Source organism: Haloarcula salinisoli, from assembly GCF_019599405.1.
GTDB classification, from domain to species: Archaea; Halobacteriota; Halobacteria; order Halobacteriales; family Haloarculaceae; genus Haloarcula; species Haloarcula salinisoli.
In genome coordinates this window covers 57,672-115,342 of record NZ_RKLQ01000004.1, presented here as the reverse complement: position 1 = coordinate 115,342, position 57,671 = coordinate 57,672, and the positions used below count along the sequence as shown (strand labels likewise).

General features: G+C 53.3%; 49 protein-coding genes (1 of these 49 only partly in view). 15 read left to right on the top strand and 34 right to left on the bottom strand.

What is annotated here, in order from left to right:
- Window positions 1-430 carry the 3' portion of a DUF8160 family protein gene (locus EGD98_RS17760; RefSeq protein ID WP_220589739.1) on the top strand. It extends 5 nt beyond the left edge of the window, so the window shows 430 of its 435 coding nt (coding positions 6-435); the start codon falls outside the window, past its left edge; the stop codon is at window positions 428-430.
- 990 nt (window positions 431-1,420) lie between these two features.
- Here EGD98_RS17760 and EGD98_RS17755 read toward each other — a convergent pair.
- Window positions 1,421-3,235, bottom strand: coding sequence for a transposase (locus tag EGD98_RS17755; protein WP_220589812.1), 1,815 nt, complete (start codon window positions 3,233-3,235; stop codon window positions 1,421-1,423).
- A 451-nt stretch (window positions 3,236-3,686) separates the two neighbouring features.
- On the opposite strand from EGD98_RS17755, the gene EGD98_RS17750 reads away from it, so the two are divergent.
- Window positions 3,687-3,869 (top strand): hypothetical protein, encoded by a 183-nt coding sequence (locus EGD98_RS17750; protein ID WP_220589738.1) that lies wholly within the window; start codon window positions 3,687-3,689, stop codon window positions 3,867-3,869.
- Window positions 3,870-4,001: 132 nt separating this feature from the next.
- Here EGD98_RS17750 and EGD98_RS17745 read toward each other — a convergent pair whose 3' ends face one another.
- Window positions 4,002-5,192 (bottom strand): glycosyltransferase family 87 protein, encoded by a 1,191-nt coding sequence (locus tag EGD98_RS17745; RefSeq protein ID WP_220589737.1) that lies wholly within the window; start codon window positions 5,190-5,192, stop codon window positions 4,002-4,004.
- Window positions 5,193-5,764: 572 nt separating this feature from the next.
- On the opposite strand from EGD98_RS17745, the gene EGD98_RS17740 reads away from it, so the two are divergent.
- Window positions 5,765-6,448: a hypothetical protein gene (locus tag EGD98_RS17740; RefSeq protein WP_220589736.1), complete on the top strand. Its 684-nt coding sequence runs from the start codon at window positions 5,765-5,767 to the stop codon at window positions 6,446-6,448.
- A gap of 17 nt (window positions 6,449-6,465) precedes the next feature.
- On the opposite strand, the gene EGD98_RS17735 is transcribed toward EGD98_RS17740, so the two are convergent.
- Window positions 6,466-6,810, bottom strand: coding sequence for a DUF8129 domain-containing protein (locus EGD98_RS17735; protein WP_220589735.1), 345 nt, complete (start codon window positions 6,808-6,810; stop codon window positions 6,466-6,468).
- 268 nt (window positions 6,811-7,078) lie between these two features.
- On the opposite strand from EGD98_RS17735, the gene EGD98_RS17730 reads away from it, so the two are divergent.
- The gene (locus tag EGD98_RS17730) at window positions 7,079-8,353 is read left to right on the top strand and encodes an RNA-guided endonuclease TnpB family protein (RefSeq protein ID WP_220589734.1); all 1,275 of its coding nucleotides are present in this window, start codon (window positions 7,079-7,081) and stop codon (window positions 8,351-8,353) included.
- 557 nt (window positions 8,354-8,910) lie between these two features.
- Here the strand turns inward: EGD98_RS17730 and EGD98_RS17725 are convergent.
- The 5 genes from EGD98_RS17725 to EGD98_RS17705 all read right to left on the bottom strand — a co-directional run bounded on the left by EGD98_RS17725 (window position 8,911) and on the right by EGD98_RS17705 (window position 11,731).
- Window positions 8,911-9,858, bottom strand: a complete 948-nt coding sequence (locus EGD98_RS17725) for a DUF6610 family protein (RefSeq protein WP_220589811.1) — start codon at window positions 9,856-9,858, stop codon at window positions 8,911-8,913.
- 305 nt (window positions 9,859-10,163) lie between these two features.
- Complete coding sequence (locus EGD98_RS17720) at window positions 10,164-10,625, bottom strand: hypothetical protein (RefSeq protein WP_220589733.1); 462 nt, start codon at window positions 10,623-10,625, stop codon at window positions 10,164-10,166.
- Window positions 10,626-10,743: 118 nt separating this feature from the next.
- Window positions 10,744-10,992 (bottom strand): hypothetical protein, encoded by a 249-nt coding sequence (locus EGD98_RS17715; protein WP_220589732.1) that lies wholly within the window; start codon window positions 10,990-10,992, stop codon window positions 10,744-10,746.
- On the bottom strand, window positions 10,989-11,279 hold the full coding sequence (locus tag EGD98_RS17710; RefSeq protein ID WP_220589731.1) for a hypothetical protein: 291 nt from the start codon (window positions 11,277-11,279) through the stop codon (window positions 10,989-10,991). The genes EGD98_RS17715 and EGD98_RS17710 overlap by 4 nt, the downstream gene beginning before the upstream one ends.
- 38 nt (window positions 11,280-11,317) lie before the next feature.
- Window positions 11,318-11,731 carry a hypothetical protein gene (locus EGD98_RS17705; RefSeq protein ID WP_220589730.1) on the bottom strand — a complete coding sequence of 138 codons (414 nt, stop codon included), beginning with the start codon at window positions 11,729-11,731 and terminating at the stop codon, window positions 11,318-11,320.
- Window positions 11,732-12,572: 841 nt separating this feature from the next.
- Between EGD98_RS17705 and EGD98_RS17700 the strand changes: the two genes are divergently transcribed.
- The gene (locus EGD98_RS17700; protein WP_220589729.1) at window positions 12,573-13,823 is read left to right on the top strand and encodes an RNA-guided endonuclease InsQ/TnpB family protein; all 1,251 of its coding nucleotides are present in this window, start codon (window positions 12,573-12,575) and stop codon (window positions 13,821-13,823) included.
- Between the two features lie 30 nt (window positions 13,824-13,853).
- On the opposite strand, the gene EGD98_RS17695 is transcribed toward EGD98_RS17700, so the two are convergent.
- From EGD98_RS17695 to EGD98_RS21205, 4 genes are all read right to left on the bottom strand, one after another.
- A complete protein-coding gene (locus tag EGD98_RS17695; RefSeq protein ID WP_220589728.1) occupies window positions 13,854-14,255 on the bottom strand; it encodes an N-6 DNA methylase in 402 nt (133 codons plus the stop codon).
- Between the two features lie 164 nt (window positions 14,256-14,419).
- The gene (locus EGD98_RS17690; protein WP_220589727.1) at window positions 14,420-15,670 is read right to left on the bottom strand and encodes an RNA-guided endonuclease InsQ/TnpB family protein; all 1,251 of its coding nucleotides are present in this window, start codon (window positions 15,668-15,670) and stop codon (window positions 14,420-14,422) included.
- 308 nt (window positions 15,671-15,978) lie between these two features.
- A complete protein-coding gene (locus EGD98_RS17685; protein ID WP_220589726.1) occupies window positions 15,979-16,980 on the bottom strand; it encodes a hypothetical protein in 1,002 nt (333 codons plus the stop codon).
- A 72-nt stretch (window positions 16,981-17,052) separates the two neighbouring features.
- Window positions 17,053-19,656 carry a VWA domain-containing protein gene (locus EGD98_RS21205; RefSeq protein ID WP_220589725.1) on the bottom strand — a complete coding sequence of 868 codons (2,604 nt, stop codon included), beginning with the start codon at window positions 19,654-19,656 and terminating at the stop codon, window positions 17,053-17,055.
- A gap of 651 nt (window positions 19,657-20,307) precedes the next feature.
- On the opposite strand from EGD98_RS21205, the gene EGD98_RS17675 reads away from it, so the two are divergent.
- Both EGD98_RS17675 and EGD98_RS17670 read left to right on the top strand, forming a co-directional pair.
- On the top strand, window positions 20,308-21,231 hold the full coding sequence (locus EGD98_RS17675) for an ArsR family transcriptional regulator (protein WP_220589724.1): 924 nt from the start codon (window positions 20,308-20,310) through the stop codon (window positions 21,229-21,231).
- On the top strand, window positions 21,228-22,040 hold the full coding sequence (locus tag EGD98_RS17670) for a DUF6036 family nucleotidyltransferase (protein ID WP_220589723.1): 813 nt from the start codon (window positions 21,228-21,230) through the stop codon (window positions 22,038-22,040). Before EGD98_RS17675 ends, EGD98_RS17670 begins: the two co-directional genes overlap by 4 nt.
- A 162-nt stretch (window positions 22,041-22,202) precedes the next feature.
- On the opposite strand, the gene EGD98_RS17665 is transcribed toward EGD98_RS17670, so the two are convergent.
- From EGD98_RS17665 to EGD98_RS17635, 7 genes are all read right to left on the bottom strand, one after another.
- Window positions 22,203-23,663, bottom strand: coding sequence for an AAA family ATPase (locus EGD98_RS17665; RefSeq protein ID WP_236039601.1), 1,461 nt, complete (start codon window positions 23,661-23,663; stop codon window positions 22,203-22,205).
- 417 nt (window positions 23,664-24,080) lie between these two features.
- A complete protein-coding gene (locus tag EGD98_RS17660) occupies window positions 24,081-24,962 on the bottom strand; it encodes a hypothetical protein (protein WP_220589721.1) in 882 nt (293 codons plus the stop codon).
- A 124-nt stretch (window positions 24,963-25,086) separates the two neighbouring features.
- Entirely contained in the window at window positions 25,087-25,518 is a 432-nt protein-coding gene (locus EGD98_RS17655; RefSeq protein ID WP_220589720.1) for a type II toxin-antitoxin system VapC family toxin, read from the bottom strand.
- Window positions 25,518-25,766 (bottom strand): AbrB/MazE/SpoVT family DNA-binding domain-containing protein, encoded by a 249-nt coding sequence (locus tag EGD98_RS17650; RefSeq protein ID WP_220589719.1) that lies wholly within the window; start codon window positions 25,764-25,766, stop codon window positions 25,518-25,520. The genes EGD98_RS17655 and EGD98_RS17650 overlap by 1 nt, the downstream gene beginning before the upstream one ends.
- A gap of 91 nt (window positions 25,767-25,857) precedes the next feature.
- Window positions 25,858-26,439, bottom strand: a complete 582-nt coding sequence (locus EGD98_RS17645) for a DUF7437 domain-containing protein (protein ID WP_220589718.1) — start codon at window positions 26,437-26,439, stop codon at window positions 25,858-25,860.
- 57 nt (window positions 26,440-26,496) lie between these two features.
- Window positions 26,497-27,999 carry a hypothetical protein gene (locus tag EGD98_RS17640; RefSeq protein WP_236039600.1) on the bottom strand — a complete coding sequence of 501 codons (1,503 nt, stop codon included), beginning with the start codon at window positions 27,997-27,999 and terminating at the stop codon, window positions 26,497-26,499.
- A 416-nt stretch (window positions 28,000-28,415) separates the two neighbouring features.
- A complete protein-coding gene (locus EGD98_RS17635) occupies window positions 28,416-29,690 on the bottom strand; it encodes an RNA-guided endonuclease TnpB family protein (RefSeq protein ID WP_220589717.1) in 1,275 nt (424 codons plus the stop codon).
- A gap of 434 nt (window positions 29,691-30,124) precedes the next feature.
- On the opposite strand from EGD98_RS17635, the gene EGD98_RS17630 reads away from it, so the two are divergent.
- The 3 genes from EGD98_RS17630 to EGD98_RS17620 all read left to right on the top strand — a co-directional run bounded on the left by EGD98_RS17630 (window position 30,125) and on the right by EGD98_RS17620 (window position 35,183).
- Window positions 30,125-31,333 carry an orc1/cdc6 family replication initiation protein gene (locus tag EGD98_RS17630; RefSeq protein WP_220589716.1) on the top strand — a complete coding sequence of 403 codons (1,209 nt, stop codon included), beginning with the start codon at window positions 30,125-30,127 and terminating at the stop codon, window positions 31,331-31,333.
- Window positions 31,334-31,908: 575 nt separating this feature from the next.
- Window positions 31,909-34,023, top strand: a complete 2,115-nt coding sequence (locus tag EGD98_RS17625) for an ATP-binding protein (protein ID WP_220589715.1) — start codon at window positions 31,909-31,911, stop codon at window positions 34,021-34,023.
- A 47-nt stretch (window positions 34,024-34,070) separates the two neighbouring features.
- The gene (locus EGD98_RS17620; RefSeq protein ID WP_220589714.1) at window positions 34,071-35,183 is read left to right on the top strand and encodes a DNA adenine methylase; all 1,113 of its coding nucleotides are present in this window, start codon (window positions 34,071-34,073) and stop codon (window positions 35,181-35,183) included.
- Window position 35,184: 1 nt separating this feature from the next.
- On the opposite strand, the gene EGD98_RS17615 is transcribed toward EGD98_RS17620, so the two are convergent.
- The 9 genes from EGD98_RS17615 to EGD98_RS17575 form a co-directional block, all read right to left on the bottom strand.
- Window positions 35,185-35,679 (bottom strand): Pycsar system effector family protein, encoded by a 495-nt coding sequence (locus tag EGD98_RS17615; RefSeq protein WP_220589713.1) that lies wholly within the window; start codon window positions 35,677-35,679, stop codon window positions 35,185-35,187.
- Window positions 35,672-36,331 (bottom strand): adenylate/guanylate cyclase domain-containing protein, encoded by a 660-nt coding sequence (locus EGD98_RS17610; protein WP_220589712.1) that lies wholly within the window; start codon window positions 36,329-36,331, stop codon window positions 35,672-35,674. The genes EGD98_RS17615 and EGD98_RS17610 overlap by 8 nt, the downstream gene beginning before the upstream one ends.
- 768 nt (window positions 36,332-37,099) lie before the next feature.
- A complete protein-coding gene (locus EGD98_RS17605) occupies window positions 37,100-38,116 on the bottom strand; it encodes a DNA polymerase sliding clamp (protein ID WP_220589711.1) in 1,017 nt (338 codons plus the stop codon).
- A 152-nt stretch (window positions 38,117-38,268) separates the two neighbouring features.
- On the bottom strand, window positions 38,269-39,315 hold the full coding sequence (locus EGD98_RS17600) for a transcription initiation factor IIB (protein WP_236039599.1): 1,047 nt from the start codon (window positions 39,313-39,315) through the stop codon (window positions 38,269-38,271).
- A gap of 89 nt (window positions 39,316-39,404) precedes the next feature.
- Window positions 39,405-40,100 (bottom strand): hypothetical protein, encoded by a 696-nt coding sequence (locus tag EGD98_RS17595; RefSeq protein WP_220589709.1) that lies wholly within the window; start codon window positions 40,098-40,100, stop codon window positions 39,405-39,407.
- Window positions 40,097-40,768: a helix-turn-helix domain-containing protein gene (locus tag EGD98_RS17590; protein WP_220589708.1), complete on the bottom strand. Its 672-nt coding sequence runs from the start codon at window positions 40,766-40,768 to the stop codon at window positions 40,097-40,099. Before EGD98_RS17590 ends, EGD98_RS17595 begins: the two co-directional genes overlap by 4 nt.
- An 816-nt stretch (window positions 40,769-41,584) precedes the next feature.
- Complete coding sequence (locus EGD98_RS17585) at window positions 41,585-43,306, bottom strand: hypothetical protein (RefSeq protein ID WP_220589707.1); 1,722 nt, start codon at window positions 43,304-43,306, stop codon at window positions 41,585-41,587.
- 189 nt (window positions 43,307-43,495) lie between these two features.
- Window positions 43,496-44,695 (bottom strand): hypothetical protein, encoded by a 1,200-nt coding sequence (locus tag EGD98_RS17580; RefSeq protein WP_220589706.1) that lies wholly within the window; start codon window positions 44,693-44,695, stop codon window positions 43,496-43,498.
- Between the two features lie 329 nt (window positions 44,696-45,024).
- Complete coding sequence (locus EGD98_RS17575; protein ID WP_220589705.1) at window positions 45,025-46,431, bottom strand: ATP-binding protein; 1,407 nt, start codon at window positions 46,429-46,431, stop codon at window positions 45,025-45,027.
- A 585-nt stretch (window positions 46,432-47,016) separates the two neighbouring features.
- Between EGD98_RS17575 and EGD98_RS17570 the strand changes: the two genes are divergently transcribed.
- From EGD98_RS17570 to EGD98_RS17560, 3 genes are all read left to right on the top strand, one after another.
- A complete protein-coding gene (locus tag EGD98_RS17570; protein ID WP_220589704.1) occupies window positions 47,017-48,795 on the top strand; it encodes a hypothetical protein in 1,779 nt (592 codons plus the stop codon).
- A 392-nt stretch (window positions 48,796-49,187) separates the two neighbouring features.
- The gene (locus tag EGD98_RS17565) at window positions 49,188-50,105 is read left to right on the top strand and encodes a hypothetical protein (protein ID WP_220589703.1); all 918 of its coding nucleotides are present in this window, start codon (window positions 49,188-49,190) and stop codon (window positions 50,103-50,105) included.
- 130 nt (window positions 50,106-50,235) lie between these two features.
- Window positions 50,236-50,817, top strand: a complete 582-nt coding sequence (locus tag EGD98_RS17560; protein ID WP_220589702.1) for a DUF8048 family protein — start codon at window positions 50,236-50,238, stop codon at window positions 50,815-50,817.
- Between the two features lie 3 nt (window positions 50,818-50,820).
- Here the strand turns inward: EGD98_RS17560 and EGD98_RS17555 are convergent, their stop codons facing one another.
- On the bottom strand, window positions 50,821-51,582 hold the full coding sequence (locus EGD98_RS17555) for a hypothetical protein (RefSeq protein ID WP_220589701.1): 762 nt from the start codon (window positions 51,580-51,582) through the stop codon (window positions 50,821-50,823).
- A gap of 108 nt (window positions 51,583-51,690) precedes the next feature.
- Between EGD98_RS17555 and EGD98_RS17550 the strand changes: the two genes are divergently transcribed.
- A complete protein-coding gene (locus tag EGD98_RS17550; RefSeq protein ID WP_220589700.1) occupies window positions 51,691-52,416 on the top strand; it encodes a 3'-5' exonuclease in 726 nt (241 codons plus the stop codon).
- Window positions 52,417-52,428: 12 nt separating this feature from the next.
- Here EGD98_RS17550 and EGD98_RS21330 read toward each other — a convergent pair whose 3' ends face one another.
- The 4 genes from EGD98_RS21330 to EGD98_RS17535 all read right to left on the bottom strand — a co-directional run bounded on the left by EGD98_RS21330 (window position 52,429) and on the right by EGD98_RS17535 (window position 54,464).
- Window positions 52,429-52,764: a DUF7558 family protein gene (locus EGD98_RS21330; protein ID WP_236039598.1), complete on the bottom strand. Its 336-nt coding sequence runs from the start codon at window positions 52,762-52,764 to the stop codon at window positions 52,429-52,431.
- A complete protein-coding gene (locus EGD98_RS17545) occupies window positions 52,764-53,054 on the bottom strand; it encodes a DUF8069 family protein (RefSeq protein ID WP_220589699.1) in 291 nt (96 codons plus the stop codon). Before EGD98_RS17545 ends, EGD98_RS21330 begins: the two co-directional genes overlap by 1 nt.
- Before the next feature lie 72 nt (window positions 53,055-53,126).
- Entirely contained in the window at window positions 53,127-53,672 is a 546-nt protein-coding gene (locus EGD98_RS17540) for a hypothetical protein (RefSeq protein WP_220589698.1), read from the bottom strand.
- 360 nt (window positions 53,673-54,032) lie between these two features.
- A complete protein-coding gene (locus EGD98_RS17535) occupies window positions 54,033-54,464 on the bottom strand; it encodes a DUF7534 family protein (protein ID WP_328763256.1) in 432 nt (143 codons plus the stop codon).
- 462 nt (window positions 54,465-54,926) lie between these two features.
- Here EGD98_RS17535 and EGD98_RS17530 point away from each other — a divergent pair, with 462 nt between their 5' ends.
- The gene (locus tag EGD98_RS17530) at window positions 54,927-55,400 is read left to right on the top strand and encodes a DUF555 domain-containing protein (RefSeq protein ID WP_220589697.1); all 474 of its coding nucleotides are present in this window, start codon (window positions 54,927-54,929) and stop codon (window positions 55,398-55,400) included.
- A gap of 332 nt (window positions 55,401-55,732) precedes the next feature.
- Here EGD98_RS17530 and EGD98_RS20850 read toward each other — a convergent pair whose 3' ends face one another.
- Window positions 55,733-57,328, bottom strand: a complete 1,596-nt coding sequence (locus tag EGD98_RS20850) for a hypothetical protein (protein WP_236039597.1) — start codon at window positions 57,326-57,328, stop codon at window positions 55,733-55,735.
- Between the last annotated feature and the right edge of the window lie 343 nt (window positions 57,329-57,671).

Sequence of the window (57,671 nt, the reverse complement as noted above, 5' to 3'; positions counted from 1 at the left end):
CGACGATAACCCACTGATGGACCGGTTTGAGGAGCATAAACCTCAGAGCAGTGACGAGGATGAAGACTCCTCAACGGGCGACGAGACAGCGTCTTCGGATAATACGGATAACTTGGACAATACAGAAGCGGTACAAGCAGAGGAGACAACCGAGACCTCGTCGAAAAACAGCGAATCGGACAGTGAGACCTCCGGTGATTCTAACTCATCGGATACTGATACCAGACGGTCGAGGCCGCATACTGCGATTTACATTTCAGAGGATCTCGTGGAGAAAGTCGACGAGCGATACCGGAAGATCAATGGCCAGCTGATGATCGACGGCAAGGAAGAAATCGAGAAGCACAAACACTTCTTTGAAGGTCTGATCAAGGCTGGTCTAGATCATGATGATCTTGAGGAGATTGTTTTGAATCAGCGCAACAAATAGATTTGAAGATAACCCACTTACTGCCCACATCGCTTCTGGTGAATATCAGTTCCGAGAGGTTGACAGGTACTGATATATACCTCAGCCATCGATATACCACAGCGACAAGCATACTCATCAAGTCTGACCCGCAGAAAATGAGCAAATCATTTTCAGCCTTTAGGAGGGTGCTTCGACGATAGCTGCACCATTGGAGGGTGTTTGACTATCGGTGCGGGTAGACGTGAGTGTGAAGTCGCCTTCTCATCAGAGTTGAGCTACAGCCAGTCTGGCGAGGACTCCCGATAGTGCGTATGTGTGGATATTATGAGGTTCTGGACCTGAACGGTCTATTCTGTATTTCTCATCGTATCACGTACTAGCTTGCGAAGAGAGACTTTCGTCACCGATTGTAATGCCCTATCTAGCAATGAATCCCGACGGAGATCGTGTCCTTCCGCTCGACGTCGGGGTAAATGACCACGTCCTGTGCCCACTGTGTGAGTGCAATCTGCGCGTTCGAAGCTCCCATTATAATCGTGGTAACTTTGTTGCAGAGCATTTCTTTCATCCTGCGGGGTCGATGTGTCCGGGAGAATCTACTGTTCAAGCAAAAATGAAAACCGTTGCGGCAATGAAGCTCAGGGAGATCTTTCCGTCGGCATCTGTTGCCCACGAAGAACCGATCCCAAAGATAGAGCATACTGCTGATGTCCTTGCTACCTTCGAAAGGCCCGTGTTTCCGTACGGGAACGGCATTGCCGTCGAGTTTCGGCCAACGAATGACGATAAACAAGTAGACGCTATATCGAGTGAGCTTCTCTGATCCTCCGAATATGGCTCTATGATGTATAGGTTTCGCACATAGAAGTGCTGTAATTATATTCACCGAGTCTCCAAGAGTGTGCTTCTGAGAAACCTATTGAATTTCGGTCACAAAATATCGATGATAGCCGCGTTCAGGACAGCGCCGCCGCTCACGAATCAATAAGCCCGTAAGGAACAGCGAGATTAGTCGGGTGGGTCAAGCCCGTAGCTTTTCTTCGCCAGTGTTAGGAACGAGTTCGCCGTGATCGCAGGTTCGTCAGAAACCTCACCGTCCATCTCCATCTGGACTAGGATGTCCACGAGCCGCCAACAGTTGTACAGTACGCAGGCGAACGCGAAGTTGAAGTACCGATAACGGTGATCTGGTGACTTCGTCTCCGCAAGGAACGTCTTCAGTTTCTTGAAGCCGTTCTCGATTCCCCACCGACGCTTGTATTTCGACATCAGGCGGCCGACTTGATGTTTCATCTCCGCTTCGTCCTGTGGGTCACTCTCCACGAACTCCAGATTCGTCTCAAACGGAACTGTCGGTGCGTCAACCCGGTCCGGTTCCTCGATATCTTCCTCTTCCCGTATATCATCAAGTAGATTTCCTAATGGAGAGTCACTGTCGCTACCTTCCGAGAAGGGTTTGGTGTCGCCAACATCACTGAAGTCCTCAAGCAATTCCTGGCGAATCGTTATGTCCGGACCATCGTCGTTCTCTTCTTCCCGTTCCCACTCACGCTTGGGGAGATAGACGGCCTTCCGCGTTGGGCCATCGTCGAGTCGCTCCTGCACAACGACGTTGAAGTCCTCGTCAGCGGCCGCCATGCGTGCAATATTACTCTCATGGTCACTGCTGGAGCGGACCATACCAGGGTTCAGATACGAGACCGCGTGTTTCTCACAAGCGTCCTTCACGCCGTCGTGGGCGAACTCACGGTCCATCATCACGAGATCCAGACCAGGCACGATGTCGGTCGCACCGTCAAGCAGATCGTCAACAAGGTCTGCTCGACTGCGGCCACGCTGGACTGGTACGGCGTCGAGAATCAACGGAACGTCGTGGCCGACAATTTTGATGACTGCCCACTGGAAGTACGGCCCGTCGTCGCCTTTGTAGCCGAGTATCCATGGGTCGGTATTGCTTCCGCTACGGTCGCGCTCGACCTCACCGCCCCACGGCTGGCCCTTCGTGATGTCTATGGCTGCCGTCACCTCGCGGCCCATCTTGTCCTTGGACTTTGCGCGGGCGACGAGCGTGCGAGCAGTTTCTCGGAGCATCCGCCGGACGCGAGCCACACCGAGTGTCTTCGTTTGGAGACGATGGGAGTCACCGGATGGTGTTCGCTGCCGGGTAGTATCCTCCGTGAACGACTGTGCGCCGTCGTTGGCGTGCATGTCTGTCCGCATCCCGATGTAGGCGTGTTGCTCCCAAAATGCACTTTCTGGAACGGAGGCGTTACTGGCGCGGTCGAGATTGAAGCAATCGGTGACGATAGGCTTCGCACCCTTCCAGACCTGTCGTGCCTTCTCGCGGGCGAGCGTGTCCTTACTTTTCGATGTTGTGACCGCCTCGGTCGGCTGGTTGGGTAGGAACTCCGGTTCGGGAGCGGAGATATCGTGGTACCGAGCGATGTCTACAACGACCTCGGCAGCGTCACGGACGGCATCCTGCACGTCGGTGAGGCGGTCGTCCCACGCTCGCCAGAGCGTTGACTGGTCGGGAATATCTTCGAAGCCGAGCTGTGTGCAGAGGAATGGCTTCTGTTTCAGGTAGCGGTAGAGTGCTGTCGAGTTTTTCCATCCCTTCACGCACCGGAGAACGTGCGCTTTGAAGACGGCGCTCCAAGGTTTGGGTTCACCTTGAGCGTGATCATATGAATCATAGAAGCAGAGATAACTCGCAGGAACGTTGGCAACAAGGTCTTCAAGTGATGTAGAGCGGTCGTAGCGATACTGTTGCTCATACGGATACGATTTCAAAATTCCATCTACCATCTCCCGGAACGTCAGATCCAACGAGTGGGCCGTGATGGCACCGTCAGTGCTGGTGGCGTAGAGGCCTTCAACCTCGTAGTCTTTGGGCGTTGATACGTAGCCAGCACTATCGAGACGTATCGGCGGGCCAATTCGTTCCCATCGTGAATTTGTTGGTGCCCGTGCAGCGGTTCCCGTCACGTAGGTTGTGTTTGGAGTGGATTCCTTATAAGTCCACGACAACTATGGTGAAAGTAAAGCAACGGGAGTATACACTTGTCGAGAGTGTCATAGAACCGTTCTCACAGCGTGTCTGCTCTCTCTACTATGTGTTCAAACCGGGCGCATAGTCAGATTCCAGATCGCCGGTCAGAATGGATGACCAGTGGTCAGTACAGATTAAAGAGCGACCGAACGAACACAGAATAGCCATCACGGGCCAGACTTGATGCCAAAATTGAAATACAGGTGAAAATCACTCTGCTCTATGAGTGATAATGGCGATGTCCGGTCTGACATTCTTGCCACTCTTAGAGGAATCGCATTTGTACTCTTTGCTCTCCAATTGAGTATAATTGGTGTCTTCGCAGGCGATGGTTCCTTCTGGTTACTCCTTGCCGGATTTTTCATTGGTGTGATTGGGGTTATTGCGACTCTGCCGGGATACTGACCCGTAACACCAATCTCTATTTCACAATACCCAATGGTCGGTTTGCACATTCATATATCAACTCTTTCTAATATCACTTTGCCGAATTAATAGCTCGGCAGAAATATACTGATAAAACACAGTGTTATTACGCTAATTTTCAGATTGCTGTGAATGTACCTGCCAAATGCCAGCTATGAGAACAGCGATGGTTCCCCAGAGGACAGGCGTGCCTAGCGTATAGAAGGCTTGAAGGCTAACAACTAGCGTTTCAGTACCCCAGACAGGTAAGTTGAGCATGCGAACCAGCATAGTCGCATCATGGAGTTTCAACGTGAATTGCATGAAAATTACACCCGCCGTGAAAATCCTACCAGGCCATCCTGAGAGAAGATATAATAGCGGAATTAGCGGATAAAAAACGAGGACGAAATACATAGTATACGAGGGGATCACTAGCAAAATTCCGCACAACGTCGAGAGGAGCGCAATGAGCTGTTGAATACGACCTTCACTCTGTAGATATGCGTAGGCCACTACCGGGGCGACTATTATAAGAGAGAGTACTGTTAGAGCCGTTCCGCTTGCATCGGTGAAAATAACGGAAAGAGGCCGCTGAAGTGTGACGTATAGACTTGACGGTGAAAGGCCGCCTGAAACAGCGTTTGCAGTCCCTCGTGGGAGAAGCTCCTCAACGAAATATCTCTGTGTGCGGTTTAAACCAAAAAGTACGGCACCAGCCGTAAGCGCCCCGATACCGGTGATTATAGCAACCAAACTAGTATACCATTTTCGCCGCCAGACTAACCAAATGCCGATAGCAGCGGGGAAGACCTTTGGAAGCGCTGCTAATCCAAGAGCAACACCAGCGTGTTGTTCTCGGTTCTGTTCCATCCATATTAGACCGATTCCCAGCGCCAATGCAATGTGGTGGTTGATATTACCATTTACCAACGATGGTGCGCTAATTGGGCTGATTACAATAAATCCACAGATCAGGATACGATCATAATTCGACAGCTGCAGCCCGTATGATTCGGTTGCCTTCGCAATGGTGAGTCCAAGTAAAACGCTGACAAGAACTGTCCCGGCAATATGGATAGCAAAGCCGGTAATCGGAGAAACCAAGAGATACAGCGAAAACGGGGCCAATAATACGATTGGATAGCGGTACGTGAGATTTGAGACGCCGACAGGAGAACGACCATAGACCACCTTGCCCGCATGCAGGTCTGCAGCGGCGGCTCGATATATCTCAAAATCAATTCCAAATTGACCGGGAGTGATAGTAAGCCGATAGAGGAAATATGCAATACCGAGAGAAATCCCGAACCCGAGTGCCAAGCGTGCTCGGGTGAATGAAGCGGCTGAGTCTCTTCTTTGCAAGATAGATGTAATGGATATAGATCTGATATATGTTTTCTGGTTCATCCATATTAGAGACGGATGCTACTCTGGGTATCAGTACCTGTGACTGAATGATATCGCCGTCTTTTCTCAGAAAGCGTGTAGTCAGCACCGTGGCATCACTCCATTAGACACTTTTATTGAATGAGCTCATCAGTGTGCACGCTTACTGAGCAGATGTTTCATCGGATGTGTTCTGCATAAATAGCCTGGCAGCTGTTTTCAGATAGCTCCTTAGCGAGATCGAGGTCACTCCTCTGTATTCCAGGAACTCATCCAGCTTCCGGCACATCTCGAAAACTCGTTTGGCGCGGCTGACGAGTATATAATGTACGAGAAATGGCAAATATCCCTATTTCAGTCGTAAATCAGAGTGCCAGACCTAGTTCAGAGTGCTGAACAGTCGGCACTCGACCTGTGCATTATTCCCTATCTTCGGAACCCCTCAGCTTCTCCTGGCGGGCTACACAGTCTACTGGGCTTATCAGGAAGATTTCGACGGCCATGATATGAGCTTTAGAGAAGACCAACTTCGGACTCCATGGCCTCACGCTATCCCAATTACTGAAGATATCGACGGCTACTCTGAAGTTGTCCAACAGCTCCTCAAACCAGACTCCCCCGATGCGGTTGAGATTTCTGTCCCGTTCCCGGATGAATATCTCCGTGCCCATGCCCTCGAAGTGGTCCCCCCGCTTCGGGGCTACTATGACTCGGGCACATCACCGGACGGCTGGCAGAAAATTTCCTCTATATCGCTCCACGGAAAGGGAACAGAGCGAGCATGGGTAAATGTGATTCAAGCTCCGTCTGATCACGTCTTCTTAGAGTTCTGGAAGAAAGACATTGACAAGGGAAATTCATCATATCTCATCTGCCATATCGGCGAAGAATTACCAGATCGGTTTGAACAGTTCATGGACAGCGCTCAAACCTGGTTCAAACGTGGGTATTCGAACGAGAATAGCAACCAGTGGGTATCAGGACCATCAATAAGTTTCCGTGGAACATCATTATGCGAGAGTTGGTTATCTCTCGCAAAGACTCCGAGAGGTCCGGTACGAATCATTATCGGCCGCAAAGACCTGAAAGGGAACACTCGCACCTGGTCAGTCCCGTATCGAAAAGGCGATCTGAGCCGGCTAGCAGCGCTTCGTCACCCCGTCAAGCAAGTTTTCAGCGAGACGGGCTGAACTCTTCTCACGACTATCTATAGCTCATTCCAGTCCGGTGCAAACTCTCGTCGTATCAAACGGGGTTCGTATTCCGTGTGGATCATCTCTAATGGTTCCGTGTGGGCGGCCTTTGTTGGATACTGTTTCAATTTTCCATCTTGGGGGCTTCCGCCGGATGCCTCACTGAGTTCGTTTTTCCGGTCACGAAGCATTCTGAGTATCCCCTCCCGTCCTCCACTATTTCTCTCGTGAGAAATATAGTAGTCGAGACTCTCTACCTCGGTAAACATTCGAATCGCTGCCCTGATGACACGTAATCTTGTAGCAGCGAGAAGTTTCTCTGGAGGAAGCGTTTCAAGCACCGCCTGGTCAGTGGCCATCTTCCTTCAAGGAGGGAATCCCGGCCTTCAGGCCGGGAGGGAATCGACAATTCCTGAACAAACCACGCTCTGACGCTCAATCCGAATGCCGACCGTTATCTTTAACTTACGCTACTTCTTACGTTTTGATGGATGAGGGCCGACTTCGATATGGAGCGAGGCGGGCCACTTCACGAAGCCTTGAAGGAATACGCCCGGGACCACGGGATACGCCACTCACGAGCGTACCCCGAACTCCTCCGCAAAGCACTCGAATCCGAAGGCTACGATGTCAACGACTCAGACGGCGAATAAAACGCTGGAAGCCACGCTCGCACCCCCAACGTGGTGCAAAGAGCAACGCCTCCAGCAAACGCTGTCCGAATACCGAGACGCACTCCACGATGCCTTCGAGCAAGACTGTGAGACGATGAGCGCCACGAACAAAGTGGTGACACCGTACAACTTACCGTACCAAGCGAAAGACGCCCTCAAATCCTACGTCCCGAAACTCCACAACACGTACAACGCCAACGAGTTGGACGACGAACACCCGCTCCGATTCGTGAATCGAGCCGGGAAGTTCGACCGCGACACATCGCGTGAGTACGAAATCTGTTGGAACGTTCCGCAACCCGGTCGGGGAACCAACTTCTGGATACCACTCCGTTTGAATCCCGAACAAGGGGAGTTGTGGGATGAGATGCTCGATGAGGAATCGAGTACCAAAGTGGGCGAACTTCGCTTGCAGAAACACCAGAAGACGTGGACACTCCACGTTACTGTTGAATACGAAATCGAGGACACTTCTGAGTTGCCCGAGAATCCGACTCGGGTTGGGTTCGATATTGGCGAGTCGATGTTGGTCACGGGCTGTGCCCTCCAACACGACACTCCCACGAAACCACTCCTCATCAACGGGAGGGAAGCCAAGCGAATCCGCAAAGAGATGTTCACTACTCTCAAGCGACTCCAAGAGCGTGACGCATCTGAGTGGCGTATCGAGGAACGTTTCTCGTACTACCAGAACCGTCTCACTGACATCATCGAGAAGGCTTCTCGTGAGTCCGTGGAGTATGCTCGTCAGTTCGTGAATCCAGTTATCGTGATGGAGGACTTGGCGTACATCCGCGAATCACTGGACTACGGGAAGTACATGAATCGACGCTTGCACTCGTGGGCCTTCGCTCGCTTGCAGGGACGTATCGAGGACAAGGCGAAGGACGCCGGGATTCCAGTCAGGTACGTTCACCCGCAGTACACCTCGAAGACGTGCCACTCGTGCAAGCACATCGGGTATCGCCCTCGGCAAGCCGAGTTCAAGTGCAAGAACTCAGAGTGCCACGTATCGACGTTCCAAGCAGATATTAACGCGAGTGCGAACATCGCACGTCGCGTAGACCCGTGGGGAGAGAGTCTGCCGTGGAAACAAGCAGGCGATGACTCGCCACAGGACGGGAGCGGTTGTGACACCGCCACGACTCAGTGTGAGCAGAGCGAGACACCCTCGCAGATGACACTCACAACGTTTCAAGAGTCGAAACCCACTGCCAGCGACGACTGACTGGCATTCCCACCGTGTGGGAAGCCCCGTCGTTTACGACGGGGAGGATGTCACTAGTAGTCAAAGGCTGCATTCGGGTCCTCAGACTGGGTCTGACCGAGACGACCCCAGCTCTCCAGTAGTGTACAAGCTTCGTCGACGATGCCCTTGATAGCAGAGTCTGTCGAACCCTCCGTAGACGGCTCTTTCAGATGGCACTTCAGTTCCAGTGCATCTTCGAGCCGAATCGACGGATGGTGGTGATACAGTGAACTGGCTACTTTTTGTTCCAGACCGCCACACTCAACATCCGGACCGAGATCTTCTCTGACGATAGCGCGAAGGTGCTTTACACGGCGGATGTGCGCGATGCTTTCCTCTGAGAAACCGGGTGGTCGAGAAGCGGTTTGTGACGCTGTGATAGAGTCCATTGAATTCAAGCCCTCACCTCTATTAGGGGAGACAAATTCGGCACAGTGGAGTTCTTCTTTTACGCTATCAATCCCCTTGCAGAGTTGATGGCTGACAGGCTCGCCCACAGTCTGTGGTGATTGTGGGTTTTGCTATCTACGGACTGTCTACGGCGTAATCAAGCCCTCGTGGTATTCGGTGTATACCCGCTCGGTTTCTGAGCGAAATGCCCGGATACTGCCGTCGGTATACTGGTGAACGATTGCATGTTCGAGTGGTATCGTCTCATCGTCTTCGGGGTCAAGTCGATCCTCCCAATCATCCGGACCCTCGTAGTCACCCGCTTCAGAGATGTGCATTCCGTTTGCAAACACCTCATCGTCTGGCACCTGGACAGCCTCACCTAAACGGTCAACCGGGGTCGTCCCCTCACGAGGCCAGACACCGCGTTCTTTCCAGAACAAGCGCATCTCACGAAGGCTCTTCTTCACTGTTTCCCTGATGGAGAGATGGTCGCTTCGTTGCCAGCCTTCCCGACTCCAATATTCACCGATGTAGGCGACTTTGTGCGCACCGTTCCAATCCAGCCCGACGATATCTGCAGGTGGATCGCCGAACAATGTTGGTGAGGTCAACTGTTGAATCACCTCCCACTGTTTGGTGGGGCTTGCTCCTAGCAGGTGTACACGCCGTCCACGCCAGTCCGAGTAGTCCGAGAAGTCTGAGGCCAGGATATCTGAGTATCCCATTGAGTAGCCTAATACAATCTCTGTGCCCGGTACATCGGCTGAACCGATGATCTCGATTGCCTCGTGGCATTTTGGGACTATGATGAGCGTTGAGTCTGGGTACTCTGTTTTCAGCTTACGGGCCTCCTCAACTAAGATATGTGCCTCATCGGCTGAACGTGCGTCTCCGACGACACCAATTTCGGGCTCGATCTCCCGAAATCGCGACAGATATCTCTGCAGGTCTGGATTCTTGAAGTCATTATCCAACATCAGTATTGGGACGTCGACGTTACGTAGAGCATTTGTCTGCAGGCTACAGTCTTCACGAATCCCGGTCACGAAGCCTGCCTCATATGCGTCTGTCGCGAATGGGTGCCGAGACAGAAATGCAACATAGTTTGCTTGTCGGGCTCGTGCGACTTTCTCGGCGACATCGGTGTGGTCATTGAGTACCTCTGAGCGTCTTTCAGGTTGAACAGTCGACCCTGACGCGACATTCTTAGAAGTAATGGAGTTTCCCATGATGAAGGTGTAACCGGGTATTTGGCGGCCCACAGGCTCGTCGCTGACAAATTCAGTTGTATCTCACGTTCCGAAGTTCTCCACAGCGTAGTGCTGGATCGCTCCGTTATGCTGAGATTGCCGAAATCGTGTACTCTGGTACGTCTTAATCCGCCAAAATCCAATTGCTACCGCTCTGCACCCGTCTCTAATGCCATCTGCAACTGGGTAATGGTATTACGAACATCTTCTGTCCAGGGACCACCCTCAGGTGCACGTGATTCGAGATCCCCCAGCTCATCTCGGGCAATACTCAGTGCGTCAGCAATAACCGTTCGAGCGACTGGCGCATGTGTCTCTGTATTATACACGCTCTCTTCGGTGTTCAGGAATCGCTTTTGCTTGTAAATGAGTCCCCCGTCTACCCAGTCGTTCCAGAGCTGTTCTATGTCGGCTGTCGCAGTTCCGCCTCTGTGATGTTCCAACCGGACTGAGCCGCTCTTCTCATCCACACCGGTAACTCCCAGCGTTTCCGTACCATCGGAGATATACACTGGCGAAGCCGGGGTGGCTTCGTCGAACGTCAATTCCGCAATCGCCTGTTCGTAATCCGGTTCACCACTCTCTGTCTTTGGGAAGGATTCATTCATTAGTATCTATTTCCTGCATCTATCTCGGTTGAGTCCGTTTCACACATCCTACGGCTTGATAGAAAGCTCTGAAAACCGTTTTTTAACACTACTGGATCTACACAGGTAGAAACCGGCCTTATTCTGCCCCGACTGCAGCGTCGTCAGTAGCCCCTTTTGCCGGGACAAGATCTTCGTGGGCTCGAGCTTCCATGCACCTACAGCAGAATACCCCGTTGTCAGCGATGTCGTCACCCACAATATCCCCGTTTTTCCAAGTCTCTTCGGTGTATCCCCCGTTCTCCAGTTCGTACACTGCACCGAACTGAACCTGTTCGACAACCCACGAGAATTTACCCTCCAGACACTCCGGACAGACGAGCATCATCGTACCTCGATTAGAGAGACGTCTCCGATACGATATGCATCGACGAGACCGGCAGCATCCAGTACGGCCCGGGCTAGCGCGTTCCCTCTGGCGTAGGCAGCGCATTGGTTTGGCGCAACCACCGATAGAATCACCTCGATTGAGGCGAGGTCGAGTTCCCTAATCTGCAGTGCCATCGAGAACTCATCAGCTACCCCTCGGTCGGTATTTTCCAGAGTTATTTCGATTACGACATCGTAGACTTGCTGTTCCCGGCCAGGTTTCCTATCTGTACTTCTCGAAGCCATCATCTCGTCGGGTGAGACAAACCTGCAGGAGATACAAGCTATTCCTCATCGGCATTGAGTCTGGATTTCTGTCGAGGTTCAGTTTCGAACAGGCACCTGGCGTTGGCTTGGCCGCCACCCAACGTCCGCTGGTCAACCTCGGTGTTGACGAAAAGTGCTTCTTGTCTCCCCTCTGTGCCGTCCCCTCCGTTGCTCGCCCGGATAGCTGACAACGGTCGGTCATCGATGAACTCTTGGCTCCCTCCACTGTCGATTCGTGGGGTTCTGGCCTGTGTGTCGATATCCAGCCCGTGGTCAGACAGTGTGGTTTCGAAGGGTGTGTCATCGATTTCGAGCAGTTCAGTCTCGCCGCTACCGTCAGAGCTGGCCGTATCTTCCACAAATACACTCTGATGATGGACCGCAAACGATCGCTCTGTGCAGCTGCTTTTCTTAGTATTCTCTGTAACCATGGTATCCCCATCGGCGGAAAAGACTCCGTCAACGGCGCAACTGGATAGCCGTCACTGTCCCGCCAGTCCGCCCGCGGAAAATAAACCAGAGTCGTTTGCGGAGGGTGGGACCACCTACCGACTCAAACTCTATCTGATACTCCCAATTTCTAGAACGCGTCGTCAGGAATACTCAACCGGTCAAGTGCCCAGTCTTCGATTTCAGGTCGTGTCATCGGGTGGGGTAGCTCGTGATGTCCCACTGGCCGTGCCAGAAACGATCCATCATCGTCGTGTAGATCTTCTCGATAATAACCGAGCCAATACCGCTCTAACCCTGTCACTCCTGGACCATCCATTATTGTTAGTATCCTGTAAGAATCGACTTCGACATCGGATTTAGGACTGAGAGTGGGATATCTTTGGGCGACATTCACGGTTTGCAATACGTCGAGATTCCGCATATAATAGAGGAGTTTACAACCGTTACAACCCGATCTATCGGCGATTTCAGTCTCTCCACATCGGCTAGCCGAGTTCAAAGTCGACAAGAGATCCCTGTGAGGTTTCTTCAGCAGCGATTCTGTCTTCCTCTCCGAAGAATCGTGACACAACCCAATCCGTCTCTTCAACAGTCAATACGGATACTGGTCGTTCCCCCTTGAGCATCCGTCCTGTTCCAGCTGACCACACTTTCTGAGGCTTGAGTTTCAGCTTGATTTGATGTAGAGCCTACGAGATTAAGGAGCGAGCAAAGCGAGTGAGTAGGTCGGAGGGGAAACCGACGAAGGACGAGATAACTGTACGACGGTAGCTACCCGACCCCCGAATGTATAAGAACCGTTAAGCCCAAATCTGAAACATGGAGGTCCGGCGTACTGCGCCCGTCAAACTTGTCGTTCCCGACGAGCGACATGAGGATCTCCACGAATCTGCTCAGCAGTTCCTTCACTGCGCCAACCGTGCTGCAGATTTCTGTTGGTCTGACGTCTCTTACACAGAATGTATAACGGCCAACACAACTGCACGGGACGCGCTCTACGGGGAACTCCGCGTGGAAACCGACCTCACCGCGAATCTCGTTCAAGAAGCCATCCGACGCGCCGTCCAAGCCGTAAATGGATGTGTCGAACGGTGGAAGCAAGGCCAGCGGGTGAGTCAGCCTGAGTTCACGTCATGGAGTATGCTCTATGATAAGCGGAGCGCTACGTTTTATCGTAACCGTGTGTCCCTCTCGACCGTTAACGGGCGCGTTGAGTGCGACTTTGAGCTTCCGGCAGACAGTCCGACCCCCTACGAGCGGTATGTTCTCTCGGAGGAGTACGAGTTCCGGGCGAGCACACTGCAATACGATAAGGCAACTGACGAGTTCTACTTCCACATCACGACCCGGAAGTACGATTCTGATGATGACAAGCCTGAGGTTTCGGAAGATACCGAGCACCAAACAGTCCTCGGTATCGACCTCGGCGTCAACAGCCTCGCAGTAGCTTCAACCGGTACGTTCTGGCAGGGCGATGAATACGACCATTGGTGCCGTGAGTTTGAGAAACGGCGGAGTGAGATGCAACAGCGTGGAACGCAAGCTGCGCACAACGCGCTTCTTCGTCTGGGTAAGCGTGAAGAATCGTGGCGAAAGCAGTACATCCACACTGTCGCCAACGAAATCGTCACTGAAGCCGTCGAACATGATTGCGACGTGATCGTGTTCGAGGACTTAACGGACATCCGAGAGCGACTTCCACAGGCGAAGTGGCATCACGTGTGGGCGTTCCGTCGCTTGGTCGAGTACGTCGAGTACAAGGGCGCCGAACGCGGCGTTACGGCGAAGCAGGTTGCATCGAACCACACGTCCCAGCGCTGCTCTCGGACAGACTGTGGGTTCACGCACGAAGCAAACCGTGATGGCGAACACTTTCACTGCCAGAAGTGCGGCTACGAGGTCAACGCGGACTATAACGCCGCGAAGAACATCGGGCTACGATACGCCCGGAAGCGGAAACACAGACTCCGGTCCTCGCCCACGTCGAGGACCGGAGACGCACCAGTAGACGTGCGTCTGAATGGTGGGACGTTGAGCGGCGAGAGTCACCAGCCTATTGCCGGTGACTGATTGCCGGGAGTCCACATCAAAGCCCTACACTCAAGCACCGAGGCGCGTATGCGCTGAGGGAGTAGGGTAGTTTACAGCGTCACCGAGGAGAACGTATCCGGTGATGTCGTTGAGTACGCAATTGATTACTGCCATCTTTGCACACAGCGAATCCTTTTCGTATCCAAGGAAGACAGCCGGAACCTCGGGGGCAACTGCCCGTAACTGCCGAGCAGTGTCTACAATGAGTCGTCCACTCCCACACCCGGATATGTCACCGATGACCAGTGGATCATCAAGTGTTGCCTCTCGTAGCTCCCCGTCGTCTGGAATAGTCATCGCTGCCATCGCTCGGCTCACCGGGCCTGGTGTGAAGTACTGACCAAAGCGGTCGCTAGTAAGGCCGTAGTGTTCGTACACCCCTCCCAGAATATCCTCGTTTGACTCTTCCAACCCGAGGACTAACCCTCCGAGAGCCTCGACATGAAGGTTGACTAGTTGGTCTACAGCATCCTCATCGAATCCGTCGATCCTGTATCGGCTGAGTATCTTCTGGTGACATCCTCCTCGCCGTAAACGGCGAGGCTTCCCGTACCGAAGGTGGGATATTTGCTGGTCTACGACACGGCTTGCTCTCTCGTGCGAAACGTCCCGCTCTCGCGGTCGAACAAGTATGTCGATGGCTGTGCCACACAGCCGTTACTCCTATCCTCGCCGTGAGGACTCGGAGTTATCTTCTGCCGCATATTCTCCGCCCCGTTGCAATCTGCGTTCCCGACCAATTCACACGACGAGCAGACGTACAGACCACGGTGCTTTCGGTTCGACTTCTGCTCGGAACCACACCGTGAACAGGTCTTACTGGTTCCCCATTCGTTCTCCTTCAGCACCTCAACGCCACGGATCTCGCCTTTGTATTCGAGGTATTGGTAGATGCGGTCGAACGCCCACGAGTGCAACTTCTTGTTGCCGGTCTTGCCCCAATCCGACTCTCGCACATTTTCGGGCCAACTCACCGCCAGCGTGCCAACACCGCGTTCGACACACTCCGTGATGATGGCATCCGTCAGCGTGTGGTAAAAGTGCGTCTCACGCTCTGTGAGTTTTCGCCGTGCCCACATCGACTTCTCAGACGGGCCGTCCTCCCCTTCAGTATCGTACTCAGAACGCTTGAAGTAGTGCTTGTCTTGCTTGAGCGAGTTGCCGGGGTACAGCACGTATTCGTCAGGGAAGGCAACCGTGGCGATGTTCGTGATGCCGAGGTCGATTCCTGCCACGCCGTCGCCTGCTGAGTCGTTCGTTTCGAGTTCAACTTTGCAGACGAAATGCAGCTCCCATTCGTCGCCGTTCCAGACCGCTCGGACGTTCTGCACCGAGTTGACTTCTGAGAGGTCAACATCCGGGCGCATCTGGTACTCACAGAGGAGGAAGTCCGAGAAGTGGTCTTTCAGATTCGAGCCTTTCGAGAGGCGGACGCGGTTGTTCTCGGCGTCGTATTTGAATCCGTCTTCTTTGAATGTGACCGTGCTCCGTGGTCGTTTGTCGCCGTGTTTGCGGTAGCCGGGCGGATTCGCCGTGTCGTCTTTCTGTCGCAGGTCAAACCATGACTGGAAAGCGTCCGAAAGTTCTTCGATGACTTTCTGACTGGATTGTGCGTTCAAATCTTTCCAGCACGCTTGGTTCTTCAGGTACGATTTCAGCACGCCCTCATCTGGTATTTCGCCAGTTGCATCCCAGATGCGTTCTGCTGTCCATCGCGCGACGTTCCAAATTTTGGAGGCGGAATCACCGAGCGAATCGAGGCCGCCACAGACCTGCCGGTGGTTCTGGATGGAACCAACATAGGTTCGAGTGGCCTCAATCGCCATACATAGCCTATGTCGGTAATATTACTTAATGGCCCGGATTATCGTTGAATATCCGGGCTGCTATCGGCGGGAGTTGGCGTCAGGGTTATCGGATTCACTCCCGTCGTAAACGACGGGATTCTCTCCTCGAAGAAAGATAGTTTTCTTCATCACCGGTGAAGCTAGCGAGTGTTAGGTTGACCCAGTCGGAAAACACTCGAAACGGGGTGTCTCCGGTTTCTTGGTGAACCGAATCGAGAGGGTTGGTGACCCTCTTTCGGATATCGTCGTCCAGTAATGTAGTCATGGGAGTACAAATGAAAGGCGGCTCAGTTTGTAGTCGATCGGTGCGTCGCAGCAATTTCGGGACTGACGAATCGCCGTGCCCGATGTGGAATATCGATACCCCTGACACTCGGGATGAAGATCGATGACGATTCGAACCCACAGATATTGCTCGCAAGCAATTCGTGTTTGCACATGACCCGCCACGCCTGGTCATGCTTGTACGGGCAGGAGCAGGTCAATCCATCTCCCCAGGGAATGAAGGGATACCGACTGCCGTTAACGAAGCAACCAATCAAGAGTGGTGCAGGCAATTCGATTCCAAAGTCCACGATAGAGGGAGCAGGATCCGAATCCGCATGGGTGAATTCTGACTCACGATAGACGAACTCTTCCGGGAGGTTCTGCTGTCTGGCGTATTTTTTCGGGTCCGTATCCTCACTGACAACGACTGTTCCCTCAAACACATTGTCCTCGGTCAATGCAGCAGTGGCCAGTGATGGCCCTTTGCCGCCACTGATGAGCGTCCCATATGACGACTTCTTGAGTATCTGGTACAGATTCTTACCGGGAATCGATTCTCGGTACCAGTTTACGCGTCGTTCTCTCGCTTTTTCGAGTGCGCTTTCGGTGTCGTCGTGCTCTCTGACCTCCTCTAATTGTGCTGCAAGGTAGACTGGGGCATCCGCTATCACAGCGCTGTCCTCTGGGCATTCGAAGAAGCGTTCTTCTTCTTTCACCCGGTAAAGACAGGACTCCTCAGCTAATTGCAGCCCATTCGGTTTCGCCGGCCCTCGGAGCCAAGGGTCGGTAGACGGATCATCAGCATCGTAGGTCCAATGGTTGTAATCGCTCAGTAGGTGGTCGGACCGAATCCGCTCGCCGTTAATGAAATCGAGACGGATTTGATGCTCTATGGGTTCGATATCTGGCGGATCGACGCCTACCTCGTACCCATACCGCCGGTCGCTACGGGAGAGAGATCCAGCTGGTAACGAGAGCGGTGGCACACGGTCGTCTGCAGATTCGATAGTCGGATTGCTCATGGAGTTCGGACGAAGCGCCCTCACCCCACTGGGGGCCACAAACTAGCGGTGATCTCAGACGTCTAACTGGGGCTAAAAGCCCGCGAGCAAACTCGCGAACTGTTCGAGCCGATCATCAAGCCGTTCGGCCGAGTAGATTACTGACTCCCGCTCGAAATACGGGGCTAGTTCTTCTGCTCTAGCTGGAGGAGACCCAGGGGTACAATCCGTTGCGAGCGTCAGCGAACAGACTGGAGCGATTGAGTCCCGAATCTGAACTTCGACATCGTCGCTGTCACTGGGGAGTCCATCCGTCATTGTGATGATAAGCGGCTCGTCACGCTGTGTTTCCACTAGTTGGTTCCCAAGTGAGATAGCGTCTGCCAGAGGCGTCCCACCGCCACAGGAGGTATCGAGCAACGTTGCCTGGAGGTGCCTGCTGTCGACACTGAACGGCTTGGCAAGACGGGCTTCGTTGTCGATGAAGTCGACGATTGCAACGTTGATTCCCAGCCCTTCGGCTGCGACAGCGAATCGTGCGACGGCTTTCGTGGCGACATCAATTTTTGCGGGTGTCCCTCTCCGCATCGACCCCGACCGATCGAGAATAAGGACCAAGGAGTACTGCTTCTCGTTTCCGAGGGTCCGACTCTTACACACACGAGGGTCTCCGATTGCCAACCGATGTCCTGCCTTGGTGTCGTACGCGCCGGCTGTGAGTCCTCGACGAACACTCTTTCGCCGATCTAACCTGAGATACATATCGAGCGTGTCTCCGACCCGCTCAGCACCTTTCTCTACGTCAGCCCACTCGTTTCTCGGAACGGGAGTTCCACCCACTGGCAAGACATTCAATTCCTCAAGGCTGCCGGGGCCGCCTGCCGAGCCTTCATCTTGTTCTAAGGGAGCGGACGATTTCTCCTGCTCTTCTCCTGTAGCACGAGCAAAGTGGTCCGCTAGCGCCTCGAATTCAATTTCGAGGGCCTCTTCATCGATACCATTTCTTGTGGCTTCACCGTGGGCTGCTCGCTTGTCTTGAGAGAGCGCCGTCTCGAAGGTCTCGGTATCTCCTCTCGAGGACCTATCTTCTTGCTGGCCGTGAGCCGGTCCTGACGGGATTTCAGCAACGCTTGGCAGTTCGGGAGCCATACTCTCATCTAAGCCACTCTGGTCCATCTCCGCGTCACCACTGTTGCTCTCAGCGTCGGGTGATGATGTCGCGCCGGCTAAATTGGGAGTTGGAAGATCGATTGTACCTTCGTCCCCCTTGCCGGTGCTTTCCTTGCTTTCGGAGTGTGGACTATCTCCAGAGGTTTGTTGGCTGTCTCGCTCGAAAGTATCGAGTGTGAGTTGACTCGCCGTTGACTCCAGCTTGTCGTCACCATCGTCTACCGCATCTTGCCCACGATGACCATCATCGGCCTGCTGTGTCTCCCTTGCACGTTCTGTCGCTTGTGCGATTGCCTGCGCCTTCGTTTGTGGTTCAACAGTTTCGTCCTCAGCCCGGTCATCTACAGTATCTTGATAACTCGGATTATCCATATTATCCAAATTATCCGACGATCGTTCTGGACTTCCTTGGGAGAGGGGACTATTCGATGCCAAAGCAGCTTCTGGCTCAATTCCGCCGCCTCCACCAGACGGATCTAACCTCCCCGCTTTGGTCGAATCAGGCTCAGGTGTAATCAGCGGCTGCTCAAAGATATCCTGTCCAGAGGTCTCCGTGGCTTGACGGTCGAGTGTAACGTCCGTGTCGAAATTCTCGTCCTGTTCACCAGCGGGTTCTTTCGTCTGTGAATCTGACAACCTCCCTTCGTTTCGGCTCGAATCTGCATCTCGATCACCATTTTGTGATTCGTGGGTTGCTTCAGCACCCCTTGCAGCATTGTTGTCTACTTCCGGAGCGGTAGCACCGTCTTCGCTGGAAGTTTGCTTGGGCTCGTCGTCTACTTCGAGCAACGGCTCGATGGCATTGTTCCAGGTGTCGATTACGACCCGTGCTCTGTGGAGTGAAGCGGCCTTATCATGTCCGTGGTCGGTATCATCTCGACTTGCGCTCCGTATTTTCAGGGCGCTGTCGACCATCTCATCCAACTGCTTCTGGACAGTGAGAAACGCATCTCTATCGGCCTCGGTCAAGAACTCGAGTCGTGTATCCTTCGGGTTGAGCAAGCAGTCGATTGTGCCAGTCTCGAAGATAGCTCTGTCGTAGAGATATCCAGTCACTGCGTCCCAGAAAGAATATTTGAGGCACTTGTCCGCAGGTAAATCCTCTGGCGTCTGTGAGTGGAGACGTCGAGTCAATTCCAGACGGATGCCAGCGTTGTCACTGAAATTGTCGCCGTGAATCGCTTCTGACTCGATTGCCCCATCCTCGATGAGATTGATGAGGTCGTGAACCTGCTCGTGGAACTGGGATTCGACGTTAGCTTCGATGAGGTCACCGATGCCACTAATAGCGGTTTTGAGGATGTGGAGCAGTTCGTGAAATGCGAGTCCGAACTGGTGTGCATGATCGGCAGTGAGCTGGTCGTTGAGTGGGATTCGGTCTAAGTCGGCCTCATTCCCCGTTATCAGCACCAGGTAGTCTGCATCGATATCGGCTAAGAGGGCCTCCGCTTGAACGCGTTCGATTTCAGTCGCATCTGATGAGACAACTGCGTCGACGTCGGCAGGGAGCACTGCTGCGGTCTGCACACCCAGTGAGACTCGGACAGCGACCGATATGTCGGGAGGTAGATGGCCGCAGATAAACTCTCGCAGTCGGTCAGCCCGCTGGGACGACAGGCGAGTAACTTCAGTCACCTGGGGATTGAGTTCGTTGACGATACTCCTTGCGGTGAGCTTAGTGGCGGATTGCGGCACGGTTGAAAACTCCTGAATGGAACGCCCTCTGTGAGTTGGGGGACACAAACCAGCCGGTCCTGAAAGATATTCTTTTCGCCAAATTTTGCTTTGGTGCGGAATATAAACAGTGTAGTCAGCACGATGCCTGAATTTGTACCACTCAGAGACTACTGAATTATCTGCTCAGTAGGTATGCCCACTTTTTACTTCGTCGGGTGCGCTCGCTATCGCTTCGCGCACCACTCCTCGCAAAAACATGGGAAAAACTACCGGACGGCTCGGTCACTTCGTTTCCTCGTGTCCGGTGAACCGCCTCGCTCCGCTCGGCGGACACTCGTACTCACTGCACAGCCTTTACTGACCGACCCTCGCTCTCTAATTCAGCACTGGTGGGAACACCTGCTATCAGTTCGGCGATGGCAACAAACACTCTGTGAAATAGCAGTTGGAGTTGCAAAATACCGAAGTGGTTTATATATCGATTCGCTAGTATGCAACAGTATGCTCACAGAAGGCGAGGTTCGCGCCCTCACTGCCCTCCGCGGTGAGCAGACGGTCTCTGAGCTCGCGGCGAATCTTGATCAAAGTCTCAGCTATACCTCAGAACTCGTCGAACAGCTCGAAACGTCTGGACTCGTTGAGACACGTCGACAAGGAAAAACAAAGCAGATTCGACTATCGGACGCAAAAGCACTCGAGTTACTCGCCGCTCTCACGCAGCAGTATTCACACATCGACTGGCCGGAGCTGTTGTCTGGGGCTGCTCTCCGTGTTTGCTACTTTCTCGATACCCCACAGACTGTAACTGATCTCGCACGTCACACCGATGTCCACAGGAGTACCGTCCACCGTGCGCTTTCCCCGCTTCAGCATCGCGGAATCGTTTACCAAACCGACAACGGCGCGTATACACTGAATGACGGCTTCGAACAGTTGAGTGCATTCGCTCGTGAGCTTGCCCATCACGTCCACCGACAGACTGTCGAAAAACAGACCGACACGTACACCATTCTGTGGGAATCCCTCGATGAATTCTTGGTCCAAACGACGACTGAGATTACCGAAGAACACTTCATTCCGACAGGGCCGGACCAATTCCAGCGATATGGCCTGCCGCTGTTGGCACGTGACCGCCGATACTACCTCTATTCGGAGTCGACGAGTGAACTCTCACCGGAAATATTGTGCTGCCATATGCTCGTGATTGATTCGGGTGCACGGGCTCAGTCATATTGCCTACTCTTGCTCAGTCACACCAGTATCGACAGGGATGATCTCCGAGCTCAGGCCACCAAGTACGGCGTCGACGACGTCGTCGACGATCTTTGCACATACCTCGACACCAGCGGTGACCAGCGGACATCCCGTCTTCCCGAGTGGGATGACTTCCAGGAACTGGCTGCAGAGTACGAGGTGACGCCATGAGAGCGCGATTTGATAGTTCATACATTCGCTCGGAACTCGAGCGCATCGGCCAGCAGCTGGACGATCCACTTTTCGTCTTCTTGATTGGCGGAGGATCGATGGCGTTTCGCGAACTCAAAGAGACGACCAAAGATATCGATCTTATCGTCTCCTCTGGCGACGATCTGAGTCAGCTACAGGTGGTGCTTCTCGAACTTGGATATGAGATCGTTCAGGAACCGGACGAAGAGTACGAAGAACTCGGTGCCCAACGCATCCTCGAGAACGATGATGGGTGTCGCATCGACATCTTCAACCAGCAGGTGATCGGCAAGCTAATCCTTTCACCAGGCATTCGTGAGCGGAGCGAACGGTATCTCGACCCGGGAAATCTCGTCGTTGAGCTCGTGAGTCCAGAAGATATCTTTCTGTTCAAAGCGGTCGCCGGTCGGGTGGATGACATCGAAGATATGTTCTCGTTGATACAGACCGGCCTCGACTTCGACATCGTCGAAGCGGAGCTAGAGACGCAAGTCGAATTGCTTGAACAAGAACTGTTCGTGACGTATGTGAACGAAGCATTGGCTGATCTCACCGAAGAACACAACCTCACGACACCATTGCACGATACCGTTGCGGAGATCACCGAGCGCGTCTACGAGGAACTCGAAGTGCTGCACGTCCTCGATGAGCCGAAGTCTGTGACCGACTTACAACAGGAACTCGACTGGCCTGCAGCGGACGTACAGGAGATTGTGGGACGTCTAGAAGGGAAAGACGCCGTCGCGGTAAACAATGGGCGTGTAGAACGTCGCTCAACGACTATCTGACCACGAGGGGGTAGAAACTGAAAGTGGTGCATACACTTTTTGCAAGCCTACACGGCTCAGTCGCCCCTCAGAGATAGACCGGCAGTACGTGACATAGACAGAGGATGAGCGAGTAAGTATGACGACGGATAGTGGCTACCTCCCTTCCCGCCGTAGGCAGATTCACAAAATATCGTTCAGCGTCTCGTGAGCATCTTCCGGATACTGATTGGGTTCTGCCACGGCCCAGAGTTCATTTTTTGTAGCGGCTTTCGGTGACGCGCCGTCTTCGATGTGTTCACAGAGGATTGTGAGATTCCGTGTGCTGAGAGTCGGCCAGTTCTCGTTTTCGCGAGTCTTGTGAGCAAATCGGACGATCCGTTTCAGCGTCGTACGGTCAACAACTTCGGTGTCACCGTTGACCTGCGGATACAATGTCTCGACTTCCTCGTCGATATCTTGGATGTACGATTGCTCGAACGACCGAAAGCGCCCCCTCGTCGCCGAGTTCATCGGTTCCGAGTCTCTGTATTCTCTGGTTGGCGGATTCATCGTGATGATGAGTCGCGCCGAGGGGTGTGGTTCGACGAGTTCGCCGTGGCTCTTGACCAGGAGCGTCCCCTCGTTTAGAAGTCGGTGCAGCGCAATCGCTGCTCCGGCTTGCATAACAGGGAACTCGTTGATGACGATTGTATCGCCGTTGATCAGCCCCTGTTTCACGGCGCCGTTGCGTGGGACGATCACGTCGCCGTCGGGAATGAGTGGCCCAAAGAGGTCCTCGGGTTCTGTCGCCCGGTCCACGTCGATGGACTGATAGCCACGATTTGTCTTGTGGCAGAGGTACTTGATAAGATAGTTCTTCCCCGACCCTCGCGGGCCTACCACTCGGATAGGAACGAGCCCTCGTGCGAGTTTCTTCGCAATGAGTTCGTCGAGTGGCAGCTGAAGACGCGGATCTATCGGGACAGCGGGAGGGATAACCTCCCCATCCTCATCAACAGGCAGGGCATCGTAGCTGGCATCGGGATGAGTCTCCGCTTTGGGAACACCTGGGTAGTCCGGATTATCGAGGATGTGCAATCCAGTCGGAATGGGCTCAGTCGTGTTGCGACCGACATCAGAGACGTACATCCCGCGTTCATCCCCAGCATCCCATCCTTTAGAGAGATAGCGGGGCTCACCGACTGTCTCTGTAATGTTGGTTAGATCAGTAACGCGGGCCTCACCGACGCCACTTGCTGGATTGCTTCGCTGGGCATAGTACGACGCCGCTCGCTCGGCCAGCGCATGACCAACAGGAACGTGTTGCTTAGCTTCCGCAACGATAGCCTCAGCACGGCTCTCAGTGAGGGTATTAGTCAAGTGTTCGAGGTCGTCGATGTCTGCCTCCGAGAGCGCCCGAAAGTCAGTGTAGCCGGCATCCTGAAGTGCATCGTTGATTGAATCGGTTACAACACCGAGGATACGGAAGTCTGTATTGCCGTCTGTTTGACGCTGACCAAATGCGGCAGTAATCACTTCGGGTTCCTCTCCCTGAGAAACGACGTTGTCGATAGTTGCGCTACCGCTACTCGAGCGTGTGAGTGTGTAGATGCCGCTCTTCTCTCCTTCGTCAATTAGGTCCGCTGCCTGCTGGTCGCTCAAGTCAGTGAAATCCGAGACTCTGAGCGTGACCCGTTCGACAGGTACGCTCCCTCCTTCGGCTCGCAGGAGTCGATTCACCAGATGGGAGAGAATCTGCTGTCCCTCTGGCGACCCATCGCTACTCGTCTGTGTCGTAGATGAATTGGTAGACATGCGTCTATGTGTGGAGGCGTGTTCTGGACACCTCATCCAGCAGGGAGGCATAAATTCGGCTTTGAACCAGTCATTCGCTGGGCTATTTCTGTCGAAATCGTATTATCCGGTAGTAAGTGGGCTGACCGCTTTGTACGAATGCGAACCAATGAATTCACCATTCAGAACTGCCTGTCCGAAGGGGTCGTCATCGGCCGCACATCGACGGCAAAAAATACTGTGCTGCGGCCACCGGTGCTGGAAAAACCGAGCAGGAATCTAGTCTCACTCCTCAACCATCCGGTCAAACAGAGCCCGACATCGTTCACCGGCGTCTGTGAAGGACTGATACCCGATTTGCGTGTCGATCAGGTGGGTGTAGGAAAGCCAGCCATCACAAATCTCGCCAACGTCGTAATATTCCTCGTCGAGCCATTGCCCCATCGCAAAGCCCTGGTTGATCTGCACCTCGCAGTATATTCCAAGGATCAGGACAGCATCCTCAGGAGCACGATTGCGGGCCTCCTCAAACTTGCTCTTGAGCTTGCGGTCGATGGAGTTCTGCGTTGTCTTCGGAAGCCCCCACCCGAAACTATCGGACAGAGAATCAGCGAAGTCCGGCTTCGTCACCTCGATCCAGACGTCTACCTCTTCCGTCGTCAAGCGCAGATCAAAATCCTTCTCGCCAACACACGCGTTCAACGACACACGTTCACGCCCGTAAACTGTCCGCAGGTGATACAACAGCACAAGTTCCGCAAAGACAGAATTGATGCGGTCGACATCCTCCTTCCGCAGCTCGTTGAACCAATCCTTTGTCGCGTCTTCCTCATTGTCCACCACCGCCAGGCACTCATTGATTACCTCCAAATCGCGCCGCTTGAACTTTCCCAGAAGCCTCTCGCCCTGCACGTACCCGTCGCCAAGGAACTCGTCGATGTTCGGATATCCCCGAGGTGACGGGTAGAGTTGCGAGTGTCTATAATCCGTAGCAAGGACCCGCTCCCAGCCGAACGAGAAAAGCGAATACGCGTAGTCGTTAACCTCGTCGGCCTCTGAAACGGTCAGAACCTCGCAGCCGAAGCGATGCGTCCGCCCCTCGGATTCCCCATTGTGACGAACATGGACGACCTCACCGGGTTCGTACGGCATCTCAGCCGGTTCCATTAATAAGCAGAACGGGTTGTTGGTTTATAACCTCTACAACTGTGTCGAACGATTCACTGTATCGGCCCTTTGGCCACGAAGAATCTCAACAGAGCCGCTGAATTGCAAGTCCCAACTACTGTGTCTATTGGTTAAACGGATTGTCCGGCGTGCTGAGACGAGTGATCTCAGGAACACCGTCGAATCCGTCATCGAAGCTGTAGAGATACTCAATGTTCTCACGCTGCATCGCTGCCACGATAACAGCGTCAGTTAACGAGAGGGATTCGTACTGACGGAACACCGAACGGCCGGCGTCAAAGTCGGATTTTGGTGTCTGTTTGAGTGAGAATCCGCTACTTTCGATGAGTGCATCCAGCGTCTCAGTAGCGACGTCATGCCCACCCCGGGCTTGCAGATAATTGATGACCTCTTCGAGGACATCACTAAGGACATATGCTGTGGGGAGTTGGCCCTGATCGATAGCTTCGGAGATAGCGACACCGCGCTCGTGGTTCTGGTCGCGAGACAGTCGGGCGGCAATGAGAACATTCGCGTCAACCACGACTGCGGCCATCAATAGTCTCCAGCGATGAGATCGTGGTCCTCGGCGGCGTCAGTTGCTTCACCCACATCAACTGGCTCTAGCTCTGAAAATGCCCCGTACTGTTGCTTCACGAGTTTAACAGAGAGTGTCCCATCCTCGTCGACGTGCCAACGGAGTTTATCGCCTGCCTCAACACCTGCTTCTCGGCGTACCGCTGCTGGAACCGTGACCGAGTAGCTCTCGTTCACCGTAGTTTCGTCTTCGACTTCCTGAGACATGGTTAGAGATTACAGTTGCTCGCAAAAATAATTTGCCTCCAAATTTGGGAGGCGTCCCCGGGGGTACGGCGTAATTTGACGCCGTTCACTCCTAATTTCTATCGTCAACTTCGGCTTCCAACTCCTCGATATCTGGACTCTGTTCTCGATCCGGTTCGACATCGAGGAGCACGTCACGCAGTTCCTGTAGAATGGTCTCCGCTTCGAGGACCGGTATATCCTGCTCGCGTGCCATAATTCGGGCGTTCATCTGACCCTGAACGTAGTTACGAGCGTACTCGAGTGCGCCTGCAAGCCCGCCTGTGCCGTGACGGTCTATAAACAATCGAAGATTCTCATTCGTTTCACTGCGAGCTAGAGCAACGAACAGCGCCGGCGTAATCTCGTAGGTTTCATCTCCGGCTTGGACGTTGAGATCGATCTCTCGGGCCTGATATCGGTGTGGTTGCGTTTCAGTAACGCGCTCAAGGATGTCACTCTCGACTAGGTGCTTCATGTCTTCATAGACAGTGGTGGTCGAACTATCAAGATCTTCAGAGAGCTCCTCGACAGTCGGGGTATCGAGTGTAAGCACTTGAGCGTAGATTTGGGCATACCGCTTATTCACCACGACATCAGATACTGCGAGCATCAAATCGAGGGGATGGGAGTGTCGAGCAGGACTCTCAGACATATATTATATTTTCCGCGGAATCTATAAAATAGTATCATCGTGCTGCTGCAGAGTCAGTCATCCCAGGTGGTCCAATTGCCGCTGAACACCGTGTTGGACACGCTGCGCCTGTTTGTTCGAGAGGTCCACTTCCGAGTCAACGGAGATTCCAGGAAGGTCGATGAGATCTTCTAACGAATCAGATAGAGTCTGCTGGTCCTCAGGTAGCACTCGGTCAGTTGAATCGGTAGTTTGCCTATCGTGCTCCTGCATGGCCAGTTGAATCATCATCGACGGCGTCCGGTAGAGCTCGCCGGCTACTTCGATATACTCTTGATAGGAATTCGAAGCCATCGACCCGTTATACTCTTCAAGAAGCGCAATGAGCAACGACAACTGGATATTGAACACGGTTGGGCGAGTTGTCGGACGGGCAATTGTCTGTGCTCGATTCGCCGCCCGCTCGGCGTACTTCTTCGCGATCCCCCAGTACGTGTAACACTCCTGCAGACTGAACGGGAGTTCGTCGAAGTCATACGCGATTGCCCGCGACCGCTGAATTGCCGTTTCGACTGTGACCATCCGGGTATCGATGTCGTCGTAGATCGACCGCCACCAGTCGTTGATAGGAGTCCGATTGTTTGCCCGTTCGTGAGCCGCATCTGTGGCCTTTCCGTAGTGACGGCGGGTGTATCGCTTTCCCGTGTCGGGAAGGACAGTTCCAGAAGCAGGGAAGAATAGAATAGGCCGTGCCCAGAGTGTCTGTGTCCCCCGGAAATCGTAGCCAGTTTGAAAGCCCCCATACACCACTGTTTCCGGAGCTTCGTCTTCGAGGGTGGCAGCTGTGAGACCATCGCCATCCAGTTCTTCCAGATCTTCCTCACCGGCAGAGACGATACGGCGAAGACTCGGACAGATGACGACCATCTTCAATAGTCCGCCCCAATCCCGGTAGGAAGCCCATCCGAATACGTCATCTTCTCCACGTTGCTGGAGTGCGCTGATGATGGGGAGATACGCCTCTTGTGGATTGATGATGGTGTATGAGTCGCTGGCGATTTGCCACCGGAATTTGACATCGTAGCCGAGTGCGTGCAACGCTTTTCGTCGCTCGTCGACGATGTCCTGGTGGTCCTGTACTTCTACTACAGGTTCAGCAGCCGACTGTTGTGCTATCGTCTCCAGAGCTGAGCCAGTGCCTCGTTCCAGAGCCTCGATATCCAGCCCCTCGACGGAGCGTATAGCGTCGATATCAACGTCTCCGGAAGTCCCGATAAACTCGTTTGTCGCCCACAGTTCACCAGAAGACGCTGCTGGGAGTGCCTTTACGACATCTTTGAACGTCCGTGGAGTACTCGACCGACACCACAGGTTACTCTCGAGTTCGTTTGGATAGTCCTGAGAGTCGTGTTCAGTGAGACCAGCGAACCGAAGGACAGATTCCTGTTTCAGAAGGTCGGCTATCGGTACAGCTGGCGAGTCATTCTTCTGTGAAGTTTGTTCAGCCAATCCATCGGCGCTCTGTTCACTGGGCGTCACTGCGCTCTGCTGGTCAGAACACGTGGGTGAGTTTGCTGACATTGTACTGTGGTATTGTATAAAAGAGAAAGGGAGAGCCGCAAATGGAGCAGACAGCGGAGTGGGAGTGTGACAAGCCTGACCGAGACTTCCCCGGTGTTGACTTAGAGAGAGAGCGCCACTGGACTCAGGAGTAATTCCAGTCAGGCATCAACCCCACACCGCCTCGGGGTAACAAATTGGCAGGTAATGGAAGCGGCCATTGTGCCAAGTGAAATATCAGTATCTGGAGGGTCAGCAGACGACATACACACCTGATTTTGACTAAGGAATGTAGAGCCAGTGGGGTAGGGGGTCGGATACTGGTGTCTATAGAGGGTTTCTTACTCCAAACTAGGTGTGTCTCTCTAGTCTAGCTATTCTAGTAAGTAGTAGTGTAGTGAACCGCCTCGAGGTCAAGCCCCGAGGCTTCCCGTGGTTTAGTCGGACACTCCCATCCGACCATCGGCCTGATAGCCTCGAACGGTTGGGTGGGTCACGGTCGGGGCGTCCACAGCCCCCGATGCCTGCCGTCGCACCTTCCGAACAACGGGAAGGCTATTGAGAGCAGGCACATTCCAATCGAGTTTCTTCATGCCTTTCACAGCGATATTGACGCTTGCACCACGGTCGCTGTGGTCTTGATGCGAACACGACCGGCACTTGAACCGCTTTTTGTTGCGGTTCGCCCGTTCCGTATGCCCACACATCGGACACCGCTGGCTCGTGTATTCGGGGTTAATCCACGCAGTCGGGATGCGCTCGAACGACGCCTTGTACGACGTATATAACTGGAGGGCGCGGAACGGGAGGTGGTGCAAGCGTCGATTCATCCGCGTGCCGTAGTCGATACTGTCGCGCATCTCTTTGAGGTCTTCAAAGACGATGCACGGCTTCTCGAACTGCTGGCTCCACTCCACGATGTGACGGCTCACTTTGTGGAGTCGGTCGCGGACGAACCGTTCCTCACACCCTTCCAACGTGTCGTGGATGCTGTCCTTCCCCGCGTTCTGGACGCGCTTCCGCATCGTGAAGTAGCGGTGACGCTCGAACTTGATTTCGGGAAAGTCGATAACCAGCGTGTCCTCCACGCCATCTTCGGACAGAGCGGTGAGGGCCACGTTGTCCTCGTTCACGTCCACACCGACAACCGTCCGTGAGTCCTGCTTGTCTCGAACGGATTGCTTGGTGTTGGTGACGTTGACGTGCAACTCGGGGTTGTCGTTGTGGAATAGGGCTTCAGCCGTCCCGACCTTCCACTCATCACTCGTGAGGGCAGTCTTGAGAATATCGAGGTGCGCGTCGTCACCTTCGAGAACGCCTTTGACGTGCTTGTACGGCTTCGCGCTGATTCGGAACGCCACGTCGCCGTCGTCGGTGAGCGACAGGTTGTACCCCTCCTCGTAGTTCGCACGAAGCGGGTACGTTCCGCCCTTGGTGTGGCTCGGTTGGCCGAAGTCGTCGTATTCGTAGTAGTTCTCCATCGCACCGAGTGCCTTCGCAACGACACGCTGAGTAGTGTTCTTCACGAGGTCAGCGTCGTCGGCTACCCTGTCGGGAATGGCGTCCCAGTCCACGCCTTCTTTGGCGAGTCGGATGGTTTCGTTGTACACTCGGCGGGCTTCGACCGTGGCGTCGTACAGCAGGCCCTCGTTGTCACTCTGGATGTCGAGTTGGAAGTCCAGCGTCTTGACGAGAGCCTGTGCGTCGGTCATTCGCTCCAGTACCAGTGTAGTAGTGCGATTATCTTGAATGCCAGCCATCCACAGTGAAAGTGGAACACCCTGAGCTTACGGCCTTCACCCTCTGGGTCAAGTGGTTCGAGACGCATCGCGTCTCGTCATCACGGAAGACGAAGTCTTCTGAAGACCCCGAGGCACTCGGCCTGCTCCACCTGTAGATATAGAAGCTGTTAACCAACAAGCATAGTTCTAACTGCAGTTCTTTCCGACCTCACCTCTCTTCCATTTCTTACTCCAAATTTGGTGTGTGTCTCTGCAGCCCCTTACTCAAAATCTGGTGTGTCTCGACTGAGTTTTGCGTAAGGAGGAAATCTATATATCAGGATTTTCACGGTCTATACTCACACTATTACTCCTAATCCAGTCCCCCTAATCTTTATGGCGGTTACAGCTGTTTGACTCTGACAATGGATAGCGAAGACGGGTCAGACACCATCCACAGTGTCTTTGAGAATGTCGACGAGGGTGGTGGGGGAATCTTTGAACAACGAGAGATACTCCAAATCGACTATGTCCCCAGTGAGAAGCGCATCGTCGGTCGCGATGAACAAATTGAGAAGGTGGCAGAAGAGATCGGGCCAATAGTCGTTGGTCAGCCGCCGAATTCGATCATCATCTACGGGAAAACGGGCTGTGGAAAGTCCCTCGTCGCAAAGCACGTCTCAAAAATCGCTAAAGAAGAAGCTGAGAATCGCGGTGTGAGGCTTGCAACGGGATACGTCAATTGCCAGCAGGCAAAGGGCAACTCCGATGCACTGAGCAAGTACGGTCGGGCAATCAACCCACCAGAGAGCAGTATGACGTTCCCGGCTCGAGGGATTTCCGAGAATGAGTATTTCGAGCGAGTTTGGTCAGTCCTGAACGAGTTCTATGATGCTGCGATCATCATCCTCGATGAAGTTGACAAACTCAATAACGACGACCTGTTGATGGCGCTTTCCCGGGCAGGAGAAGACGGGAGTGTGGATGTTCCGATTGGCGTGATCGCAGTGTCGAACAAAATTAACTACCGGGAGAAGATGAGCGAGCGGACAAAGAGCTCGTTCGGGCACAACGAATTCATCTTTGAGCCCTACGACGCCAGTCAAATCCGGGAAATTCTCCAGAATCGGACTGATGCCTTTGCCAATGGAGTTCTCGACGACGGGGTGATTCCTCGTGCGGCCGCTCTGAGCGCGAAAGAACACGGAGATGCTCGAAAGGCCATGCGACTCCTTCGGTATGCCGGTGACCAAGCCAATAAGGAAAACGCCGACCGGGTGAAGGAATCTCACCTCTCCGATGCACGGGCTTCGGCGGAAGTGGATCGTCTACTCGAACTCATATCGGGATTGCCTCCTCACAGCAAGCATGTCTTGATCGCGCTGGCAAATCTCACGAAAAACCAGCCTGAGCGGGAGTGGTTCCGGACGATGAAGATACGCGAGACGTATCTCGACGTGTGTGAGCAGAGTGGTGCCGATCCGCTATCAGCCGAACGAACACGGCAATTGCTCAATGAACTCTGTTTCCTAGAAATTGCGGGCAGCCGACGGGGGACTGGTGAAGGAAAAGGACATTACAGCCAATACACCCTCCTGTGGGATGCGGATATCGTCCTCTCACTGGATGCGTGATTTCTTCGCGAAGTATATTCCGTCGATATCGTTTGTTCCCAATTACCGCTGAAGAGTAAGTAGCCTCATGGGTGTTGAACAGCCGCCAGCTGATATCTGTCGCCTCGTCTGTGTGGGGTTTATACGTTATAATGGCTCACTGGCCGTTGAACTGCCGGTGAGCCGATTTGCCGCCCTCCTCCAAGGGGCTATCGATGTCGCCGGAAATCGAGGAACACCGTGTGCGATGGCCTGCTGCTCTTTGTAGCTGAGTTCGTCATAGAGCGTACCGAAGTGATAGAACTGGGGTGCTCGTCCACCTTCACTGGCGTCAAGCCACTCGACGAACGCCTCGGGCCGCAGAGGACCTCGAAGATACCGAGACGTTCGACACAGATGAGTTCCTATGTTGCCAGCCCCCGCTAACCTGTGTTCAACAACATAGACCGTGGGTTCTTATTCAGTCATAGGCTAATCCTGCTCAGATATGATATAACCTCTTAGGAACAGTAGTTGATTCAACTGCCTGGATCTGTTTCAAAGATAGATTTCAACAATAGGTTTTTGCAAGTACAATATGATTTCTTACCATAAAGATGCCAGAGGAACGGAAACTTCCTGACTCAGAGACAATGGATCTCAGTCCTAGCAAGGAAACATATCGCTCAATCCAATCAGACGTGAGCCCAGTCGGTGCAATAAAAGAGCTAATCGATAACGCCTTGGACAATTGGGAGCGCGTCCATGGTCGTCAGACGGATCTTGATATCGACATCACGTATGACCCCAGCGAAGATCTCTTCGAAATTACCGACAACAGTGGTGGGCTCGAGGAAGACCAGATTGGAAAGTTGTTCGCATTGGGTGAGTCAACCAAGGAAACGGTAAATACGCCAATCGGGGCATATGGTGTTGGCGCGAAGAAAGCAATCGTCAAACTGGGGCGTAACGCCGAGCTACGGAGCCGTTATAAAGAACAAGAGTTCGGGTATGGCTTTTCAATCAGTGAAGAATGGATAGAGAAACCAGAGGATTGGGAGGTTGAAAAGCGGCCGTACACCGATATGGAGGCTGGTACGACGACTATCTCGATTACCGATTTGGCCTTAGATCTTGATGAAGCAGGCGAAGAAATGGACGTAGATGCCAGTGGAATTGATACAGAACAGTTCATAGATGGATTGCGTCACCAACTCAGCCAGACATACGAAGTGTTTCTACAATCTTCGCCCGATTTCACTGGTCACCTCTCTATTTCGCTCAACGGAGAAGAAGTACGGGTGCCCGAGCCAATTGATTGGTCATTTACGCCATTTGATGGATTTCATCCACGGTCATACGAGAACATCACTCTCCGGAGGCACAACTTGGATCACGATGTTTCAATCACTATTCAAGTTGGCCTGATGGCTACGGCAAATGAGGACGAAGCCGGAACAGATATTTTTTGTCAGAACCGGAAAGTAATTACTGGAAACACCGACGCTAAAGGTGGTTACAACACCGAGCATACTGAGAATGTTGGAGAGGTTGGCCCATCACGTGGTCGCCTCAAAGTACGTCTGTTCTTCAAAACTACTGGTGATGCCGAACGTCTTCCGTGGGACACTCAGAAGAACGACATTGACGAGTACGATTCGTTGATGCAGGAAGTTTATGAGGAGTGGTTCGACAGCATCGTTGAGCCGTACTGGCGGGCAGCCAGATACAGCACATTTCCTGCGGCATTTCTTCAACCGTACTCCAGTACTGGCGAATGGCAAGCAAACAATGGCCACCTTTACGAATTCGACTACCGTGGCCGTCAGCGGGTTAATGATAAGCCAAATCGGGATTATGATGACAAAGACTGGCTTGAACAGACGATCGACACTCATGTTGAGGCTGGTATTACCGCTCCCCATCTGGTTGACGAGCGATTCCGACCCACATATAGGGAGATAGTCAACGATACCAACGTAGCCGAAGTAGAGGAGGTCGCCCTCAATAAACTGGTTCCTGTACCTGACTGTCCAGCCGATACCAGTGATAAAGAGCTGGCAGACACTATCGAAGAAGTTCGGGCTACCGCTCAAGAGGACGCAAACAGAGGGAGACGACAGAACTTTTCTGATGAGTGGTGGGTTCCGGTATATAAAGCGTATTTGCGACACTACGCAGACTACGACTCACTCACCTCGGTTGCGAGTAATGATGGAGTAGAGTCTGTAGAATCTGAAGAGGACGACCCAGCTAACGAAAAGACTCCGGCGAGGGGAGATACCACAGAGTCAGAGAATAGCGACTCAGATAGCCAAGCAACGCTAGGGTCGCATCAAGAGTCACAGACCGACTCAGAAGTTACAGAAGACGAGACAGACGGAGAAACGCCCCGGGAGACACAAACCACAGGGCACACCACAACCGAAGACGCGAGTGAGACAATATCGTCTGATACCGACTCTTCAGACTCATCAGATAGCTCCGAGTCTGAAAACGACAACAACACCTCGCAAGAGATACCTGAGTCATCTCAGAACTCGCAAGGGCCGGATGATCTGAAAGGACACAGACAGTCAAAACCTGATAAGAAAACAGTCGTTTTGGACTTTGATTTAGATGATTGGCAGCAGTTGTGCGCTTATCTGGGTGTAGATTCGGACAGTGACATCGAAGAGGATGTTGAGCCCGAACTCAAAAGGGTGATTCTCTCGGAGTTACTGGACAACTGAATTAAGGCGATATCAAGACTTTTTGTGAAGCAATATTATGAAGGGATATGGCCCCGTTGGTTCGCGCTGACACGTCGTCTGCTGACATCAAAATCGCCGGAAAAAATCGGGATATAGCGAAATTCCCATCCACTCGATACCAAGGGTCTAAAAACAAAATCATCGACTGGATTTGGGACTGTCTGTCTGATTATTCGTTCGATTCAGTCCTTGACGGATTTGGTGGTACCGGTGTTTTTTCTTATAAAGCCAAAACGGAGGGTCTTCGAGCGGATTACAACGACTTTCTACGGTTCAACCATCAAGTTGGCACGGCAATTATTGAGAACGATGCTACTAGAGTTGACCATCAAACGGTAGATGAATTATTTCGGTTTGATCAGCCAGCAGAAGCCTATCCGACAACGGTCCGTGATGAGTTCGAAGGGCTCTATTTTACTGACGAAGAGAATGAGTGGTTAGATAAATTCCGAAGTAATATCGACCGCATCATCGACGAACCCTATAAAAAGGCAATTGTCTTTGCCGCACTCTCTCAAGCTTGTCTGGTCAAACGACCATATAATTTGTTCCACCGGGCGAACTTGAACATGCGAACCCGAGATGTTGAGCGTTCCTTTGGGAACAAGACGACATGGGAGAAACCATTTGAAAAATTGGTTAGGAAGTTCATTGTCGAGTACAACTCTGCTGTCTTCGCAAATCCGTATGACCATAGAGCATATAATCGTGATATCATTTCGTGGAAATCACCGCCTGAGACTGATCTAGTTTATTTTGACCCGCCATACTATGTTCGTGATCGATCACAGCCAGTGTCGAATTACAAACTTTATTACCATTTTTTGGATGGATACATTGACTACGATAACTGGGCAGACAAAATCAATCGCTCTTTAAAAACAAAGCGGCTGAAGCACAGTCGAGAACCGTGGAATGACCCCGAGCTCATTCTTGACGCGTTCCATACAATATTTAATAGATTCTCCGACAGACATATTGCACTCTCATATAATACTGAGGCTGCACCGCTTCCCGAGACAGTTGAGGACACGTTGGCTGAATATAAACGTAATGTCACTACGTACCGTCTGAATCACCAGTACGCTCTGAGTGAAAATGATTCAGATGAAGAGCTGCTCATCGTCGGCTCTGATTGATTTATACGACGACGAATAGATACGAAGCCAGCGCCGAGGCAACCATCGCGATTGTTATATGTACACTCCACCGAAAGTGCCGGTACTTCTGGTCAGCCACCTCCGCTAGTGCATAATTTTCATCCACCATCTCAGTGAGAATAGAGTCTGGATCTAAGTCCTTCAGCTCCTCTCGATACTCTTCTTCATCATGGTCGAGGATTGAAGTCCAGAGCATATATCCTTGCGGTGTTTCAGGGGTGCGAGGATATACGACACTCAAAGATAATCCTCCAGCGATGATCGTTAAAACGGCGGTAGCCGCAATCAGTAATAATTCAAGCCACGTCGGTTCACTAAATACTGGTTTTACCAGATTAGCATACAGTCCTAAAAAGGCAAGATGACCAGTTAGTAAAATTGACGCCTTCCGGTCAGCGGCCTTGATATAGTGATTCAGATGGTCCTGAATACGTGAAGCGAACTCTTGGGACCCAATAGTCTCCTTGTCAGTCATTTTCATCACTCCGTGATTGTTCAAAGCCACCGATAAACGAGTAGTAGCGTGAGGTATGGCGTCCTTCCTCTGATGAACCCCAGCGGAAGCCACGCAGCACCCCCTCTTTTTCTAGATGCTGTCCCCATCCGTCCTCGCTATCAGCAAAAGTTCGTATACCTTCGTCAACTAGGTATTCGTCTGCCCCTGCACGCTCCTGAAGTTCGAAGGCGACGTTGGCGGCCGTCGAAACTGCTGTTAAACGGTTCTGTCCCCAGACCCCAATCCGGGAAAGATAGACATCCTGTGCGTATGCAGCACCGACGCTGATAGAAATGGGTGGGACATTGTATTCTTGAAGTTCAGGGTTGACAATTTCGTCTACAACGTATCTGAGGCAGGCGAAGTACTCTAAGAGATCTTCAACAGCTGACCTTTCTGTTTTCTCAACACCAAAGTATGCCAAGACACCGTCGCCGGTATTTTTCTCAAAATGGCCATCGAAGTCATTGACCAAATCCATAACCTGCGGGATAAATACATTCAACATGAGCATTGTTTTGCGGGGGCCATTATCGGTCAGGTATTTTCCTGATTGTACGATATCTACAAAAACAACACCCATACCAAACTCTTTTGTCTCGGATATGGTCATCTGCTCTAAATCTGGCATCGTCCGACCGCGGGGAATATGAGATACCTGATCGGCAGCTTTTGATGCTCTCTCTGTGACCTTCTCTCTGTATTCAGAAATTTTCTCAGCGCTTAAGTCCATATAATCGCCAATTTAGAGGATACAATACCGAGATAAACATGAATCTTCGGTGAAGTTCCTATGAGAAAGAAGGACATCTCAAGCCCTGTCGACTTTCTTGACTGTGGCGTGGATGGTGCGGGGACATATGTGCTAGCGTTGGGCGAGAGTTCCCGATAGTACCTTAACCAACACTCGGCTATTTTCACTCGCCAATGTTGGTTAACTACGCAGTGTGGCTGGCTTCGTGTCTTTGCGTGTTGCATCGGCAATCCTGGGTGAGGTATGGTCGTGCCGCTGAATACTGACTGATTAGGGGGTTGTCGCCGGAGGCTCTATCATTCAGTACAATGGTACAGACGCTCTCCAATTCTGGAAAACAGCGAAAATTTGATCAACAAAGACTCAGAGTGTACTTTTTGTTGGTAAATCCGCAAGAGACCTGGATCCTCGATTTCCGCGTGAACCATCGAACATTCGGCTACCCATCGCATCCGTTGCAACAGTCATGTGAAAGCAGGCGTTCTGGTAGACCACAGCAACCACAGATCGGACACTCGGTTAACGATGCCGGCGGCAGAGAATCGCATTCTCGAATTGCCGCCTGGAGATGCACGATTACATCTGGAGATTCCGCCCGCGTCAATGCCTGTACGAGATGCATTCGGAGCCGCTCTCTGGCCGTCATCAGGTCTCGATACGTGGGGCCACCATCGCTGCGACACTACACTCGCCGTCTGCAATTTCGTAGTCTACCAGCATCGGGAATTGGTCTCCGAATGTGAGAGTGACATCGTCAGTCTTGGGGAGCTTTTTGGAGATGTTCTTGATATAGTCAAGACTGAATAGTGCTCGTCCGTCAACGGCGTCTAGACTCTCGTATTCGTCAGCAGTGAGTCTGAGCGAGACGTCATCGGTATCGCCTTCAGCCTCGATGAACACTGTCTCGTCAGCTTCTACGCAGCGGAATCCGATGTGATCGGAGACCATGTCAGCAGCCTTCACCGCTCGCGATATCTGGCTCCCCCCGACGGTAAGGCTGATTGGGAGTTCCATCTCCGGAATTTCGGGCTCCTGCCGTATACTATCGGGGTCGATACACGCCATCGTGAACTCGACACCGTCGATGACGATGAGAAGCTTGTACGTGGAAGTGTCGAACGAAACCTGGACGAGATCATCTTTCTTTGCGAGTTTGAGAACGGACTCGAATCGCTCCAGATTGACTCCCAGCAAGCCGTCACTGGACTCGTAGGATTCGAATGCAGCAGCCGACAGCTCTAGATCGTACATCGCGACGTTCGCTGGGTCAACCGCTCTGCTAGTAATGCCGTCCGGTCCAACAGTCAGTTTCGCCTCGTCGACGATGACTCGCAGGGTTGAGACGAAATTCTTGAGTTCGCCACCCAAGATCGCAGCCTGGAAGCGCTCTGGAGGGCCCGTGAGTACGCTTTCCTCCTCAGTCTCGTCTTCGGCATCAGCTTCGTCGGAAGCCTCTGCTATCGACTCCTCACTGGTGTCTTGCTCGTCGGTCAGGTCGGCTGCTGGCTCACTGTCGATATTAGCCTCACCATCGACCTCTTCGTTTGTTGTTGCGTCAGTAGCGTCTTCCTCAACCGTACCTTCCGGGTCGGCTTCGATTTCCAGATTGTCGATATCGTCTTCAGGTTGTGCGTCTGCTGTGGATTCAGTGTTCGTGCTCATAATCGATTAGTTGCTCTGCGATAGATTCGCAGTGGCGGGAAAGTCCAAGGAATGCAGTGGCTCTTTTATAGCACACTTGCAGGCCTATCTCCCCTCACCGCACCGGGGGTGACAAATCAGCATTGGAGATGTTCTTTTTCAATCGTCCTACGCTACCGCTTGGCTGGATTACCGCCGGTGTGTAACGTAGGCATCGTATCGGCGTTGTCGCACAATTTCCCCTCCTTTTCGAGCTCCTGAAGCTTCCGCCAAATCGTTCGAATGGTGAGTGCGGAAGTGAAGCCAGCTTCAGCAATGGCCTTTTGAGATACACGTTTTTCACCGGTCTCAGCCTGCTGAACGTGATATAATGCGGCGGCTGCAACCCCAGACGGCGGTCGTCCATTCGAAAGTCTGCCGACCGCAGGACAAAGAAGCAGCTCTCGGGCACGTTGTTCAACGTGATTGGCCGCCCCGATTACCGACGCAATACGTGGGAGGAAATCTTGCGGAAGAGATGGTGGGATTGCCAATTCCAATTCCCGATTCAGCTGCCCATAGGCGTTATCGATCGCATCACTGTCGACACGGGCGACGTCGGCGACCTCACTTCTATGCCGGGGTAGCTGTTCCAGTCGGCAGGCAGCGAACACACTACCACTGGCAATCGCCTCAATGGAGCGACCCTTGAGCAAGTTCGCATCCCACGCTTTCCGATAGATATCCACGGCTTCGTCGAATATCGAGTCAGAGAGGTCTAGAACGCTAATTAACCGAGCAATCTCGCTAAGACCATCCCTCAGCGATTTATCCCGTTTTGAGGGAACTTTCGACTGAGCATCCCAGCGACGGAGGCGCGAAAACAGCCGTTGAGTATTCGAATCGAGCGGGTTTCCGGCGCCGTCTCGGTAGTAGCCGATATCGGTCGAGAGGCCTCGGTCGTGAAGCCGATGGGTGGTTGGAGAGCCAGTCCGTTCGGACTCACGTCCACTCTCGGTGTAGTTCCACCTCCGGCGACGATCGAGGTCGTCACGGTGGACAACGAGGCCACATCTCTCGCAGTAAGTTTCGTTTTGTTGAACGACCAAGTCGTCGCTCTCACACTCAGGACAGCAGCGCTCCGATGCTAGCCGGGACGTTGGCGTTTCTTCCGTAGAGAGGTTTGAGCGTTCTTGTTTCTGATGTCGACGACCAGTTGCGGGTGAAGATTCTGTGGACATTGATTACGGGACAACAGTTCGTCGGCCCCTATCCAACGGGGGGCGCACAAATCAGCGTGAAGCGCTATCTGGCTAAATGAGAGTGGTAGTCACTGATCAGTATCGAGACGTCGAAGCTGATCGCGAAGGAAGGCAGCTACTGCATCAATATCCTGTGTTGGTACTGATGCTTGCTCGAAGACCCCTTTAAATGCATCTTCGAAATCTGGAGAGGTGAGGCGCTCAAGAACGATTTCGATGCGTGCTGCGAGTTTTTCTGGCTCTCCACGGTGAAGATGTCGACCGATTCGTTCAAAATCAGCATCGGCAGCGAGAACAACCAGATCGCGTGTGTCTGCTTTTCGACCACTGTGAAGTTTCAGAGAAAACAGTAACTCTTGTTCCGGAATCCGAGCTGTAATCGGACGAGCAGTGCGCAGTTCTTTCTCTATAGAATGCTCTGCCAGGTGTCGATAAGACCACTCAGCCTCTGTTTGTCGACAGCCCAAAGCATCAACCATCGCATCGAACTGGACTGGATTCCCAACATCTTTTGTGAACCGGACAGTCCGCCCCTCATACAGGTCGTTTCGCTTCACATCGGCGGTGACCTCGTAGTTACGTTCAGTCAGAAGATCGGTATACGCCTCTAGTGCTTGAGCCGGTATGACAACGTCGACATCGGTCGTGAAACGCTGATTAAAGGCTGCAATTGCCCATCCTCCGACTAGAACATATGGGAGTTCAGCCCCAATTACAGCCTCAAGTGTGTCTAACAGCTCCGCTTCACGTTCACCCAGACTCATGATTTCAACCGTGGATCCTCGTGACTAGCGTCGAGATCCCGATCGTATTCTGTAGCGATCATCTCCAAAGCCGGTTCGTAGTTCACACGGTTCTCCATCATATGAGAAATCGTCTCGTCGAGTGAAATAACAGGGTTGCCCTCAACCCACTCAGGTTCGAGCTCGTCAGCGGAGGGGAAGAGGACATACGAGACCGGCGAATCAAGCACACTTTCATCTAATCGCTCTTCAACAGAGTTGAGGATGCCGAACTCATCAAAGAAGGCGGTCCAGCGCTCGACATCCTGGTCACGAACTTTGAGAAAGATCGGATAATCGTCGTGACCCCGAGCTATCTGATATCCCCCATGAGTCCAGACATAGACACTGTCAATTTTCGTGTAGGCGAACGACATTTCGGCAAAGTGGGGGATAACGTATCCATCGTCTATTGAGGGAGAAACCGACTGTGAGATTGCCGCCATGAGATCGAAATAGCGATCTCTAATAGCGTAGTTCTCGACATAGACACCGCCGTCCCGACGAATGAAGTCCGCGTCGTCTAATCGTTCAATCCAGTCATAGACCCAGGAGTATGAGGCGTCAATCTTCTGGGCGATCCGTCGGATAGAATCCCCCGGACGAATCGCCAACATGATTTTAGCCGCCGTCTCGTCGTTATACTCCATCATCACTAGTTATCGTTATCACAGCTAACAGTATTAGTGTTGCCCCGTGAAAATCACTAAGAGTTATCGGTATAACGATAGCGTTTTCTCAACCATTGACCGGTCTCAGAGACTCAGAGAGATCAGGATAGTACTCATCGTGAAATGCGCCGACTACAGATTGCTGCCACTCAATATATCCAGGTTCACAGGGGGTTCTCGTTCCCAGCCCTCGGAGCCGTGCGTAGTCAACGAGATCAATGCATTCGACCAAAGAAACAGGCCCGCCTGCCCCCGGTGAAACACCAGAAGCACTGTCGAGCGGTGTCTCACGCCAGGCATCGAAGCAACCATCGGTAGATGCGCTGACGACGCACCCATCAGTCGCTCCTGCAAAAAGTTCCGTCGTCACTCGGGCCAAATTGCGATAGTGTCCAAATGGGATGAGGAGAGAATTGCTGTGGTGATTGACAGCGGGCTGGCCTCGGGTGTGAGTTGAATCACCGTAGACACGCCACTGTTCGCTGTCATTCATCCAGTTTCCTTTTTTGAGATAATCAAGGACAGCTTCGAGATGGTCGTTCGAACGGTACGTAATGTAGCCGGCAATAGAAGCGTAAAAGCTCATGATAGTGCTTGGAAGTGCTGATGAGTGCGTTCACGACACGTGAAACTGAAAGCGGGAAGAACAATCCCAAAGTGAGAGACTCACCGGCTCTTCTCTTCCTTCACCGGGAGAAAATAAACGGGCAGTATTGAACGGTTTGAGGAGGATCTCGTTAACTTAGAGTGCAAATCGTATTTATATGATTCTGGAATTTTGTTTACGATTCTGAATCAGTTGTCCTCACGCCATCGATTAGCACACTCACAGCAGGTCAACATCCGCGTCGGTGGTTCGTCGATAGAACGCAGCTGGACGAGGCGATAGTGTGCCCGGTCGTGAGTACACTCCGGGCACGTCGCAGTTGTCGACGGGAGGCTAATATCCGGCTCCGAGGTAGCCGTCGTTTCGACGTCTTCCTGACGCTCTGCGACACCCACGAGTTCGCTGGCTCCGGTCAACGATGGCGCGGATTCACTCGGTGACTGCAATGCAGTTCCGAACAACGCATCATCACGAATGAGCGCCCAGAATCGGCGTTTCCCTGGAGGAATCGGAGTCGTGTGTATGGCCTGCCCGCCATCGGGAACGACCAACTGTTCGTCACCCGCCTCAGCAATATCAGTGACCTCTAATCCGGCCGGTGCAGGGTCAGAATCCGGTGCTGACGTATTCGCGACCACTTCTTGGATAGCAGCGTTGACTGCTTGACTGGAAGCATCATCGTCGACATTGACGGTGACGACGTTATCCTGAGTCCGCCACCACTCGGGGAGTGGAATTGCACCACCTTCTTCGTAGATTTCCGTGGCCTTCAGCCACTCGCCGGCGTCGACGCCGTTGCCTTTCGACTCATCAAGCCGGTCGGGTGGCGTATGGACCGGACGAGAAACCTTCTCAACACTAGGCGCACCCATAGCCGGGATCGTCTTCGCTGAATGCACTTGGTGGGGTTGTTCGATTCCACGCGTGATGTTGCGCTCTTTGACCACTTCCCAGTCGACTTCCGCGATGTCGCCCCGCGGCGCCGGACCATCCCCCCGGTCAATGACGGTAATGAGCGTCTCAGAATCCGCCGCAAGCGTCGCTTGGTCGTTGTACTTTCCGACCTTTCCGGCGACGATTCGGACGAGGTCGCCTTCGTGGAGAATGACATCTTGCCCTGAACGAGTCCAGATAGTGAACTTGATTGTCCCCGTGTCGTCTTTGATGATGCCGACCTGCTGTTGGGACGACGATTTTGGCTGCCAGAGTGTCGTGACCTCGCCCTGGATGTCGGCCTCAACGTTGTACTTCGATGGGATTACAGGGACCGTCGCGATGGGCTGAATAACGCCTGCCTCCTGGAAGCACTCATCCTGAAGGTTCGACATCGCTGTGTAGAGTGACTGTCCACCGAGAACCTTGCCCGCAAGGCGGTGTTCGAGCGCCTCGAGTGTTGGGCCAGTGAGCAACCGATCAGACAGTTTCGCGGCCGTCTCGCGAACACTAGCTGCCGTCTCGTCGTCGAGTCGGGCAAACGGATCGTAGCGAGTGAATCCGGCGCCGAGTATGCGGTCCAGGTAGTCCCCCCGACGATCATGCTGCTCATCAAGGAGCTCATCCCGTCGACGAGCCTCGCGGTCGATACCGATCACAGCTGCAGCCAAGGCTTTCTCACGCTGGCGTTTGCGCTCGGATCGAAGCCCATGCAGACGCTCCTGTGCTTCCAGTGGGAGGCCAGTGAGATTCTCGTCAGCCAGATCTATCGGGTCGATATCCGTGGCAACGCTCGTTCGGAGGCTAGCGTTCACCCAGTGGGCGTCAAGTTCTACCTGACCGGTACCTTCGATTGGCTCCCCGAATTCATCGTATTCGGGTTCGGAACGAACGGCGAGCAACAGTTCGCCGGCGTTCTCCAAGCGAGTCCCCAAGCAGTCACTCTGCAGATGGGGGCTCACGTAGAGGCCGCGCATATCTAATTCGTCGAAGCGGCTACCTTGCTCGATTTCTGCGTTCGTCAGTCGGTTCTGTCCACGCTGTCTGTAGTTGGCTCTCATAGCTTGGAACACCACGTGAGGACGAAGGCCACGATGTCACTATCGCCTCCTCTCGAACTCCCTCAGCCCCCTTTGGGGGCAAATACTGGCGGGAGTATTAGATCTCTAAAACGTGGTGGATATCTTAATCCCGGAAGTAAAGTCCTCAACGACATCACTGTCCAGATAGTCGTTTGGCTCGAGACCATTTTGACGGAGGACTTCAACGGCCTCGGGAAGTGATAGTTCCAAGGAGTCAGTTGCTGATGACGGCTCCAACTCTATTTTCTCAAGTTCAATCTCAGAACAGTCATCACTTCCAGCCGTCGCTTCGAGCAACTCAGACTCCACTGCCTCAAGGGGCTGATGAAACGAATAGTCCGCAAAATAGAAGCACAATAGTTCATAGCTGCCGTCTATCTCGTGGCGAACGACACGAATCGAATCTGGCTCAGACTTACCGAGTCGGTGAAGTGCGACGGTCTTCGTCCGATAAAGTGCGCGCTTTTGGAGCGCCTTCACTCGCGCTTTCGCCCCGTCGCCACACTGATAAGCCATATCTGCCTCCTCGTCGAGACGCTTTGCATGCCGGTTGATCGTGAACACTGCTTGAATTACCCTCTTTGACTGTGCCAGTGGGTCAATCTCCTCGTAATCAATCTCCGGATGGAGTGATGGCGGCGAGAGATCCACCTCGCGGGGCTGAATGTCCGGGTTTGTTGGCTGTTCGGGAATTGCTTCGAGAATCTCGACTCGGGCTATTCGGCCGACATCCACACGGTCGAAGCCTTGCACATCGGTAACTCCCTCGGCACGCACCGCTCGAACGGAGAGCTTTGGGCGGTCAAAGGGGACAGGAGGGCGTTCGGGATCCTCCTCTGGGGCGCTTGCTTTCCATTCGAGCAACAGTGGTGAGTCTGCAGGAATGCCATCGAGGTGTGAGAAATCATATGGCTCAGTCGCATTGTAGAGCCCATCCTCCCGACTCGCCCAGACCTCAAGCTTGCGCTGTGGTGGAAAGAACGGATCAGCAAGATCAGCATCTTCGTGGCGCCAGTGGCGATCAAGGCCGGTCCGAGACCACTCGGATTCTGGAAGATGGAGCCCATCCATACTAAACAGGGTGAGTCCACCGTCTTCTATCGAAGCCTGCTCTATGACGGCGTCAAAGTACTCAAGTGGGACAGTCGTTGTGGTGGGCGTGGTACCTCGACACGGCTCCAGCGGAATCGTCGCCGTGCTATCTTCGAGATAGATCCGTACAGGGGAATCGACATTCGTCACGAGTTGGTGCGCAATCTCGTCTGGTCGCTGATTGTCAGTCATGGTAAGTTCCGGTTCTGGCTCGGGAGGAATTCACAGCTGCTGAACCAGTTCATCCGTCGGTCAACCGCAGGGAGCAGCACCCAGCTCAAGCCAATGGAGCAATTGACACCAACCACATTCTGGGTCGGTTTACGAAGGAGTCTCGTATAGCATTACTGGGCTCCTCGCCACCTGCTTTGGAGGCTACAAACCTGTTAGCGTGGAAGCGATCACCGCAAGCAGAGGTCGGTAAACGAAACTCTCACCACCTGACGATGAATACCCAGATCTGCCAAATCTACTCTGTATCCGGCTAAGCCGTCGTTCAAAACGACATCGGTGGCAAGAGATTAAGGAGCACTCTCTGACCCATCCAGTGCTGTCACAACATCTCCAACGGTGAAGAGCCGGAGGTCGTCACGTTCTGCAGCAGCTTCTTCGACTGACGATTTGAAGCCACTGCGTGAGAAAAGTGCATATCGCTCAGTTCGATCTCCACCAGAATCAGGCGTCCATCTAAGTTCTGCTGTGTGACTCTCGAGTTTCGAGAGTGCGTCGTATCCCAGCGGTGACTGTTGGAACTTACATTCACCAACGATTAGCGTCTCAGCAGTGGTGAGACCAACAACATCGATTTCGTGGTCATCGTACCACCACTGCCCGGTTTGCGTAATAGTATGGTCTGGGTAGAGGGTACGCAGCGCCGAACAAGAGAGGTCTTCAAATGATCGACTTACGAAATCTGGTAACTCAGGTTCTATCAGTGTTTCATATGCATCGATACCGAGTTCGTCATATTGCTCTCCAGTACCGTAGACGAAGTGGAACCAAAAACGGAAGAACGGGTCCCGGATACGATACTGACTCCGCTTACTCCGCTCTTTTTGCTCTGTGATCGGAACGTGCTGGTCGACCAAACGGAGCCGAGACAACCGTTTGAGATACTTTGAGAGCTGGTTGTAAGCGATGCCAGTCGTCCCCGCAATTTCGTTCCGACTTGTGCTCCCACCTGCAATGGCCTCAAGAATCGAGAAGTATCGCGTCGGTTCCCTGAGTTCCATACGGAGGACGTAGTCTGGTTCGTCATGGAGCGTCCCGTGCCGGGAAAGGATGGTTTCCTGAATGTTCTCTCCGAGTGAGGCCCCAGGAGAGACCTCTTCTAAATAGTATGGAACGCCACCGAAGACACCCCACGTAAGGACCTGTTCAGCCGGGGTATAGGCGTCATCGAAAAACTCCATCGCAGCCGCGAACGGGAGCTGTCTGATATCCAGCTTGAGCGACGAGCGGCCATACAGTGGACTATTGCCCAGCAGCGCAGCTTCTTCCATCATACTGATTGACGACCCGACAAGCACGAACGTCGCAGCAGACTCATCGAGTTCGTGATCGAACATCGCTTGTAATACGGACGGAAGACTCTCGTCCTGCTCAACGAGATACGGAAATTCGTCGAGAACGATAATCGCATCCTCTTCAGCGAGATATCCAAGAACGTCCTCCCAGTCCTCTCTAATTCGTTTCACGCCCGGATATGTGTCAGAAGCCGCATCGATGAACTGCTGGAGCTGAAGGTCCGTGGTTTTCTGTTTCGCTTGATACACCACGGCATCATCATAGGCTTCGAGAGACTGCTTAACCAACGCTGTTTTTCCAAGTCGACGTCGTCCGAATATCACGGCGAGTTCAGCTTCCTCGGACTCATATAGGGAATGAAGCCGAGAGAGCTCCTCTGTCCGATTTACGAAATCCACCATAGTCCACATAACCCCTCACAGATGATAATACTTTGGAGAATCGTACTCTAGAGTATGATACTTTGGAGTATCATTCTTGACTCGGGAATATCTCGACTGTAGAATAGTGCATCTACCCCCCTGCTTGCCTCTGAAGCCGTGATACACCGTCCGGATCAAAACCACCTACACCGCTATGGTTATATCCACACTCAGCGTACGGAGAATTGGACCTTGAACGGTCCCACATGATCTAGGAAGGCGAACCTCGCCTTTCCTTTCGATACTTCTGAGCCGCTGCTGAGATGCGAGATTGGCGTGTAGCCACAGTCACTATTGCCCCGCCCAGAAGCCGAAGCCAGACTCCACAGCCAATGTGTGGATTTTGTGTGGCTATCCTTCAAGATCGCCAGACAGCTCTCTAATCATCAGCTACAGTTATACTCAGTTCAAGCGTTGTAGAAATCGGAAAGCATCGGCTTGCTTTCTTAGATCATGTGCAGCGACAGCAATAGCGATCGCTCCAACGAGGACGATCACAAGAAGAGCGGTAGTACCGACACCCACCATGGCGACGTTCCCCAGTCCCCGTATGTCCGACGCTACATGGGCCTCGATGCGGTCGAGGCTCGCAGTGACGACATTCCGGCAGACTGGGACGTGGCTGGGCAAGATAGCGCAACGCTCTCCGAGAGCGACTGCTACGGATGGTTCGATGGGCAACCCATGGTTCCCTCTCGTAGCGACGAACGGAGGGCAGAGATCAACGTGATTGGCAGCGCACCCGATGCACTGTCCGAACCTGACTCTGTTCCGCCGAGCAGCGCGCTCATCCTGAAAGGCGCAGACAAACTCACCGACCCGACTGGCGATCAGTTAGTTGGTGTATCCTCTGGCCTCGATGAATCTTACCCCAGTGGTTCCGCTGATACCACGACGCCAACGGACCAGAAGCTCGTCCCGTGGAATCAACTCGATTTCCGGACGCTTCGACTCCGTTCGCGTGACTACATCCCGAACGCAGAGCAGACGCCTGCGTCTGCTTTAGGGATAGAACCGAGCGACCTCGAAGTATCACTCCCTGATGGTTCGACGCTCCCACTCGGAGCAATCGTTCCAAACCCGGAGCAGTACTCGCGGTCCTCGATTCCAGGTATCGAACGCCGACTTGCACTCGATTACGAGCTCAAGAAGGTGACCAACGGAATCGACCAACACGGTCAGACGTCTGGCGTTGCTGCTGTACTCGATGCACACACTGATGCCTTAGCGATCTATCGCGAGGAGCAGAACAGCATCGTCCCACAGCGACGTAGCGAGCAATTCGAACAATCGATTCAGGAACAGTCAGACCCGCTTCGAGAACTCGAAGCAAGCTATCCTGAGAGTGTGCCTGAAGTCCTAGCTGAAGCCAAGCGCTTCTACACGGACTTCCCGCATGCCCACGAAATTCGAACGAAGACGCCTGTCCAGATGGCATCTGTCTTAGCACGCTGCGTGTTAGATGGACGGGATCTTTCATCTGCAGTCCTGAGCCAGTCAGAACTGGAGAAACACGATCCTCGGAACGTACTGAAGATCGGCAACATCCAGTACACCAATACCTACTCTACGAGAGGGTATGTCTCCACTCAGGGACGAGTGAAGCGAGTGTATTATCCGGATAATCCGAAAATCAAGTTCGGGTTTATTCTGGAGGATGATTCCGGCTTCGCGTACGTTGCAGTCTGGAAACCCAGCGAACGAGTTCTCACCCGTTCGACCTCGGACCCAGACGATGCCGATGGCGAGGTGATTGTGTCTGAGAGCATCTTTGTGGAACCGAACGAAGGCGATTTGGTTCGTCTCACGGACTTCCGCAAAGGCGAATTCAACGACCAGCCCTCGCTAAATTCTCGATGGGATAGCGACATTCGCATCCTCGAGAAGGCCGCGCGAACGTCGACGAGGCGACCGCCAACGCAACACCGCCCTACGCCTCCGACCCACAAGCGCAGCAACGCTGCCAGTGAAGACGAGTCTACGGGCGAATCTGCGAACGCAATGGCGAGATATGTTGGCGATACCTCGACTGAATGGCCCGATTCGGACTGGCTGAATTGGATTATGTCTGCCGAGATCGCTACCGTCACCCGTCAATCGACGATAGCACAGCCCACCGCCGAGGAGACTGTCTCCAACGGAGCGGATGAGCAGACTGATACCCACCTATCTTCGGATAGTGCATGGGATTCCTCAGCCTGCTGGGTGTGCCAACAGCGATCCGGCTCGATGTCCTACGACAGCGATGTCCGGGCGTTCTATCACCCAATCTGCCTCGGCCGTGCTGGTGTCGACAGCTGCTCTGAGTACGAAGAACTCCGGTCCCAGGAGGTTCACCACTGAACACCACTGGAACCGTCGTTTGGATCTCACGGTACGTCTCTCTCACCAACGAGAGTGCTGCAACTGTCCAACAGAACTGTAACGACCACTAACACCCCCCCGAGTTCAGCGACAAACTCAGATCTCTATTCTTCCCTTCGATGCATTCCAAGCGGAGCAGACTATGAAAAATGCAGTCATATAAAAGATATGAACAGAAATGAACCTCTAGCCCGAGAGTCATCCAGTCCATGGTATGCTTCGCGAATAAGGCAGAGTGACAAAACTTATTGGAAGATATACCTTTTTAATATAGATTATAGATAAGAATGATTGAATTCCAGAAAGATGAGTGTTTACGTAATCAGGTCTACTTCACAAAGCATATCTAAAAATAAGTATTTTTGTTCTTCATGGAATCAATTGGGGATTCATACGAGAAACGAGCTGTTTCACTTGGCGGATACGGGAGCGCGGTTCCATTCCATGGAATCTCTAGTCTTGATCCAGCAAAGCCCGGGATGTCAAGATATATTCCAATTCCGATAGACCAAACTCCCTCCCCTGATGATATTTTAGACAAACTTGACCAAGTTTCTGAAAATCTGAATGGTGATCTCGGGCAAGGTAAGATGTATTACAGCTTCCAATGTCAGGACTTCGGTCTAAGCGCTAGTGGAATTAAGCAACTGGAAGAAGACCTTCAGAACCCCTTCGAGTTGCGTGAGCAACTTGGTGCAACGCTAGAGGAGAGATTCGGAAAAGAGCTTGACTCTCATCGGCCCTGCTTTATTATTCTGACAGCTGTCGAATACGGTTTGTTCTATATGCTACTTCGAGGGGGGAAGAACTACACATCAGATGACAAATCTGAATGGGAACCGGCTTACCATACCAAGTCCGGAGTCATAGTCGATGACCCGGTTACCTCCTGGCCGAATTTAGAAGAGATAATTGATACAAATGGTCGCCCGATTGTCCAAGAAGCAACCGAGTTGACCACCGCAAGAGCGGAGGTACAGGAGCAACCCGTTCGAGAGGCCTATCCGCTCGACCAATCCGCCGATAAAGGAGATGCAGATATTATCGGTGGAAAGAACCCCTTCACAAAGAACACCGTCGACAGCGACGATGAGGAGATTGGCGAAGCATTTGACAAAACATCCCATCTAACGTTCCGAGTCAACGGTGGCACTCTCGGCTTCGAGAATGAAGTGGAGTACCGTGTTAAAAGTGCAACCGCCTACAAGCCTGAAGAAATTACGCTCTGGGGCCACCCCCTCGTGTTCACTAATCCAATGTGTACTGCGGTGGAGCAAGAGCAAACATAGATGTCTCTAGTTGCCATTGAACTTGCCCCTGCCTGAGACACCTCCTTCTGAAACCCCACCCATGGGGGCAATATCAAACTACAGGTTGTTTTTTAGGTAAATTTAAGCGATGTCAAACAATGGGTTGTTTATGGCTCAAGAACGACGTGTTCATCGAGGACAAATTCAGCAGGTTGCTGCCGAAACTACCGTGTCAAAGTCGCGCCTTACGGAACTCTTGGAACAGATCGCCGACGTGACCATTATCGATGATTACCTCGAGAAGGCATGGCGCAATTCCTCATCGACGGTCGAGCTAGCATTTCATAATCCACGGAGTGACTTCGTCTTCATTATACCTGATTCTGAGTGGGACACTGTTTTCGAATCGATAGATATTGAGGAGGACGAGGCGACTGCAGCGAAACAGTGGCATTCCACCCGCGCACGTAAACTCCTCGAGACCAGCGGCTCCTCTCATGAATTTGGGGAAAATCACTCATATCTCGTTGTACCGATTCAAGATATCGAGGTCTGGCAGCGATCGAGAATAGTCCTGTCCTGGTGGTTCCAAGAGCTGGCAGAGGATGGCCTCACCCCACCTGAGGTCCTCGACTACTGGATGACGGGGGAGATGGGGAACGCCCCGAAAGAATGGGCATCCCAACGTGATGTCCATCCTGAGGCGGTGCGAAAGAATGTGCGACAGGCCAAAGAGAAACTCAACAAGTAACGCCTACTCTGACGCCTGCTCGAATTCATCAGAGTACTCATTTCGCCGCGTTGCAGAGTCGGTTTTAAATCCTCGGGGTTTGATGGTTGGCTGCTCTGAGTCATATTGGGATGCGACCTCGTAGGTGTCGTCTTCAGACTCGTTCTGATACGTCTCTCGAAGATCAGCTCGATATCGGTCGTCCGAATAATAGAGGCAGAGGACTGCATCCGGTTTTCTGTTCGGAATCGTTGGGACCTTTGCAGAGTCGAACGGTCGAGACTGAAATTGCTCGACGATGATGTCCTCGAGGACGCCCGTTTCATCTGGTGTGAAGAACAAATATTTGCCATGGTCAGTCGTTCCAGCCATCGATTGTGGCCGGTCATCGGTCCGTTCTTGGATGCTGTCGGTCGTATGGTACCAGACCCACTGACGGGAGGTTGAACGACTGATTCCATCTGGAAGTTCAGATGCTGGCTGGAGTGTATCCGGCCGTACCGAGTCCCTAGCTTCGATGACGCCCTCAACGTACTCAAGAGCCTGCTGTCGGTAGCCCTCCGTTGGCTCTTCTGGGACCGCGGCGAACTCTTCTTCGTGGTCGTAGTCCGGCAACTTGGTGACTGTCGGATGCGGGTCTTTCGGAGGCTTCACCAGTTCGAACCACCGCGACGTACTGTCTTCCCGGAGCAACTTGACGAGGTCACGCAATTCCAGATCGGAAACCCGGCCCATAGGGGCTATTCCAGTGGGAGCTGTTGGCCAAGAGACGTCTGCCTGATTCATACTTATCTTATGACGCCTACCCCGGCAAAAGTATTCACGACCGGGACACTGACAGCTGAACCCATACACTTCACTTCGATTTAAATATCCAGACTTGAATAACCCGCTATGTCATTTAGTAGTACTAGGCGACTCGCCCTCGATATAGAGACCATCAGCCCGCACCTCACGCCTGATGACGATCCTGACTGGGAGGATCCGGAGGATTTCCAGCTTGCGGCAATCGGATTCGCGTATGACGGTCCCGAAGCAGGCGGTCGCTTACCCCGAACACAGATTCTCACTCGGCGCGCTCCAGGACTTGAGTCCGAGCTGGATCTCCTACGACGGATCAATGCTGAACTGTGGGCCTATCAACCGGACGAGATCGTAACGTATGCGGGCGATTTCTTCGACTTACCGATGCTGAAAAAGCGACCAGTATATGCTGCTGACGGCCCTGCCGGTGATGGGCTCGCTGGTGATTTGAAGACTATCATCGAGAGTGCCAAATCCGTTGATTTGGGCGACTTCGCAGCGGAGGCATACGGATATGGAACTGGACTGGACGATCTCATCCAACATCAGGAGGTCGGGCTCCGACGGACGTTCTTCGACGACTATGCTCATAGATTAGAGCTCCAGAGGATTCGCCCGGCTGGTGCAGACACCGACTACGTCGATAGCGGCGATATCCCCGGAATCATGGAAACGTGGCTCCACGCTCGTTCGGAAAGTCACGATGATATTGGTTCGTGTAATCTAGAGCATACGGAGCGGATGATCTCGGACTATGTCTTGGGCGATATAGAACACCTCATCACACTTTCGGACAGGATACCCTTCAGCGAGTAAGAGTGGTTAGGTTCACTCCGCCGGCGCCGCGATAAGGTGCCCCTCAATGTCGCGCGTCCAGTAGATAGCGAGCCCGCCAGGACTACAGGGCTCGCACAGTTGCAGCGGCCCCTCGAGGTGTCCAAATTCCACGCGGAATCGCGTCAGCGCTGCGAGCGTGTCGACGACCAGCCCACACCCATCGCAGGCATGATGGTCGCGATCGTCGGGATGCGGCTCCACCTGGATGGCACAGTCGACACAGATTGGGTGGGTGACCCGCTCGTCCTGTCCCCAAGTGTGGGCTTCACCAGTCTCGGTGGCGTCCGGAGCGTCGCAGAATGCACACCCTGTGAGCGATTGCTGCATCACTCGTCTTCCTCACCGGTGCCGTGACCGGCCGTCCAGCCACGGTGGAAGACGGCCAGCTGCATCGATGAGTCGAATGCGGTACCGCTCGGTTCGTGAACCAGAACTCGGTCCTCGGGAATCGGAGTGACGACGTCCGCGTCGACGAGGTCGTTGACCAGGTTCTGAGCCGTCGCGTCGTCGACATCCGCTGTGTCGACCCCGGCGGCGTCGCGTTCTTGTGCGAGCTGTTCTTTCTCGAACTGTTCGTAGTCGGAACTCGTGTCGTCGTGAGGATCGGGACCAGGCATGGTAAGTCACGTCGCGCATTTGTCGCGCGCTGCACGCCCCCCGGCGCCGACAAACAGCTAGGGCGGACAGCGTCAGTCCGTTCGCGGATCCCGATAGCCGATGACAGCGACGTCGTCAATGAACAGGACGCCCTTCATGAAGTCGAGCTTGGTCAGGCTGTGCCGGTAGAGGTTATGTCGCCCGAGATAGTTCACCGGCACCACCAGACAGCCGAACTCGATCTTCGGCCGGCCGTCTTTTTGGGTTCGGTACCCCTTCTGGAACTTGAGTAGGTCGTCGCTAACGTTCTTCCGCTCGCTCTTCTCGACCTCGATGGCGATTCGGGCGTCGGCGTCGTAGAGGTCGACGCTGTAATTGAACCCCAGATGCGACCAGAGCTTGCAGTTCGGGTTGTAGCCGCCGGCAGCGTCTCCTTCGTACTCGTACTGCGAGAGGCCGTCAGCGATCGCGGCATCGAACTCACCGACCTCTGTGTGCTTCGTCGAGCCATCGAAGACACTCGCCGGAACAGCGTCGACGGCCGATCGAACCGACATCAGTGCTTCGTCTGGAAACGCCTCGGACGAGGTTTGGGTACGGCGCTCACTCAGTTTGGTGACCTCCTCAACGACGACCATACTCGCTCTGGATAACCAGCGGTCAGATAAAACCCGTCGCGTCGAACGTTCGGACCGATTGGCTGAAGGATAAACTCACGCGAGGGACCGGGTGGCGAGCTATGGCTGGGATAGTGTATTTTGTTTACAGAGTTAACCAACACTCTGCGGGGATTTGTCCGAAATGTTGGTTAAGACTAGTCGAATTAGAGTTTGGAGTTCATCGCCGGGCCGATGGTAGTGGTCGTCACAGTGGGTGACAAGTGGTCTCGACCAGTAGGTAATCGTCCCGGATCACTGCCGGGAGAGACTCTGGTAGTACAGGCCAACTGGCCCACGTTAACTACGCTGTCGCCAATGATCAAGGGATGTCGATAAGATTTAGGCAGCAGGGTCGCCGGCACTGCCGACTGAGTCTCGCGAGACCAGAAGGAACGAGAGGACAAACGACCCAACAAACAGCGCCGGGAATGTGAGGACCTGCGTGAACGGGTCAGGGGGTGTGAGGAACGCCCCGACCACGAAGGCCAGCAAGACGGCCACCGAGTAAGCGGTGACCAGCCGTTCGCGCCGGTCAGCTGGCTGCGTGCGGGCTTCCCAGTTGTTTCGGATATAGCGGACCCAAACGTAGTAGACCAGCCCGTAGCCCGAAGAGAGCATGATGAACGTCCACAGTGTTGACCCGTCTCGTGCCGACGCTTCCGCCTGAGCCCAGTATCCCAACGCCACCAAGTTTCCGACGAGGATGATCACTGTCAGAGTGAGGGCTGCACCCAGCAGTGGGTTCTCGATCAGGGAGGGACCGACTTGCACAGACTAACATCGGAGAGGCGAGGTTATAGGTATTCTGAGCGGTTGATTTGGTCTGAAACGATCTCATGTCCACCCCTGGAACTGCTTGTAGGCCGCTAACAATTGGTCGGAAGCAAACATGTCGAGAAAAGAGTAGGTACCGTTGCAACCGTTGTAACTCTGGAGTTATTATATCCACTCCCACCAAGGAGTGCATTGCGGAGAAAGCCTGAATCGAAGCCCTGCAATGCACCGCTTGCGGGTGAGATAGCCCTCCATAGCCAGCCCACCAAATTACCCCTCGTCGATAACAGGACAGGGGTCATGGCCCTCCAATGTGTCAGTCCTCCTGCCGGCGCTCGATAGATACCTCCCAATCATGATCCATAGCCAGGTTTTGAAGAGTAGCACAGTTTCAGCAGCCAACGCAGCACCCGATGCATACAGCTGTGTGAAGACGAATTCACCCGGTAAGAGCTCGACATGAGCACGGATGTAGCACAGTCAGAAGGTTGGTATCAAGTACGACTCACGCTGCCGTGGGTCGTGCCGGGGGCTCCAGGCGTCCAAGACGCGATCAATATCGCCGTTGCTGAAGTTGGCCGTCGAGCAGACGCCTCAGCGGTTCGTTCTGCCAATATTTCGGTCCAAGACGTGGCCTGCCCAAGCTGTAGCTGGGAGATGGAAGCAGTGCTTTGCACACACGGCTACGCCATGGTCGTACTGGACATTACAGTGGTGATAGAGGCCAGCTCAGTAGATGAGAGCACGACCCTGGTCAAACGCGAACTCGGCTCTCGGATGAAAGATATCCCATTAACAGTCGTCGACTCGATCCCCGTCGACGACATCGAGGACTCGTCGGTCTCGTTCGCGGAGCTCGGTCTTCCAGCAGGGAATCGTCAGGAGACTACAGAGCCTTCCACTTCCAGCAACATACACAAATCCGGTTCGTAACAGGACATTGTCTTGATATTGTATCAAAAACTTTGAAGATAGTGAATATCAAGCTCTGAGTTTTTCTTACTGCGTCTCCTACTAATGTTCGTGTCCTCATTACCCTCCTAATTAGGTGAGGGCACATGCACCCTCCTAGTTGGGCCTGATATTCGCTGTCAGAAGTTTCGGAAAAGAGTACACCAGCAGCACTGTTGACGACACGCCAGTCGAGAGTCTGTGAGTCGTATACTCGCTTAAATATGACCTACACAATGAGTCGAAGTCAGCGTCCGTACGTATACAATCCACTTGCATATCTCTACTAAGCAAACCAACCAAAACGAGGGCTCCTACTGAGCTGGTGTCTCCGGAACGTCCATCTCGGCTACCAGTTCGTCTACAGCGTCCTCAACCGCCGACTCGACGTCTTCCGTATTCCCCTCGTAGACAGCCAACACAGCGTCTGCTTCCTCAGTCTCACCGCTTTCAAGTGCGCCCAGTCGGTCCTGCGTAGCGTCCAGCGTCTCTGCTACCCACGAGTCCCGAACCGCTTCGTCCACCACCGAAATGTGTTCAGGCTGGAGCGAGACGTTGATTCCGTAATCCGTTTCGTAGCTGTGTATCTTCCCGATTACAGCCACATAGCAGGGTGTCTCGGTCGAAGAGAGGACCTGCATCGCCTCCGGCTGGTACTCACCAGCGTAGACACTGACCGATTCAGAAGCCGCCATGACCGTCCCGCGCCAGTACTCTGAGTCCGTCCCGACATCCCTCGTCTCCATGAGCGTTCCAACGACGAAGACCCGGTTGGCTGCTTCACCGGAGGGGAGCAGTGAGAAGTTCGGCGCTCGGTCCTCCTCACCGTCTTCGGGACGGGTGAATGAGTGCGTCGCCTGATTCAGGTCCTGTGCGAAGACACGCTTGGCCGGTTGGCGCTGCGTTCGTGCCGGATCGAGGGCACCGTCTTCCAGACCAGGCTGTTCACTGGAGTAGACCGTCTGGGCCACATCGTCGACGAGGAAGTAGTCGCCGATGACGGGACCACTGACTTCGAAGGTTCGGCCGATGAGCTGGTCTCGGAAGGCGTTGAGTACGACAGTGGGGTCCACTGTTTCCATCGCCATCTCGATAGCTTCCTCCAGGCTCATGCCAGTGACCGCTTCAGTCATTTCGTCGTTGAACAGCGCCCGGACTGCCGATTGACCATCGTCGAGAATCGCCTTGATACGAAGGTCGAACTCACCATCGACCTCACCGTGTTCAGCGCAGCGGCCGTTCGTCACCAGTCGACTGCAGTTCTCCTCCGGGCAGCGCTTGATGAGCCCAGAGCCATCCTCGATGGCGACGAGCGTCCCGGTGGCACTCACAGAGCCGTCGGCCGGGATGACTTCCTGTTCGGCCTCTACGACGCTACTGGCTTTGTTGAGCGAGATACTGAATTTGCCCTCGTACTCGTTGGTGATGACCGACGAGAAGTCGTAGGTCACACCTTCTTCGAGAGTCGGGAGCTCGTCGGTGTTCTTCGCCCACTTGACGAACTTCATCTGGGCACTCTCGTCTGCCACGAGGCCGACCTGAGCCATGGAGTCATGCGTTACATCCCAGAGGTCGATGACCTGTGCTCGAACGTCCACCCACTCTTCGTCGCCGAGGTCCGCTATCTCACTGAGCAGCGTTCGGTCGAAGTCTTCTGACCGACCGCCACTGGAACTGTAGCCCGCCAGAGCCGCGAGGTCCTCGGAGACGTCGTCGTCCGAAAGGTCGAACTCATCGATGATCTTGCGAACAACCGCCACCTGTGCGTCGTCGACAGGCACCTTGAACGCGGTCATCGACTCCATCTGCTCTTCGACCGATGCCGGCGACATGTCGACACCGATTGTCTCGAATTCGCCGCTGATGTTTGCCGCACGGGACGCTACGTCGGAGTTAGTGTTGACACTCATGGTCGTCTCTCTGAGGGGAGTCCTGGGGTAGACCGGAACGGGCTGCGAGACCTCGATAATCGTGACATCACAACTATCTCTCGGACCTGCTCCGCCCCACATCCCCTCAGCCCCCTTTGGGGGCTAATACGCGGGAAATGCGAAGCGGGCTTCCGAGAAGGTGTCTCACTGACCTCACGGCCGAGGTGGGGAGAAAAACGCTGATTCACCCCGGTTGGAAGCGAACAACGAAGGAATCAATCGGCGGACGAGTGTGATTCGCTCCACCCCTGACTCCCTCAGTCTCCTTTGGGGACAAATACGCGGGGAGAGCAAAGTGGGTAGCTGAGAAAAGTTCTCATCG

Bases quoted from the DNA above. Each gene is read 5' to 3' on its own strand.
- EGD98_RS17750 (WP_220589738.1), top strand. From the start codon at position 3,687: ATGAGTGATAATGGCGATGTCCGGTCTGACATTCTTGCCACTCTTAGA.
- EGD98_RS17740 (WP_220589736.1), top strand. From the start codon at position 5,765: ATGAGCTTTAGAGAAGACCAACTTCGGACTCCATGGCCTCACGCTATC.
- EGD98_RS17735 (WP_220589735.1), bottom strand. From the start codon at position 6,810: ATGGCCACTGACCAGGCGGTGCTTGAAACGCTTCCTCCAGAGAAACTT.
- EGD98_RS17730 (WP_220589734.1), top strand. From the start codon at position 7,079: ATGTCAACGACTCAGACGGCGAATAAAACGCTGGAAGCCACGCTCGCA.
- EGD98_RS17720 (WP_220589733.1), bottom strand. From the start codon at position 10,625: ATGAATGAATCCTTCCCAAAGACAGAGAGTGGTGAACCGGATTACGAA.
- EGD98_RS17715 (WP_220589732.1), bottom strand. From the start codon at position 10,992: ATGATGCTCGTCTGTCCGGAGTGTCTGGAGGGTAAATTCTCGTGGGTT.
- EGD98_RS17710 (WP_220589731.1), bottom strand. From the start codon at position 11,279: ATGGCTTCGAGAAGTACAGATAGGAAACCTGGCCGGGAACAGCAAGTC.
- EGD98_RS17705 (WP_220589730.1), bottom strand. From the start codon at position 11,731: ATGGTTACAGAGAATACTAAGAAAAGCAGCTGCACAGAGCGATCGTTT.
- EGD98_RS17700 (WP_220589729.1), top strand. From the start codon at position 12,573: ATGGAGGTCCGGCGTACTGCGCCCGTCAAACTTGTCGTTCCCGACGAG.
- EGD98_RS17690 (WP_220589727.1), bottom strand. From the start codon at position 15,670: ATGGCGATTGAGGCCACTCGAACCTATGTTGGTTCCATCCAGAACCAC.
- EGD98_RS17685 (WP_220589726.1), bottom strand. From the start codon at position 16,980: ATGAGCAATCCGACTATCGAATCTGCAGACGACCGTGTGCCACCGCTC.
- EGD98_RS17675 (WP_220589724.1), top strand. From the start codon at position 20,308: ATGCTCACAGAAGGCGAGGTTCGCGCCCTCACTGCCCTCCGCGGTGAG.
- EGD98_RS17670 (WP_220589723.1), top strand. From the start codon at position 21,228: ATGAGAGCGCGATTTGATAGTTCATACATTCGCTCGGAACTCGAGCGC.
- EGD98_RS17660 (WP_220589721.1), bottom strand. From the start codon at position 24,962: ATGGAACCGGCTGAGATGCCGTACGAACCCGGTGAGGTCGTCCATGTT.
- EGD98_RS17655 (WP_220589720.1), bottom strand. From the start codon at position 25,518: ATGGCCGCAGTCGTGGTTGACGCGAATGTTCTCATTGCCGCCCGACTG.
- EGD98_RS17650 (WP_220589719.1), bottom strand. From the start codon at position 25,766: ATGTCTCAGGAAGTCGAAGACGAAACTACGGTGAACGAGAGCTACTCG.
- EGD98_RS17645 (WP_220589718.1), bottom strand. From the start codon at position 26,439: ATGTCTGAGAGTCCTGCTCGACACTCCCATCCCCTCGATTTGATGCTC.
- EGD98_RS17640 (WP_236039600.1), bottom strand. From the start codon at position 27,999: ATGTCAGCAAACTCACCCACGTGTTCTGACCAGCAGAGCGCAGTGACG.
- EGD98_RS17635 (WP_220589717.1), bottom strand. From the start codon at position 29,690: ATGACCGACGCACAGGCTCTCGTCAAGACGCTGGACTTCCAACTCGAC.
- EGD98_RS17630 (WP_220589716.1), top strand. From the start codon at position 30,125: ATGGATAGCGAAGACGGGTCAGACACCATCCACAGTGTCTTTGAGAAT.
- EGD98_RS17625 (WP_220589715.1), top strand. From the start codon at position 31,909: ATGCCAGAGGAACGGAAACTTCCTGACTCAGAGACAATGGATCTCAGT.
- EGD98_RS17620 (WP_220589714.1), top strand. From the start codon at position 34,071: ATGGCCCCGTTGGTTCGCGCTGACACGTCGTCTGCTGACATCAAAATC.
- EGD98_RS17615 (WP_220589713.1), bottom strand. From the start codon at position 35,679: ATGACTGACAAGGAGACTATTGGGTCCCAAGAGTTCGCTTCACGTATT.
- EGD98_RS17610 (WP_220589712.1), bottom strand. From the start codon at position 36,331: ATGCCAGATTTAGAGCAGATGACCATATCCGAGACAAAAGAGTTTGGT.
- EGD98_RS17605 (WP_220589711.1), bottom strand. From the start codon at position 38,116: ATGAGCACGAACACTGAATCCACAGCAGACGCACAACCTGAAGACGAT.
- EGD98_RS17600 (WP_236039599.1), bottom strand. From the start codon at position 39,315: ATGTCCACAGAATCTTCACCCGCAACTGGTCGTCGACATCAGAAACAA.
- EGD98_RS17595 (WP_220589709.1), bottom strand. From the start codon at position 40,100: ATGAGTCTGGGTGAACGTGAAGCGGAGCTGTTAGACACACTTGAGGCT.
- EGD98_RS17590 (WP_220589708.1), bottom strand. From the start codon at position 40,768: ATGGAGTATAACGACGAGACGGCGGCTAAAATCATGTTGGCGATTCGT.
- EGD98_RS17585 (WP_220589707.1), bottom strand. From the start codon at position 43,306: ATGCGCGGCCTCTACGTGAGCCCCCATCTGCAGAGTGACTGCTTGGGG.
- EGD98_RS17580 (WP_220589706.1), bottom strand. From the start codon at position 44,695: ATGACTGACAATCAGCGACCAGACGAGATTGCGCACCAACTCGTGACG.
- EGD98_RS17575 (WP_220589705.1), bottom strand. From the start codon at position 46,431: ATGGTGGATTTCGTAAATCGGACAGAGGAGCTCTCTCGGCTTCATTCC.
- EGD98_RS17570 (WP_220589704.1), top strand. From the start codon at position 47,017: ATGGGCCTCGATGCGGTCGAGGCTCGCAGTGACGACATTCCGGCAGAC.
- EGD98_RS17565 (WP_220589703.1), top strand. From the start codon at position 49,188: ATGGAATCAATTGGGGATTCATACGAGAAACGAGCTGTTTCACTTGGC.
- EGD98_RS17560 (WP_220589702.1), top strand. From the start codon at position 50,236: ATGGCTCAAGAACGACGTGTTCATCGAGGACAAATTCAGCAGGTTGCT.
- EGD98_RS17555 (WP_220589701.1), bottom strand. From the start codon at position 51,582: ATGAATCAGGCAGACGTCTCTTGGCCAACAGCTCCCACTGGAATAGCC.
- EGD98_RS17550 (WP_220589700.1), top strand. From the start codon at position 51,691: ATGTCATTTAGTAGTACTAGGCGACTCGCCCTCGATATAGAGACCATC.
- EGD98_RS21330 (WP_236039598.1), bottom strand. From the start codon at position 52,764: ATGCAGCAATCGCTCACAGGGTGTGCATTCTGCGACGCTCCGGACGCC.
- EGD98_RS17545 (WP_220589699.1), bottom strand. From the start codon at position 53,054: ATGCCTGGTCCCGATCCTCACGACGACACGAGTTCCGACTACGAACAG.
- EGD98_RS17540 (WP_220589698.1), bottom strand. From the start codon at position 53,672: ATGGTCGTCGTTGAGGAGGTCACCAAACTGAGTGAGCGCCGTACCCAA.
- EGD98_RS17530 (WP_220589697.1), top strand. From the start codon at position 54,927: ATGAGCACGGATGTAGCACAGTCAGAAGGTTGGTATCAAGTACGACTC.
- EGD98_RS20850 (WP_236039597.1), bottom strand. From the start codon at position 57,328: ATGAGTGTCAACACTAACTCCGACGTAGCGTCCCGTGCGGCAAACATC.